Source organism: Coprococcus sp. LG101-27 (assembly GCF_027695515.1).
In the GTDB taxonomy this organism is placed as follows: Bacteria; Bacillota; Clostridia; order Lachnospirales; family Lachnospiraceae; genus Allocoprococcus; species Allocoprococcus comes.
On sequence record NZ_JAQEUJ010000017.1, the window covers coordinates 1 to 57056 of the forward strand.

Consider the following 57056-nt stretch of genomic DNA (forward strand, 5'->3'; position numbering starts at 1 on the left):
ACATAGAAGTTTGTAACTTTTTATAAGTTTTCAGTAACGGCTGATTCATATGAAGATGGTAGTATTAGTAGAAAACAGTTCCAGATGCAGACTTTGTGCAGAACATGGGCTGTCGGTTTATATCGAATATGAGGGAAAGACGTACCTTCTGGATACTGGCGCAACAGCGCTCTTTGCAGAAAATGCAAAGGAGCTGGGGATTGATCTTTCGAAAGTAGATACGGCGTTTTTATCCCATGCACATTATGACCACAGTGGCGGTTTTGAGGAGTTTTTTAAGGAGAATGACAAAGCAGCGGTCTATATGCAGGAGATGTCTGATGAGAATTGCTTTTACCGGACAGAAGGAAAAGAGAAATATATTGGAATTCCGCAGCATCTTCTGGAAAATTATAAAGAGCGGTTCCGTCCGTTAAATGCAGTATGTGAAGTTGAAAAAGGCGTCTGGGTCGTACCGCATTTTACCGGCGGTTTGGATGAGATGGGACGCAGGGCACACATGTACCGGAAAATCGGTGAAGAGTTTATTGCAGATGATTTTGCACATGAGCAGAGTGTGGTTTTTGAGACGGGAAAAGGACTGGTGATATTTAATAGCTGTTCCCATGGGGGAATTGTCAATATTGTGCGAGAAGTGCAGATGGCACTCGGCGGGCAAAAGGTCTATGCGGTTGTCGGTGGATTCCATATGATGAAGCTTTCGGGCATGGATACACTTGCCATACCAGAGGAAGAGGTTGTGGAAACTGCGCAGGAATTGAAAGGGCTTGGCGTAGAGGAAATCTATACCGGTCACTGTACCGGAAATATTGCATTCGGGATTCTGAAAAAAGAACTTGGCGAAATGGTACATGCACTTGGAACAGGGGAAACGGTGGTATTTTAAATGAAGGAAGCCCCAGGATTTATCACGGGTAATGAGTTGATAGATCCTGGGGCTTTTGTCTTGTTACATTGCTTCTTTTATGAGTATGACTTCAGGTTCGGTCATTGCATAAGCATCCAGAACTTCATCCAGCTCGTCTGCCCTGATCAGATTTTCTTCCAGAACCAGCTTATAGTGAGGGTGATAAAACAGAAGTTGAATTCTGAAAATAATTGTTAAATATGGCTATTGAATGGAATTGTGTATATAATAACTAAAAAACATTGTCGTTGACTAACCAATATGAAAGCGAGTATACTGTAGTAAAATCAAAGGAGAAAAAAAGAAGGTGTAAAAATGCAGGCATTATCAACAGCTGTTCCGGGGAAATGGTACACGATCAAATGGATGTTCGGAGTACCGGAGGTGCTGGAAAAATTAAAGGAATTCAAAATCAAAGAGGGCAGCGAAATCCATGTGATCCAGAATGATGCCAGTGGTATGATGATTATAGCATCTGACCAGAAGCGGTTCGCTATCAGCCAGGATGCCGCCGCGAGAATTCAAGTATAACAAAGAAATGAAAAATCGATCTTACAATCACAGGAAAAGTAGGATCGATTTTTTTGTATATCCGGATCATGAAGGAGCCAGTCTGTTCGATTTTATAAAGTTTTCACAGAATAACGGATTGTTTTCAGCTGCGATTGAAGATATAATACATTTATGTAACAAAATAGAAGCGCGAAAGAGGGAAAACAAATGTTAGAAATTATTTGTCTTATATGGCTTTGGCGTGTGAATGGAAAGCACGCGATAGAAAGAGGACAGAATCCAAAAAAATATCGTGCATTGACACTGGGATTGTGGTTTGGCCTTGAATTTACCGGTACTTTTGTCGGAGCCTGGCTGATGCAGCTTTTGAATGCTGGTGATAATGCATTTTACGGGGCATATGTTTTTGGAATTATCGGAGCTGCAATTGGCGGTTTCACTTCTTACTGGATTGCAAAAAAAGCACCGATGGGAAATTACAGACCAGAAGACCAGCCAAATGGATGGAATAATCAGTCAGGTGGATGGAATCAGAGCCAGAACGGCTGGGACAATCAGCAAAATGGATGGAACCAGAACCAGAACAGCTGGGATAATCAGCAAAATGGATGGAACCAGAATCAGAACAGCTGGGATAATCAGCAAAATGGATGGAATCAGAACGGCTGGGATAATCAACAGAATGTCTGGGAACAGCCACAGCAGGAACCGGATTGCCTTTTTGCTCCGGCAACGATCCATATTATCGAAGAAGAGGGCGGTTATACCGGCGGACAGGATGCATTTTTCTTAAATGGCAGACCCATCTGTTCTCTGCGGCCGGGCAGTGAATATACCTTTACAACTTACGCAAAGAAGAATGTGCTTACGATTGGCAGACCGACACCGGAACTGTCAGATGAGACAACGGCATTAAAGTTTATTGCCGGAGAAAAAGGTCAGATCGAAATTCATGCATGTGCGGGAAGACTGCTCCCGGGAAAATTCAGCAATTATACAGCATAGGAATATTATGTGGTTCTGAAGCATACACTGTCAACAAAACGGTATATGCGGCAATATGAGACAGAGATCCGAACAAGAAGACGGGACACGAAGGTATCGCATGGCAGATGCAGCAAATTTGCCGAAGGATGTGGTGCTGGGTGTCCCGATTCTGACTCTTACAGGGCATTATGAAGTGAATATAGAGAATTACCGTGGAATTCTGGAATATACCGAACAACTGATCCGTATAAATGTACGTAGCGGGCAGATTCGCATCACAGGGAAATCACTTGAGATCAACTACTATACAACAACCGATATGAAGATTACCGGAAAGGTAGAGAAAATTGAGTATTCTTAGGAAGGGATGACGAAGATGCTGCGATATATTCTGAATAATCTTGCCGGATACCTGCGCATCAGAGTCGAAGGATATTCACCGGAACGTTTTTTAAATCTTTGCTGTTATCATGGGATTTTTCTCTGGAATCTGAGACCGGCAAAAGGGGCATATGAGATGAATATCCGCGTCCGGGATTTCCGCAGACTGCGACCAATGGTCAGGAAGAGCAGGGCAAAGGTACGGATCATCCAGAAAAGAGGAGTCCCGTTTTTTATACATAAATACCGTGGACGGAAGCTTTTTTTTACAGGATCGGTCATCGCAATCTGTCTGATCTTTCTGCTTTCTTCTTTTATATGGAGGATTCAGATTGATGGAAACCTTGCAAGGACAGATGAGGTTTTGCTTTCTTTTCTGACGGAAAAAGGAATTGCCTGTGGAATGGCAAAAAAGAATGTAGACTGTGACCGGATTGAAAAAGATATTCGTATGGAATACGACGATATTATCTGGGTTTCAGCCTATGTTCATGGGAGTTGTCTGAAGATTAAAGTCAGGGAGAATCCTGACCGGAAGGAGCTGCAAACAGAAGCTGAGGCGGAAGCGCCGATGGATATTGTGGCAGAAGCGGACGGGATCATTCAGAAGATCATTACACGAAAAGGGAATCCGCTTGTCCGGGAAGGCAGTGAGGTAAAAAAAGGAGAGATCCTTGTGAGTGGAAGTGTGGAAGTAAAGAATGATTCAGATGAGGTGACAGGATACCAGTACCGGGTATCGGATGCAGACATAATAGCACAGACAACGGTTGCGTATACAGATATTCTTGACAGGCTGCATCCGGTATGGAAAGATACAGGCAAGAAGAGCTGGAGGTTCTGGATAGAAACACCGGGAAGGCTGTATCTTTTTGGCAGGCGGGAGCTACCTTACCCGGAATATAATGCGCTGACCTGCAGATATACCCTGTATTTGGAGAGATACTTTCCATTTCCGGTCTCGGTAAGAGTTGAACGGAGCAAAGAGAGCAGAAAAGAGGAGATTTCTTATACAGACAGGCAAGCAAGAGAAATTCTGTCCTATAATTTTGAGAAGTTTTGCGCCCGATTAGAGAAAAAAGGGGTTCAAATTTCAGAGAATGATGTTAAAATATACAGGGAGACGAACCGGTATTCGGCAAAGGGGAAACTGGTTTTATCCGGACCGTTCGGAATTGTACAAAAAGGAACGGTACATGAACTGCCGAAGGCAGATGCAGAAAATATACAGCAGGAAGGAAACTGATTTATGGGAATTCTTGAGACCATGATAGACATACCGGCTGAACATGAAAAAAATGTGTTTGGCCAGTTCGATATATTTGCAAAAAAAATTGAGAGAGCTTTACATGTTACACTGATCGCGCGAAATGGAAAGGTGAAAGTCCTTGGAGAAGAAAAGAATGTAGAGAGGGCGCAGCAGGTGTTGTCGCAGCTTACCGAGCTTTCCAGGCGCGGGAACACGATCCAGGAGCAGAATGTAGACTATGCCCTGTCCCTTACGATGGAAGACAGCACGGAAGATATTCTGACAATTGATAAAGACCTGATCTGTCATACACTTCAGGGAAAGCCAATCAAACCAAAGACGCTCGGACAGAAGAAATATGTGGATGCGATCCGGGAAAAGATGATCACCTTTGGCCTTGGTCCTGCCGGAACCGGTAAAACTTATCTGGCGATGGCAATGGCAATCACGGCGTTCAAACGCAATGAAGTGGGGCGTATCATTCTGACACGTCCGGCAATTGAAGCAGGAGAAAAGCTTGGTTTTTTGCCGGGAGATCTGCAGAGCAAGATCGATCCATATTTAAGACCACTTTATGATGCACTCTATCAGATCATGGGAGCAGAAAGCTTTATCAAGAATTCAGAAAAAGGGCTGATCGAGGTTGCGCCTCTTGCCTATATGCGAGGCAGAACCCTTGACAACGCTTTTATTATTCTGGATGAGGCACAGAATACCACACCGGCGCAGATGAAGATGTTCCTGACACGTATTGGTTTTGGATCCAAAGTCGTGATCACCGGAGACTCTACACAGAAAGACCTTCCGGCAGGACAGACATCCGGACTTGATGTGGCAGTGAGTGTAGTCAAGAATCTGGAAGATATATCGATTTGCCGTCTGACCAGCCGGGATGTTGTCAGACATCCGCTGGTACAGCGAATTGTTAAAGCGTACGAGGAATACGAGCAAAAGCAGGAACAGAAAAAATCCCACACTAGAGACAGAAAGAAACGAGGAACAAGATGAGACTATTTTTAGAGGATGAGGGAGCATTGGATTTAAAGCTGCCTTATGAAGAACTGGCGACAAAAGTTGCAGATGCAGTCCTGGATTATGAGAAGTGTCCGTACGAGGCGCAGGTAGAACTTCTTCTTACGATGAATGAGGAAATCCGACAGATGAACCTGGAATTTCGCGGAATCGACCGTGCAACCGATGTCTTGTCATTTCCGATGACGGAATTCCCGTCACCGGCTGATTATGCATATCTGGATACAGATGACAGTTCATTTGATCCGGAGACCGGAGAACTGATGCTCGGCAATATTGTGATTTCCAAAGAGCGCGCAAAGGAACAGGCAGAAGAATATGACCATTCGGTAGAACGTGAATTTGCTTTCCTTATTGCGCACAGTATGTTGCACTTGTTAGGTTATGACCATATGAAAGATGAAGAACGGCTCGTGATGGAAAAGAAACAGCGGGAAGTTCTGGAGATGCTGGGAATTACAAGATAGATAAAAGTATGAGGTTTTAACGTATGGGTAAAAGGAAAAAATCAAAGGGCGGCAGTTTTCTGATGCAGGGAAGTATCCTTGCGGCAGCCGGTATTATCACAAAGATCATCGGGGCAGTATACCGGATCCCGATGCTCAATATTATGGGACTTAAAGGACAGGGCTATTATGATATGGCATTTCAGGTGTATTCTATTGCTCTGATCATTTCGTCTTACAGTCTGCCGGTTGCGGTATCAAAGCTGGTGTCTCTCAAAATGGCGGCAGGAGAGCGGAAAAATGCATTCAGGGTATTGAGGGCATCACTGATCATAGCTACGCTATCTGGTGTCACGATCATGGTGATCGTATTTTTTGGAGCAGAGGCGATCGCAGAATATCTGATGGGAGCCAAAATGAGCTGCTATTCTTTGAAGGTGCTTGCTCCCGGACTCCTGATTTGTGCGATTATGGCAGTTTTTCGTGGCTATTTCCAGGGGATGGGAACGATGATCCCGACTGCAATTTCGCAGATCATTGAACAGCTTCTCAATGCGATTGTCAGTGTTGTAGGTGCAGCCGTTCTTCTGGAAAATGGAAAACAGATGGCTAAGGTGCAGGGAAATAACCTTTTAGGACCAGCCTATTCCGCAGCAGGAGGGACACTTGGTACAGTAGCCGGTGCGCTGCTCGGTCTGCTGTTCTTACTGTTCTGCTATGTGGCATTCCGCAAGCCGATGATGCGGCAGATGAAACGGGACACCTCGAAAGAACTGGATGATTACCGTGCGATTTTCAAACTCCTGATTCTGACGATCGCACCGATCATTTTAAGTACAACAATTTATAACAGTGCAAATGTTATTGACAGTGCAATGTTCAATAAGATCATGGGTGCACAGGGAACTAGTGAGGCGGTCTGTGCAGAGCTTCTTGGTAAATTAGGACAGTATTATACCCTGTTTAACGTACCGCTTGCCGTTGCGAGTGCATTGGGATCATCTGTGATCCCGGGGCTTGTAAGCGCGGCAGAGAATCATGACAGAAGACTGTTACATAACCGGATTTATACAGTTATCCGTTACACGATGCTGATTGCGATTCCAAGCGCATTTGGATTCTTTGCACTTGGTCAGCCTATCATGGATTTCCTGTGGCCGAATGTAGATAATGTAACACAGGGAATTATGCTGAAGATCGGAGCGATTTCTCTGGTATTTTATTCACTTTCAACCGTTACGAATACAGTGCTTCAGGGTCTGGACCGTATGATGGAACCGGTAAAAAATGCAATGGTATCCCTGATACTACATATTGTATCTCTGTTTATTATGCTTGTTATGTTCAAATGGGGCATTTATGCACTGATTGGAAGTAAGATTGTGTTCTCTTTATGCATGTGTATCATGAATGCACATGATATCCGTGAAGCATGTGGATATCTTCAGGAGAGCCGTAAGACTTTTGTCATTCCGTCTATCGCCGGAGCTGTTATGACAATTTTGGCATGGGCAGTGCATTTCGTACTTGACACCTTCATCGGAGGAAGAATCGCAACCCTGATCGCCCTCATCGTGGCAGTAGCGGTATACGCAGTCGTTCTCCTTAAAATGGGTGGCATGTCCGAAAAAGAACTCCTCGGTCTCCCAAAAGGTCACCAAATTGTAATAGTCTGCAAAAAATGCCATTTATTAAAAGAACGCAGATATTACTAAGCTGTAGATGATTTGATATCACAACCTAAAAATTCCCCCATAATGAATAAAATTCTCCAAGCAGACCAATACTTGTAGAAAAAGGAGTGTTCCTTATGGAAACAAGATATCATATTGGTCTTTTAACGGGGACTCTTCTGATTCTTGCAATCTTATCTTATGCATATTATGCAGATTATAATTACAGGAAAGAAATTGCAAGGACAGAACAGACGGAGCAGCAGGAAACAGAACAGACAGTCAGCACTCAAGGTGGCGCACACAAAGAAGGGGTGTATTATCTGAAAAACCGCAACGGATATGTGATTGTTTATCTGGACGACCAGACAAGTATTTATGAATATACGAATATCCGTGTCGAAGAGCTTCCGAAAGAACTGCAGAATGAGATCCGGGAGGGAAAGCGGTTAGAGGGAAAAGACAAGCTTTATGGGTTCCTGGAAAATTATTCCAGCTGATTAAAAAGATAACATTATTATATAGAAAAACAAAGAAGGGACAAAAGAAAAATGGAGACAGCAAAAATTGAACGCATTAATGAATTATATAGAAAATCAAAAGCAGAAGGACTGACAGAGGAAGAGAAAAAAGAACAGCAGATTCTCAGACGGGAATATGTAGATGCATTCAAAAGAAATCTTCGCGGACAGCTTAATAACATTTCAATCAAGGAGAAGGATGGATCCATTACAAATCTGGGTGAGAAATATGGACAGAAAAAAGGAAATTAGGGCAAAATTTCTGAAAATGAGACAGGCACTTCCAAAAGAAGAGGTTCGGGAGAAGAGCCTGCGGATCATGAGATGCATTGAAGAGACAGAGACATTTAAAAATGCAGACAACCTTCTTGCGTATATTGATTTTCGTGGAGAGGTGGCAACCGGAACACTGATCGAGAAGGCATGGGAGCTTGGAAAAAAGGTCTATGTGCCACGGGTAGCGGGAAAAGAGATGGAGTTTTATCGGATACATTCTTTTGAGGATCTGGAAAAGGGGGCTTATGGCATCCTGGAGCCGAAAAAAGAATGCTCTGTTTATAAAGCCGGAGAAGGGCAGACTACACTGGCAATCCTGCCGGGAAGTGTTTTTGATGAAAAAAAGAACCGTGTCGGTTATGGCGGTGGATTTTATGATCGTTATTTTGAAAAACGGAAAGATATCTGCCGGATCGCAGCTGCTTATGAAATGCAGATCGTAGAAGAAATTGAGACCGAAGAATTTGATCTTCCGGCAGATTATGTTACAACGGAAGAGAGGTTCTGGTAGAAATTCCGGAAGTGTATCATAGAGAGTTTTGATTGAAAACAGGAATGGGAGCAAACATACAGGAACATTTGAAGAAAATCAATGGATAGTATGTTTGGCTCCCATTTTCAGGTTCATATAGTAAGGCTTATTCAGGATAAACCAGCTGTTTTTCTGTAATATTTTCCAGAACCTCAGTCAGATATCTTTTTGCCATATAATTTGCCATCGGAAGGTTCATGTCCAGATAGTTTCCGCAGTCTTTTGCAGCAGCTCCCGGTACGTCCCCATTGAAGTCTGCGATAAAAGCAAACATTTCTTTCATCAGTGGAACGATATCTTTTGATTCATAATCACCTACAAGAAGAAGGTAGAAGCCGGTACGGCATCCCATTGGTCCAAAGTAAAGTGTTTTTGATGCGTAGTCCCTGTGGTTACGAAGGAAGGTTGCACCAAGATGTTCGATGGTGTGAACCTCTGCAGTATTCATAACCGGTTCTTCATTCGGATTGGTCATGCGGATATCAAAGGTTGTAATGACCTGTTCGCCGGCACAATCCTTACGTGAGACGTAAAGCCCAGGAACAAGCTTCAAATGGTCTATTGTGAAACTGGTAATTTTCTCCATAATCAAGTATCTCCTTTTTGTACTACGTTTATTATAAGATACCAGGGTAAAAAGGTCAGAAAGCCGATGCAAGCTTGCTTGCAAGAGGTTTTTTGACATCTTGACCCGCCAAAAACATGAGTAAGTAGCCATTTTTCAAGGAAAAATGAGCGGATTACGAATGTTTTTGAGGATTGCGAGAGTGCAAAGCACGTAGCAATCTGGTATCAAAGGGGTCAAAATACCTTTTGACCCCAACATCATTATAACTGTCATAAAGTTTAATAACAAGCCTTTTGGTGGAAGAAAGGTGAAAAATGTGCTATAATCGTTACTGTTAACTCCCGTGCCAATCGCTATGCTGACTGGCACGGAGGATGCGTGTGTTTTTAATGATAGCAGGAGGAAGCTAAGAGATGAAAATATATATGATCCGTCATGGAGAGACGGACTGGAATAAAAAAAGAAAATTACAGGGACAGGTGGATATTCCGCTGAATGAATTTGGAAAACTACTTGCAAAAGAGACGGCTCCGGCACTTGCAGATGTTCCATTTGCGGTCTGTTACACAAGCCCGCTGAAAAGGGCGGCAGAGACGGCACGGCTCGTCCTGGGGGACAGGGAGGTTCCGATTGTTCCGGATAAGCGGATCCAGGAGATGAGCTTTGGAGAATTTGAGGGACTTTGCTGCAGAGAAGAGGGATGGAATATTCCGGATCCGGGATTTCGCAACTTTTTTAATGCACCGGAAGTGTATCAGCCGCCAAAAGGAGGGGAATCCTTTGAAGAAGTGCGGGCACGTCTGAAAAATTTTCTGGAAGAGCTTTATCAGAAAGAAGAGCTTCAGGATAAAAATGTACTTTTATCCACACATGGTGCAGCACTTTGCGGGATTCTGAGCCTGATGAAAGGTCTGCCGATTTCCGGGTACTGGCAGCAGGGGGTACATAAGAACTGTGCGGTATCAATTGCGGAAGTGAAAGATGGGAAAATAGAAATTTTACAGGAAAATGTGACTTATTATAAAGAGTCAGTGCAGGACTGGTAGAAAGTTATTTGATGTCCTAAAGGCTTTCTGATAAATTGCTTAATAAAAAAACTCCCATCCGGAGAAATGTGAGCTAATTATAACTCATTTCTTCTCCGGATGGGAGCTTTTTGATGTTAGACAAAATTCATTGGTATATTTAGACAGATAAGGAGCTATTTTTCAATCGCTTTACACGAATTCCGGACAACCAGCTTACACGGCAGTTTGATCTTAAGTGCAGGTCCCGGATGCTCCCTCAGGAGATGCTGCAGAATAGAAGCTCCGTACATTCCCATATGATAAGCTGGCGCACTGACCGTTGTCAGCGGTGGAGCAGAAAACTGTGCCATATTGATATCATCAAAGCCTACGATGGAAATATCCTCCGGAACACGGATCCCGTGTTCGGTAAAGGCTTTGATCGCACCAAAAGCGATCGGATCGCTTGCTGCAAAGATCGCCGTCGGCAGTTTGCCGCCGTTGATCAGATTGCATGCCATCTCATAACCGGAAGAAATCTGGAAGACACCCTCTTGGATATAAGGCTCATAAATCAAATCGTGTGCATCACAGTAATCAATAAAGACTTTTTTTCGGTAATCCGGATAGAGATGATTTTCGCCGATATATTCTTTTCCGGTAAAGAAACCAATCTCCCGGTGCCCGATCCCAGTCAAATAATCCAGAGCTTCTGTAACTGCTTCGCCGAAATCTGGAATGATCGTGGAAATCCGGTCATCGTTTACCGGCATATCCAGGAACAGGATGCACGAATTCATCTCATACAGATAAGAAATTTCCTCCTGACTGAATTTGCCGATACAGATCAGACAGTCTACATCCTTCAGAACATCCATGTAATTGATGTCGCTTTTGTAGGTACGCACAATCTGGATATTGTGTGAGAGGCAGTAATCTTCAATTCCCTGACGGATCAGAAGATAATAATTATCCTCCAGTTCCTGCTGGGAAGAGAACCACTGGATGATCCCAAGGGTAAAAAGTGATTTGACAGAAGGACGTCCGCGCTTTACATAATGCAGCTCTCTTGCCGTATCCAGTACTTTCTGTCGGGTTTCCGGTGAGACATTGAGCGTCTCATCATTATTCAGTATACGTGAAACTGCTGCGGCAGAAACACCGGCAGCAGAAGCAATATCTTTGATTGTTGCCATAAGCGGCCCCCTTGTTAAAAAATTTCTGATTCTTCTATTATAACAGAGGAGTAAAAAAATGGAAAGTGAAAGAATTATGTAGAACTGTACAAAAATTCACTAGTAAATTTATTGAAATATTTAGTAAATATATATTGCAAATTTACTAAATATATTTTATAATACAATTATCAAAGCAGAATCGAAAATGTATTTGGAGGAAATGAAGATGAAACAGCTTACAAAACTTATGGAAGAAATGAAACAGGGCGTGTACCGTGATACATTAAAAGATATTTATATTGATGAAAGTGTGATTGCACATCAGGAAGAACGCTATGTAAAAGCGATGGCAGAGTATCAGAAATTGTATGGGGACAGAGAAGTAGAAGTATACAGCGCACCGGGACGAAGTGAAGTTGGTGGAAATCATACAGATCATCAGCACGGAATGGTGCTTGCAACCTCTATTAATCTGGATGCGATCGCAATTGTAAATAAAAATGAAGATATGACCGTCCGTGTGGTATCTGAAGGATATGATATGATCATTATCGATGCGAATGATGTAGAAAAGGTTGACAAAGAAGAAGGGACATCTATCGGACTGATCCGTGGTGTACTTGCAGGACTGAAAGAACGCGGATACAAGATTGGTGGATTCAATGCTTATGTGACAAGTGATGTGCTGATCGGAGCAGGACTTTCCTCGTCTGCTGCATTTGAAACAATCATTGGAACCATTGTTTCCGGACTTTACAACGATATGCAGATCAGCATGGTAGAGATTGCACAGATTGGTCAGTATTCTGAAAATGTTTACTTTGGAAAGCCAAGTGGTCTGATGGACCAGACAGCCTGCGCGGTTGGTGGACTGATCCACATTGATTTCAAAGATCCAAAGGCTCCGGTTGTAGAAAAAGTAGATGTAGATTTTGAAAATCATGCATGCAGTCTGTGCATCGTAGATACCAAAGGTTCTCATCAGGATCTGACACCGGATTATGCACAGATTCCGGCGGATATGAAAGCTATTGCAACATATTTTGGAAAAGAAGTTCTCCGTGACGTAGATGAAAAAGAATTTTTTGCAGCGATCCCGGCACTCCGCGAGAAGCTTGGAGACCGTCCGGTGCTTCGGGCTATGCATTTCTTCGGTGATAATGCGAGAGTTGCAGCACAGGTTGCATCCCTTCGCGAAGGAAGATTTGAAGATTTCCTTAATATGATCAAAGCATCCGGAGATTCCTCTTTCAAATATCTTCAGAATGTATATACTAACCGTGACGTGCAGAACCAGGCAGTATCCATTGCCCTTGCAGTCAGCGAAAATGTACTCGGAAACCATGGAGTATGCCGTGTGCATGGAGGCGGATTTGCCGGAACCATTCAGGCATTTGTGAAGAATGATTTTGTAGAAGAGTACAGAAAAGCATTGGATGCAGTATTTGGAGAAGGATCCTGCCACGTATTAAAGGTTCGTAAATATGGCGGAATGAAAGTAATCGCGTAAACGAAAATATGCTAGCTGTCAAGGTTAGACATAAATACAGATTTTAGTTTGCTATCTGAATAAATAAAGGATTCGGTGTAAAAATGTGCCGCATTGAAAATGGATGGATAAAGGATGAGCAAAAAGATTTGGAGGAAGAAAAATGATCGATCAGGCAATTACAGAATTGGTTCAGTATGGATTAGATACGGGGCTTGTAGCACCGGAAGATAAAATATTTGTTACCAATCAGATTTTAGAGGCACTTGGGCTGGAGTCTTACGAGGAGACACCAGGAAGCAGGGGTGCAGAGGAGCTGGAACAGATTCTGAAGGAGATTACAGATTATGCAGTGGAAAAAGAACTGATTGCAGATTCAATCGTGTACCGGGATCTGTTTGATACAAAAATCATGGGAAAACTGGTCCCGTTACCGAGTATGGTAAGCCATAAATTCTATGAACTGTATCAGGAAGGACCGAAAAAGGCGACCGATTATTTTTACCAGCTTAGTCAGGACAGCGATTATATCCGAAGATACCGGATTAAAAAGGATCAGAAATGGATCACAGAGACACCATATGGGGAGATGGAGATCACCATCAATCTGTCCAAACCGGAAAAAGATCCGAAAGCGATCGCGGCAGCAAAAAATGCCGCGCAGAGCGGTTATCCGAAATGCCAGCTGTGTAAGGAAAATGAAGGCTACGCCGGTCGCGTCAATCATCCGGCAAGACAGAATCACCGGATCATTCCGGTCAGGATCGATGGAAAAGACTGGGGATTCCAGTATTCACCGTATGTGTATTACAATGAACACTGCATCGTTTTCAACGGAGAGCATGTGCCGATGAAAATTGAGCGTGCAACCTTTGCAAAGCTGTTGGATTTTGTCAGCCAGTTTCCACACTATTTTGTTGGTTCCAATGCAGATCTTCCGATCGTAGGAGGATCGATCCTAAGCCATGATCATTTCCAGGGTGGAAATCATGAATTTGCAATGGCAAAAGCTCCGGTTATTAAAGAATATGTGATTCCGGGGTATGAAGATGTGCGCGCCGGAATGGTAAAATGGCCAATGTCTGTTATCCGTCTGCAGGGCAAAGACAAAGAACGTCTGATCAGCGCAGCTGACCACATTTTAATGTGTTGGAGATCTTATACAGACGAAGCCGCATTTATCTTTGCCGAGACGAACGGAGAACCGCACAACACGATCACTCCGATCGCCAGAATCAGGGATGGGTATTTTGAGCTGGATCTTGTTCTCAGAAATAATATTACGACAGAAGAACATCCGCTTGGCGTTTACCATCCGCATGCAAAATTACATCACATCAAGAAAGAGAATATTGGTCTGATCGAGGTGATGGGACTTGCAGTGCTGCCGTCAAGACTGAAAAGTGAGATGGAACAGCTTGCAGATGCAATCCTTGAAGGAAAGGACATCCGCAGCAATGAAGTGCTTGAAAAGCATGCAGACTGGGTAGAAGAATTCCTTCCAAAATATACAGACATTACGAAAGAAAATATCATGGACATTCTCCATGAGGAAATCGGACAGGTGTTTAACCAGGTGCTGGAAGATGCCGGTGTTTATAAGCAGACAGAAGAAGGCAGGGCAGCATTTGAGCGGTTTGTTGGAAGCCTGTAATATAGAGCAAAAAAAGAATATAAAAGGATAAAAAAGGACTAAAACTCGGGTGTCGGACCGAACTTCAATTGTTCGGGGGAACTACCTGAGTTTTAGTCCTGATTTATTATATATCAGCACAAATGTACCGATAAGATAAATTCTTAGTCATCCTGTTCTTCCGTATTCAGATCCAGGATTGCCTGTCTTTTCGCAGCAGTTGCGTCAGACGCAAGATATTCATCGTAAGTTGTGATCTTGTCGATCATCTTTCCGCCCGGAAGGATTTCCATAATACGGTTTGCTGTCGTTTCAACGATCTGGTGGTCTCTTGAAGAGAACAGAAGTACGCCAGGGAACTTCTTCATTCCATTGTTGAGCGCAGTGATGGATTCCATATCTAGGTGGTCAGTAGGCTCGTCGAGGATCAGTACGTTGGCACCGGAGATCATCATCTTGGATAACAGACAGCGTACCTTTTCCCCGCCGGAAAGAACTTTAACCTTCTTTACACCGTCGTCGCCGGCGAAAAGCATTCTTCCAAGGAAACCACGTACATAGGTAACATCCTTTTCTTCCGAATACTGAGTCAGCCATTCTACGATGGTATCGTCATTGTCAAATTCTTTTCCGCTGTCTTTCGGGAAATATGCCTGTGTAGTGGTGATTCCCCATTTATAAGTACCTTCATCCGGCTCCATTTCTCCGATCAGGATCTGGAAGAGAACAGTTTTGGCAAATTCATTTCCACCGACAAATGCAACTTTGTCGTCCCGGTTCAGTGTGAAGGAAAGATTGTCCAGGATTTTTTCCCCGTTGATGGTTTTGGATAAGCCTTCGACCATCAGAACTTCATTACCGATCTCGCGGTTCGGTTTGAAATCGATGTAAGGGTATTTACGGCTGGATGGGCGGATCTCATCAAGCTGGATCTTTTCCAGAGCGCGCTTACGGGAAGTTGCCTGACGGGACTTGGACGCATTGGCGCTGAACCGGGAAATAAAGTCTTGTAACTCCTTGATCTTTTCTTCCTTTTTCTTGTTGGCTTCTTTCATCTGACGGATCAGCAGCTGGCTGGATTCGTACCAGAAGTCGTAATTACCGGCGTAGAGCTGGATCTTACCGTAATCGATATCGGCAATCTGTGTGCAGACCTTATTCAGGAAATAACGGTCATGGGAAACAACAATAACGGTGTTGTCAAAGTTGATCAGGAATTCTTCCAGCCATGCGATCGCATCCAGATCCAGGTGGTTGGTAGGTTCATCCAGAAGAAGAATATCCGGATTACCAAAAAGTGCCTGTGCAAGAAGGACTTTGACCTTCTGTGCACCGGTCAGCTCGCTCATCATATTGTAGTGAAGCTCTGTCTCAATTCCAAGTCCGTTCAGGAGAGATGCGGCATCAGATTCTGCTTCCCATCCGTTCAGGGTTGCAAATTCTGCTTCCAGTTCACTTGCCTTGATCCCGTCCTCGTCTGTGAAATCTTCTTTGGCATAGATCACTTCTTTTTCCTTCATGATCTCGTAAAGACGGGCATTTCCCATGATTACGGTATCGAGAACCGGATACTGGTCGTATTTGAAGTGGTCCTGCTGCAAGAAAGAAAGACGCTCACCTGGTGTGAGGATGACTTCTCCGCTGGTCGGTTCAAGCTGCCCGGAAAGGATCTTAAGAAATGTAGATTTTCCGGCTCCGTTCGCTCCGATCAGACCGTAGCAGTTGCCTTCTGTAAATTTGATATTTACATCTTCAAACAAGGCTTTCTTCCCTACGCGGAGGGTGATATTACTTGTACTAATCATAAAAATTCTCCTTATTCAAATAGAATTATCGTTTCAATTTTTGCATTACGTTCATTATGGTAACATGACTGCTGAATTTTCGCAAGAGAATAAGCATTAACATAAGGAAGAATTTGTGGTATACTTATAAATCATACACGAAATATACAGCATGGTAGGACGAAAGGAGCGAGTGTTTTGACAGAAGCAGGACTGGTGTTGGAAGGCGGTGCAACAAGAGGTGTATTTACTTCCGGCGCACTGGATTATTTGATGGAAAAGGATCTGTATTTTTCTTATGTGGTCGGCGTATCGGCAGGTTCCTGTAACGCAGTCGATTATGTCTCAAAGCAGATCGGCAGGACAAGGGACTGTATGATCCACAGAGGAAAGGAATACAGCTATTATTACGGACTTAAAGATTTCGTAAAAGAAAGAAGTCTTCTGGATATGGATATGATATTCAATAAATATCCGAATGAACTCTTTCCGTTTGATTTTGATACTTATTTTTCAAATGGAATGACCTGTGAGATCGTGACAACCAATTGTCTTACGGGGAATGCCGAATATATGACCGAAGAGAATGACAGTGACCGGCTGATGAAGATCTGCCGCGCCAGCAGCAGTATGCCACTTGTATGTCCGATCGTAAATATAGACGGGATTCCGTATCTGGATGGTGGACTTGCCGATTCCATTCCGGTAAAGCATGTGCAGGAAAAGGGACTGAAAAAAATAGTTCTCATTTTGACGAGACCGGAAGGCTACCGCAAAAAACCAACTTCCAAAGCGGTCGGCAAGTTATACCGGAAGATGTACAGCAAATATCCGGCACTTGTCCGCACCTGTATCCGAAGACCGGTGATGTATAACCGGACAGAAGAATACATAGAAAAGCTGGAAAAAGAAGGAAATATCTTCGTCCTTCGCCCGGAAATGAAGCCGGTATCCAGACTGGAAAAAGATTATGATAAGCTGATGACTTTCTACGATCATGGCTATGAAATGATGAAAAGAGAGCTTCCGAGACTTAAAGCTTATCTGGAAAAATAAGGAGGTGTGCATATGCATCTGTACGAACATCAGATTGCGACAAACGCATCGCAGCAAATGACAAAGGTAACAGAAATGGTAAGGGAAGACATCGAAAGAAGCGGTGTAAGAGAAGGGATTGCTGTGATCTTCTCACCACATACGACAGCCGGATTTACGATCAATGAGAATGCAGATCCGGATGTGGTGCATGATATGTTGTGTGGCTTTGAAAAAGTATTTCCGGCAGAACAGTTCTTCTACCAGCATGCAGAAGGAAATTCGCATGCACATATGAAGACGACGGTGGTCGGACCGTCACAGACGCTGATCATCCATGATGGAGAGATCGTCTTTGGCATCTGGCAAGATCTGTATTTCTGCGAGTTTGACGGACCAAGAAACCGTACCTTTTATGTGAAGATCATCGAAGGATAGATTAACGGAGTTGTACATCCGTCAGGGTGAATGCATGCGAAGGACAGGCAGGAGCTGCTGATTCTACACCAGCGAGAGTCAGCGTAGTTCCGTCTGTCTTTTTTTCTTTCCCAGCTGTGAGAATGGTACCGGCAAGAAGCTGCGGCATATGCCGGAGAAAACTATTTGCAGTCAGCTGAATCTGTATCAGTTGGTCTTCGCGGTTAATTTTGATTGTTTCTACAGTGCGCACTGTACTTTTTCTGGTACGTCCGTTTGAAAATGCGGCAAAGTCATGCGTACCGGTAAGAAGCTGCGCTGCCTGCTGCATGGATTCCAGGTCAAGAGACTCGGTTACAACACAGGTGTACGGACGGGAAAATAATGCTGCAGCAGGATCTGTGACGATCCGGCAGATATAGGTACAGCTTTTTACCGCGAGAGAAGCCACAAAACGTTCATCTGCGATTTCCAGTGAGGTGACTGCAATATCCGCCGGAAGAGCTGCGTTTAATTTCATTTTTAACAGTTCTGTATTGCCTGAAAAAGATTCTTTTTCTAATTGAAAACTTACAATCTGATGTGCTGCGTGAACACCCGGTTCCGTCTTTACGGCAGCAAAAAGCTGTGTGGACTGTCCGGTTACATCCCTGATCGCCAGTGCAAGCTTTGATTCGATACTGGCGCTTTTTTTCTTTGTGGAAAAGCCCGGATAGCGGGTTCCGTCGTATTCTATGGTAAGTTTGATCGTTGTCATAAGCTCCTCCTGAAGTGCATTTCTGCCGTTTATTATAGCATTGATTGTCGGGCAAGGCAATTTTTATTGCCTTCCGGACCTTGGTGGCTGTTTTCCTGCCTGTATTGTCCGGATCATCTGCACCATCTGGTCGATCTGTGCCTGCTCCTGTGTGCTTTTCCCTTCTTTGATCGCTGAAAGAATCAGCGAAATCTCATCAGGGGTAAACCGGATTCCCCGTTTATTCGCACCGGCGATCAGTGACATCATCACCGGGACCAGTGCTTTCCCGTTTTTGCCGCCGGCTTTCAACGCTGCTGTCCGGATCAGCTCCTGTTTCAGCGGATCCAGATTCGCAAGATCCGGATGCTCCATCCATTCGTTCATTTTCATCCATCCTTTCTGTCTGAAATCCACTCATCATATCCGTCATATCCTGTGCTGCCTGAAATTCATTCATCATATCTGCCATATTTGCAGGATCTCCAAAGTCCATCTCTTTCATCATTTCCATCATTTGCCATATTCCGGAAAAGGAATCGAACATTTCTCTTTTTTCAGGAGAAAGATAGGGTACAACTGCTTCAAACATGCTGCCCGGATCTTTCTCCTGCTTTCGTAGCCGCCCTCTGCGATTATGATAATAAGGAGGTTGGAAACAGTAAAAGGCATTCATAAGTTCCGTAAGTTTCACATAAATGCCAGCTATACGCTGAACGTGATCGGGCAGATAGGGAAGAATGATTTTGACAAGTTGCAGAAAATCATTCGTGAGAGACTCGTCAAATGGCGTCATGACAAGGGGCGGTTTCTTTTCCATATGTCCTCCACGGTTCAGCGTTATAAATATATATGTAAAGAAGACGGAAAATATGAGATCCACATATAATAAAGCAAAGGAAGAACTAATGGAAGGATTTTGTTAAATGAGCAGCCGGATTATTATTGATGGGAATGCGATCTATGAAGTGGATGAAGAATGTTTGCGAAAGAAAAAGAAAAAGGAAAAGGAGCAGGAAGAGGAACACGAAAAGCAACAGGAGAAGCACAAAAACAAAACATAAAGAAGGCGGGGATATAATTTGCCCCGCCTCTGGTCTGTCTGAACGAATAAGATCTGAGTTTCGTAACTAGCAGCCGCATCCGCCGTTGCCACATCCGCATCCATTACCGCATCCGTTACCGAATCCGTTGCCGAATCCACCACAGCAGCAGAGAAGAAGGATGATCCACAGGCAGCTGTCATTTCCACATCCACATCCGTCGCCATTGCGTCCCCATCCGCCACAGCAGCAGAGGAGAAGAATGATCCATACGCAGGAAGACATTCCGCAGCCACATCCACAGTTATCCATAGAATTTCCACATCCGCAGTTTGTTGCACTTAATTCACTCATATTTGATAGCCTCCAGTAAGGTTTCTTTACACTTCATCATATGTAAGGAGGCATGTCAGTGTTTCAAAAAAGTTCCGAAGAAATTGGCATCTGATTTCAGAAAGAATATTCTAATAGAAAAAGGATATTTTAAATATGAAAGATTTGAAACGGAAAATCCACTACTGGTGTTCGGATACAATGCAAAACAAAATCACTGGAAAGGGCGTCGTTTGTGCCGTTCTGGATACAGGTATCACACAGCACCCGGATCTTGTCGGCCGCATCGTGGGATGGAAGGACTGCGTACAGGGGAAGAAAACCATATATGATGACAACGGACACGGAACCCATGTGGCAGGAATTCTTGCCGGAAATGGAAAAAGCGGAAGAGGTCTGTACAGCGGAATGGCACCGGAGGCGCAGATCTTTGCTGTCAAGGTGCTGAATCAGAGAGGTGGTGGAAAAATCCGGGATGTGATAAACGGGATCCGGTACGTGTTGTTAAAACAAAAGGAAATGAAGATCCGGATCGTCAATATTTCGATTGGAACTCTTCCTCATAAGAAGGATCCGGAAGATGAATTGTTCCTGTTCTGGGTAGAACGGCTCTGGGATGCCGGTTTGGTAGTTGTAACGGCGGCAGGAAACAAAGGACCAAAGGAAGGGAGCGTCACGATACCGGGAAACAGCCGGAAGGTGATCACAGTTGGGGCGGATGAAGAACTGGGAAAGAAGTATTCCGGCTGTGGGCCGACCGGAGATTGTATTAAAAAACCGGATCTTGTCGTGCCGGGGAACCGGATCTATTCCTGCAATTACCTGTATCCGGTGCGAAGCCCTTATGCCTATATTCCGAAAACCGGGACTTCTATGGCAACTCCGGTAGTGTCCGGGGCAGCGGCTCTGGTTTTGCAGAAATACCCGGATATGTGTAATCTGGAACTTAAATACAGACTGTGGAATTCCTGTGAAAAGGGCAGGTATTATGACCAGAGACAGGGACATGGGAACCTGCATGTAGAAAAACTTCTTGAATGTCAAGAAAAAATACTTGACACCAATGAAAATCTGTTATATGATAGCACAGGTGATAAGTGATGGACGAGATTTTAAAGCAGACATTATTATATGATTTTTATGGTGAGCTTTTAACAAAACATCAGAAAGAGATTTATGAACAGGCAGTTCTTGAAGATTATTCGCTCAGCGAGATTGCAAGAGATGCGGGGATCAGCAGACAGGGTGTTCATGATATGATCCGGCGCTGTAACAAGAGTCTGGAGGATTATGAAGCGAAGCTGCATTTGGTGGAGAAGTTCATGTCTGTGAAAAAAAAAGTCCATGAGATCAATCTGCTTCTTGAGAATTATGAAGAGCAGGACGAAAAAGAATTGATAAAGAAAGTGAAAAAGCTTTCGGGAGAGATCATAGAGGAGTTATAACATGGCATTTGACAGTTTGACAGAAAAACTTCAGAACGTATTCAAGAATTTAAGAAGCAAGGGACGACTTACGGAAGATGATGTAAAAGCGGCTCTGCGTGAAGTTAAGATGGCTCTTCTGGAGGCAGATGTTAACTTCAAAGTTGTCAAAAATTTTGTAAAAAGTGTGCAGGAGCGTGCAGTCGGACAGGATGTGATGAGCGGACTGAATCCGGGACAGATGGTGATCAAGATCGTGAATGACGAGCTGGTGAATCTGATGGGCTCTGAGACAACGGAGATTAAATTCCAGCCGGGAAGCCAGAAGACGGTCATTATGATGATGGGTCTTCAGGGAGCAGGTAAAACAACGACCACAGCAAAGCTTGCAGGAAAGTTCAAGCTGAAAGGTAAGAAGCCTCTTCTGGTAGCATGTGATGTCTACAGACCTGCAGCTATTAAACAGTTGCAGATCAACGGAGAGAAGCAAGGTGTGGAAGTGTTCTCCATGGGAGATAACCAGAAACCGGCGAATATCGCTAAAGCAGCACTGGAGCATGCTGAAAAGAATGGCAACAATGTGATTATTCTGGATACTGCAGGACGTCTTCATATTGATGAAGAGATGATGGAAGAACTGCAGGAGATTAAGAACACGGTCGAGGTTCATCAGAGTATTCTCGTTGTCGATGCAATGACCGGTCAGGACGCCGTGAATGTTGCAGAGAACTTTAATGAGAAAATTGGTATAGATGGAGTAATCGTCACAAAGCTTGACGGCGATACCAGAGGTGGTGCGGCACTTTCAATCAAGGCAGTCACCGGATGCCCGATCCTTTATGTGGGTATGGGTGAGAAATTATCAGATCTGGAGCAGTTTTATCCGGATCGTATGGCTTCCAGAATCCTTGGTATGGGGGATGTACTCAGCCTGATCGAGAAAGCCGGCGAAGAGATCGACGAAGAACAGGCACGTAAGATGACAGAAAAACTCAAAAAGTCGCAGTTTGATTTTGAGGACTATCTGGAAAGTATGAAACAGATGCGCAAGATGGGCGGTCTTGGAAGTATCATGAATATGCTTCCCGGACTTGGCGGCATGGGTGGTCTTGGTAAAGGCAAGATGCCCGATATTGATGCGGATGATGCGGAACAGAAGATGGCAAGAGTCGAAGCAATCATTTATTCCATGACGATCAAGGAACGTCAGAATCCGGACATCATCACTCCGCAGAGAAAGCGAAGAATCGCAGCAGGAGCCGGAGTTGACATTTCGGAAGTCAACAAGATGATGAAGCAGTTCGAGCAGATGCGCAAGATGATGAAGTCTTTCCCGGGAATGATGGGCGGGAAAGGTAAAAAAGGCAAGTTCAAGATGCCTTTCTAAAGGAGATATATTCCGCAGACCATGCGTGATATATAGATAAACTATTATAAATACAAATTGTTTTATGGAGGAAAGTAAAATGGCAGTAAAAATCAGATTAAGAAGAATGGGACAGAAGAAAGCTCCTTTCTATAGAATCGTTGTTTCTGATTCTAGATCACCAAGAGACGGAAAATTCATCGAAGAAATCGGAACATACGATCCAACTCAGGATCCTAGCGTATTCAAAGTAGATGAAGAAGCAGCTAAGAAATGGTTAAACAACGGTGCTCAGCCTACAGAAGTAGTTGGAAAAATCTTTAAGGCAGCAGGTATTGAAAAATAGGTTGCTTCGCGGAGGTGCGAGTGATGAAAAATTTAGTAGAAGTAATTACGAAAGCACTTGTGGACAATCCTGAAGGCGTCGTGGTTACGGAAAAACAGGAAGGCAAGACTACCGTGATCGAAGTACATGTCGCAGATAATGATATGGGAAAGGTGATCGGTAAGCAAGGCCGAATTGCGAAAGCAATCCGTTCCGTTGTAAAGGCAGCCGCGGCCAAAGAAGACAAAAAAGTCGTGGTTGAAATTATGCAATAGCATAAAAATAAAACGCAGGTAAATTTATTTTTATCTGCGTTTTTTATCATACCTTAGTATGCAAGTGAAGCTGCCAATGACAGATTCACTGTATCTGGGGATGGAGAAAAAGTCGCTTCAAAAGACTAAAACAGACTTTTTCGGTGTAAAGTTTATCTTATGCTAAGAAAGGACAAAGTATGCAACAAAATGATTACCTGCAAGTTGGCGTGATCACATCTACCCATGGAATCAAAGGTGAAGTCAAAGTATTTCCGACAACGGATGATCCAAACCGCTTCCGTGCTCTGAAAGATGTGGTTCTTGATACAGGAAAAGAACAGATTCCCCTTGAAATTGAAGGTGTAAAATTTTTTAAACAGTATGTGATTCTGAAGTTCAAAGGGATCGATAACATAAATGATATTGAAAAATACAGAAAGATGCCGCTTCTTGTATCTCGTGAGAATGCCGTGGAACTGGAAGAGGATGAGTATTACATGGCAGATATCATCGGCATGGATGTCTACACTGAGGACGGTGAAAAATTCGGTGTCCTGGAAGATATTATGGAAACCGGTGCAAATGATGTCTATGTGGTATCGACAGAGGCGCACACAGAGGTGCTTCTTCCGGCAATCCATGACTGTATTCTGGATGTAGATACTGAGAATAGGAAAATGACTGTTCATTTGATGGACGGACTGATTTAAGCGACAGAATAGTAGGAGAACAATATGAGATTTGATATCATGACGCTTTTTCCGGAGATGGTGATGAACGGTCTGGAAACCAGTATTATCGGAAGAGCCGTGAAGAATAAAATTCTTGAGATTGAAGCCTGGAATATCCGGGACTACGCATTTAACAAGCACAGCAGTGTGGATGATTATCCGTATGGCGGCGGCGCAGGAATGCTGATGCAGGCAGAGCCGGTTTACCAGACCTATCTTGCCATTCAGGAAAAAGCAGCCCTCCCGGAAGGAAAGAGACCACGTGTGATTTATCTTTCCCCGCAGGGGAAGCCGTTTAACCAGAAGATGGCAGAAGATTTTGCGAAAGAAGACGAACTGGTGCTTTTGTGCGGACATTACGAAGGAATCGATGAACGTGTGCTGGAGGAGATCGTAACGGATTATGTGTCAGCCGGCGATTATGTACTGACAGGCGGTGAACTTCCGGCAATGATGATCGTGGATGCGGTATCCCGCCTGATCCCGGGTGTTCTGCATAATGATGTATCTGCCGAATTTGAGAGTTTTCAGGACAATCTCCTGGAATATCCGCAGTATTCCAGACCGGAGATCTGGCACGACAGGCAGGTTCCACCAATCCTTTTATCCGGTCATCATGCCAATGTCGAGAAATGGCGCAGAGAGCAGTCAGTGATCCGTACTGCAAAATGGCGTCCGGACCTTCTGGAAGACGCAGAGCTTACCATGAAAGAAAGAGAACTTGCAGAAGAGATTATAGAAAATCGAGAAAAAGACTTGAAAAATGAAGAATAATGTGTTAATATATAACACGTTGTGATGAAAACAGAGATGGTCCTCTGATACGATAGAAAAGCGTATTAAGAACGTCAAAATATGAAGGAGGTTCACACATGAACGAAATTATTAAGAACATTGAAGCAGCTCAGTTAAAAGAAAATGCTCCGGAATTCCACGTAGGAGATACTGTAAAAGTTTATGGTAAGATCAAAGAAGGAAACCGTGAGAGAATTCAGGTATTCGAAGGTACTGTATTAAAGAGACAGGGCGGCGGAGCAAGAGAAACATTTACAGTAAGAAAGAGCTCTAACGGAATCGGCGTTGAGAAGACATGGCCGCTTCACTCACCAAACGTTGAAAAAGTAGAAGTTGTTCGTAAAGGTAAAGTAAGACGTGCAAAACTGAACTACTTAAGAGATCGTGTAGGTAAGAGAGCAAAAGTTAAAGAATTAGTAAAATAGTAAATGCTTAAAGAGGGACAAATACGACAGGTACTTGTCCCTTTTGCTAATATAGGATATGATAACAGATGAGACATAGAAAAAGAAAAGAACTCAGATTTGACAGAAAGCATAGAAAACATATCAATTTGAAATGGATTCCCGAAGTATTTGGATGGGTATTCCAAATTGTGCTCGTCTGCCTGTGCGCATTTGTGTTTGTGTGGTATTTCGGGCATCAGATCAGTAATATCGGAGAGTCCATGAACCCGGTGATTCGGAATGGGGATGTGGTTTTGGTAAACCGGATCGTATATGATGCCAGTACACCGAAGCGCGGAGACATTATCGTGTTCAAACCAAAGGGGAATGAGAACCTTCATTCCTATATTAAAAGGATTATCGGACTTCCGGGCGAAAGTGTTGAGATCAGGGATGGAGAGATTTATATCAACAACAGAAAGCTGGATGAAAAGTATGAGACTACTGCAATTGCAGATGCAGGTATTGCCAGTGAGAAGATCGTTCTCGGTGGAGATGAGTATTTTGTCCTTGGCGACAACCGGGAGAGCAGTGAAGACAGCCGGATGGCTGATATTGGAAATGTAAAGCGTTCCGAGATTGAAGGGAAAGTATGGTTTATCCTTTCCCCGAAAGACCGTTTCGGACTGCTTGGTAAATAGAAGGAGGAAACTGGATGAATTTTCAATGGTATCCGGGGCATATGACAAAGGCCAAAAGGATGATGCAGGAGAATATCAAACTGATCGATCTTGTGATCGAACTGGTTGATGCAAGAGTTCCGATGAGCAGCCGGAATCCGGACATCGATGAACTTGGAAAGAATAAAGCAAGACTGATCCTGCTCAATAAGGCAGATCTTGCAGATGAGAAGCAGACAGAAGAGTGGATCGGCTATTTCCGTGGAAAAGGATATTCGGCAGTTAAGGTTAATTCCCGTAAAGGCGGTGGGATTAAGTCTATTCAGGGAGTAATCCAGGAAGCATGTAAAGAAAAGACAGAGCGTGACCGTAAGAGAGGGATTCTGAACCGTCCGGTCCGTGCGATGGTAGTCGGAATCCCGAATGTCGGAAAGTCTACTTTTATCAATGCACTTGCCGGAAAAGCCTGTGCAAAGACCGGTAACAAACCGGGTGTGACCAAAGGAAAGCAATGGATCCGTCTAAACAAGAACGTAGAGCTTCTCGATACACCGGGAATTCTCTGGCCGAAGTTTGAGGACCAGCAGGTGGGACTGCGCCTTGCATTTATCGGGTCGATCAAGGATGAGATCATGAATCTGGAAGAGCTTGCGACGGAGCTGATCAGCTTTATGCAGGATGCTTATCCGGGTGTTCTTGCTGAGAAATATACGATCAACGAAAAGCAGAACAGCTACAGTGTATTGGAAGCAATTGCTGAGAGCCGCCATTGTCTGGTGCGTGGGAATGAATTAGATACCGCAAAAGCAGCTGGTATGCTGCTGGATGATTTCCGAAATGGAAGACTCGGAAGGATCACACTTGAATTTGTAAAGGAGTATACAAATGAGTAAGGAAGACAACAAGGAAGAAGCCCCGGAGCAGGAGCAGAGTATATGGAGATCACTGGGAGGAACTCTTCTGTATCTTCTGGTCATTGTTCTGCTGACATGGGTGATCGTCACCTTTGTCGGACAGCGCACAAAAGTAGACGGTCATTCAATGGAGCCGACACTTTCAGACGGAGATAACCTGATCGTGGATAAGCTCAGCTACCGCTTCCGCGATCCGGAAAGATATGATATTATTGTATTCCCTTACCAGCATGCAGAGAATACCTATTATATCAAACGTATCATCGGACTGCCCGGTGAGACTGTGCAGGTGATCGATGGATATATGTATATTAATGGCAAAAAGCTGGATGAACATTATGGTGCAGAGGTGATGGAAGATCCGGGAATTGCAGCAGAGCCGATAAAACTGGGAGACGATGAATATTTTGTCCTGGGAGATAACCGGAATCACAGCTCGGACAGCCGTGTGGCAAGTGTGGGTGTACTTACCCGTGATATGCTGATCGGGCGTGCCTGGGTAAGAATTTATCCGTTCAACAAAATCGGAGTGATAAAGCATGAGTAAAGAAAGTATCAAAGAGATCGACAGCCGTTTAAAAATGGCAGAGGATGCCGAAAGGGAGCAGCTGATGAAGGTCTATGCGCCGGATGACAGAGCCGGTGTGCAAAAGCTTCTGGAAAAGTACAGAAAGCAGAAGGAAAAGCTGCTTGCCGAAAAAGAGCGCCTTGCGAAAATGCGTCAGTACGAAGAAAAATATGCTGACCATGCGTTTATCTGTGGAATTGACGAGGTGGGAAGGGGGCCACTTGCGGGTCCGGTGGTTGCAGGAGCCGTGATCCTGCCCAAAGAGTGCGAGATCCTTTATATAAATGATTCCAAGAAGCTTTCCGCAGCAAAAAGAGATGAGCTTTATGATGAGATCATGGACAAAGCAGTTGCGGTAGGTCTCGGGATGGCTTCCCCTGTAAGGATTGACGAGATCAATATTCTGCAGGCAACTTACGAAGCCATGCGTCAGGCGATTGGCAATTTGAAAGTCAAGCCGGATCTGCTTTTAAATGATGCAGTTACCATTCCGGAGGTTGTGATTCCACAGGTTCCAATCATCAAGGGAGATGCGAAAAGCGTATCCATCGCTGCAGCAAGTATTGTGGCAAAGGTAACAAGAGATCGTCTGATGGAAGAGTATGATAAGGTACTTCCGGGATATGGATTCGCGTCCAACAAAGGTTATGGATCAGCAGAACATATCAAAGCACTTCAGACGCTTGGACCGACACCGATCCACAGAAGAAGTTTTATCGGACACTTCGTATAAAAATCCGTCAGAACAGGTAGAAGATCAGATCCAAAAGGCGATTGGAGAATGAAAAAAACCGGCGAAGGACCGGTACAAAATATGAAAAAATAGCAGGTGAATTTCTGGAAAAGCAAGGATATCGGATACTGGAGTATAATTTCCGCTGCCGTTATGCGGAGATTGACATTGTTGCAAAAGACGGAGAATATTTGGTCTTTTGTGAGGTGAAATTTCGCAAAACAGGAGGGCTTTCGGCTGCTCTGGAGGCGGTATCTGTGCCCAAACAGATGCGCCTGTCCGGAGCGGCCGTTTATTATCTGATGAAGAACGGCTGCACAGAGATACCATGCCGCTTCGATGTAATAGGAATCGCGGGGAATAAGATTTCTTTGCGGAAAAATGCATTTGAGTACTGTGGAGATTTTGGAATTGTATGAGTTATGATACCGGGGACAGGCAGATGGCTGCCTGCAGATATCACAATACGGGAGAGTACAGATGAAAATAGGATTAAAATATAAAAACGAGGAGCATATCTTTGACGAATGCATAAGTGCTGGCGTACCATTTCTCAAATATCCGATCCTTGAAAAGGAAGGACTTGTAGAACATGGAATTTCGACCAGACTTGGAGGAGTGAGTGAAGGTTTCCTGGGAAGCATGAACCTGAGCTATACCAGAGGGGATGATCCCGCGCATGTGGACGAGAATTACAGAAGAATGGCAGCTGCAATCGGCGTGAAGCCGGAGCATATGGTCTGCACGCATCAGACCCATACGACGAACGTACGGATCGTGACAAGAGAAGATGCCGGCAAAGGTGTTACAAGAGAAAAAGATTACACAGATGTAGATGGACTGATCACAAATGTACCGGGGATCTGTCTGGTGACATTTTACGCGGACTGTGTACCGCTTCTGTTTCTGGATCCGGTGAAAAAGGTGGTAGCATCCAGCCATTCCGGCTGGAGAGGCACTGTGAACCGGATGGGACAGGTGACGGTTGAAAAGATGCAGAAAGAATTCGGTTGTGATCCAAAGAATATCCTTGCCTGTGTGGGACCGTCCATCTGTCAGGAATGCTATGAAGTCAGTGAAGATGTGATCGATATGTTCCGCGCAAATTTCAGAGAGTCTGAATATGACCGTCTGTTCTATGCCAAGGAGAATGGAAAGTTCCAGCTGGATCTCTGGAAGGCAAATGAACTGGTTCTCACAGATGCAGGGATCAGACCGGAACATCTGGCGGTTACTAATGTGTGTACCTGTTGCAACCCGGAGCTTTTATTTTCCCATCGCGCATCCAAAGGAAAGAGGGGGAATCTTGCAGCATTTATTGCACTGAAGGAGGGATAAAACATGCTTTTGACACAGACAGCCGCAGGAAGTGAGGTAGAGGAGACCGTGCAGGATACGGTGGATACAATCACCGGATTTAACAAATTCATTCAGGAGAAAGGTCCGGACCTGATTGCGTTTGGAATCCGGATTCTGATGGCGCTGCTCATATTCATCATCTGCCATAAGGTGATCAACTGGATCCGCAAGATTACGCGGGCATCCATGGAACGCGCCAATTCGGATACCGGTGCAAGACAGTTTGTGGATTCTCTGTTGAAATACGGACTTCATATTCTGCTGTTTCTGGCAATTATCAATTCGCTCGGTGTAGAATCTGCATCGATTGCAGCAACGGTTGCATCGGCAGGCGTGGCAGTTGGTCTTGCCCTGCAGGGAAGCCTTTCCAACCTTGCCGGTGGGATGCTGATTTTATTTTTGAAGCCTTTTGTTGTCGGGGATTATATTATAGAAGACAGCCATGGCAATGAAGGAACGGTCAAAGAGATCCAGATTTTCTACACTAAGCTTGCCACCATTGACAACAAGACGATCATTGTGCCGAATGGAACACTTGCCAACACAAGCCTTACCAATGTGACGGACAAAGATTACCGTCAGCTGGATCTGAAGGTGGATATTGCATATGAAGCGGATCTGCGCCTTGCCAAGAAACTGCTGCAGGGACTTGTAAAAAATGATCCGTCCGTTATCCAGAGTATGGAACATAATGTCTTTGTAAATGAGCTTGGGAGCAGTTCAGTGGTGCTTGGTGTCCGTGCATGGGTAAAAAGTGAAGAGTATTGGCCGACAAGATGGCGGATGCTGGAAAATATCAAGTTGACACTGGATGAAAATCATATTGATATTCCATATCAGCAGATCACTGTCCATCAGGCACATATGGAGTTGGAAAAGTAGAGCTTTGTATCTGAAAAAAGACAGATATAAAAAATGTATCTGGTAAAATACAAGCGGGGAAATTGACAAAATAATCACAAATAAGTATAATATGTTGTCAGGGTTAAAAGACAAAACACCCTATGTTTTGAAATGATGGAGTAGTTTCTGACATCATAAATCAGGAGAACGATAAGATGAGAGTCATAGCAGGGAAAGCCAGAAGAATACCACTTGTGACGGTAAAAGGAATGGAGACACGTCCGACAACCGACAGAACCAAAGAAACCTTATTCAATATGATCGCACACGGACTTTGCGACTGTACATTTCTGGATCTTTTTTCCGGAAGCGGGGCAATCGGGATTGAGGCGATCAGCCGAGGTGTAAAAAAGGCGGTTTTTGTGGAAAACAATCCGAATGCAATCCAGTGCATTATGGAGAATCTGAAAAAGACACAGCTTGCAGACCAGGCGGAAGTAATCCGGGAGGATGTATTTTCGGCACTTCGCAGGCTGGATGGAAGAGAAAAATTCGATTATGTGTTTATGGATCCACCGTACAACCATATGCTGGAAAAAGAGGTGCTTACTTATCTTGCAAAATCAGACTTGCTGGAAAAGGATGCACTGATCATCGTGGAAGCATCTTTGGCGACTGATTTTTCTTATTTGGAGGAACTTGGTTTTTTAATGATCAAACAAAAGAAATACAAGACTAATATGCATGTATTTATATCTGTGGAGGAGTAGACTCATGATAAGAGCGATTTATCCGGGAAGCTTTGACCCGGTAACTTTCGGACATCTGGATATTATTACCCGGAGCAGTAAAATTGTAGACGAACTTATAATCGGAGTATTGATGAATAAAGCAAAAACCCCGTTGTTTTCTGTAGAAGAACGTGTTAAAATGTTAAAGGAAGTGACAAAAGATCTCGGTAATGTGAAAGTAGTGCCTTTCGACGGGCTGCTTGTAGAATTTGCAAGACAGCAAAAGGCACGTCTTGTGATTCGCGGACTGCGTGCGATCACAGATTTTGAATATGAGATCCAGATGTCACAGACGAATCATAAGCTTGAACCGGAAGTAGAAACCATGTTCCTTACAACCAATCTCAAGTATTCTTACCTTAGCTCTACAATCGTAAGAGAAGTCGCAGCTTTCGGAGGGGATATTTCCCAGTTCGTGCCGGAGACTGTCGCCAAAAGTATAAAAGAAAAGATGTCACAGTAGGTCTGTGACAAGAAGGAGAGTGCAAAATTATGAGCAGCCGTATTGAGCAGATTATTGAAGAAATTGAAGAGTACATTGACAGCTGTAAGTTTCAGCCATTATCAACTACAAAGATTATCGTGAATAAAGACCAGATCGATGAACTTCTCCGTGAACTTCGTATGAAGACACCTGATGAGATCAAGCGTTATCAGAAGATCATTGCGAACAAGGATGCGATCCTTGCGGATGCACAACAGAAAGCAGAAAGCATGATTGAAGAAGCACATGCACAGACAAGTGAACTGGTAAGCGAGCATGAGATCATGCAGCAGGCATACGCACAGGCAAACGAGATCGTTATGGCAGCAACAGACCAGGCACAGCAGATTCTGGATAATGCGACTAATGATGCCAACGATATCCGTATCGGGGCAGTGCAGTATACAGATGATCTTCTTGCCAATGCTGAAAGCATCATCGGTCATACACTGAACAGTTACACAAGCAAGTATGACAGTCTGGTAACATCCCTTCAGGAATGTTATGATGTTGTCCGTAACAACCGTGCAGAACTGGAAGTTCCGGATAAGTCCTCACGCGGACTGGAAGCAGAATTCGGCGGAGAAGCCGGACAGACGGACCAGGGACAGAGAGAATAAGTTCTTTATCCGAACAATTTCATATAGCAAAAAGCGAACAGGCTGGTTACCATTGCGGTAATCAGCTTTTCTGCTATATAGCGAGGAAAAGACCAGTTCTGGGATCGGATCATGCATTTTGTCTGGAAAAGCGCGCAGACTCCTCCAAAAGAACAGTGCGCCATAACGAGAAGAAACCGCTGTTCAGAAGTAAGGTCCAGCTGACAGAGCATGCGGATTCCCCCGGTCAGTTCCACTCCGGGAAGAAGCAACAATTTCCAGAAGAAATTCTGAAAGGAAAGTTTTGCCATAAAAGAAATGAGCACTGAAAAAACGATCATATATCCGCCGATTTTCGTGATGGAATCACATGCTGACAGAATACTTTCGTCAAGAGCCTCGGAAAAAGGAAGAAATTGTCTGGGATCAGCCTGTTCTTCTACGACCGCAAAAGGATTCCGCGGCAGATACCATCTGCGGAACAAAAAGGAGCAGCACAGTGCGGCAAGGATAGGAAAAAGCAGACAGATCTGCGCCATTTCAGGCTGCTTGAGGCTCTGTACCGCCACATACCCGGTCAGAAACGCAGGACTGACATTGTTACAGAAGGAAAGTAGGTATTCTCCTTCGGCAGAAGAAATTTTCCCTTTATCAGTCAGGTCAGAGCAGGATTTTGCCCCTACTGGAAAGCCACAGAGAAATCCACAGACCACCGAAAAAGAAGCATTTTCAGAAATGCCAAGAAAAGGCTTCAGAATTGGAGAAAGGGTATGGTTGATCAGGGAAATGCTCTCTGTGCGGATCATAAGACCGGTTATAAGAAGAAAAGGAAAGAGCACCGGAAGCACCTGCCTATACCAGAGCAGCAGTCCGTTTGCGGCACCTGTGGCAACGGTTTCCGGGGAAAAAAGCATCAGAAGGAAAAGTCCGATCAGAAAAAACACAGACAGTTTTTTTGTTTTCATCGTGTATACCTGCCGTATTCTTTTGCAATAGTTTATGAAAAAACGCAGACAGATATACCGGGGCACATGTGCATAGAAGAGATTCAGTGTGAATAGAATAAAAGAAAAATGGAGAAATCTTGAAAAAAAGACTGGAACGCAGATCGCTTCTGCTCCTTTTTTTATTGCTGATTTTTTGCGTGGCAGCAAGCATACAGATCAACGAGAAAGCTAAAAAAAACCGATTGAACCTAAAAACAGGAAGCACAGAAGAATTCAGAAAGCTTGGGATGGAGGAGGCGTTTTTCCAGGTTCTTGCGAAGACAGATCATGAAAAAAGAGGAAGACTTTATGCCATTTATTTTCTGGAAAACAGCCTGTTTCCACAGGATAACGAAAAAGAGCTATTTGAAAAATGGTCGGAAAAAGAAGAGTGGAAATCTTTTGAAAAGATCTGTACAGCTCTTTGGAATGATATCCGCTATTTTCCTGTTCCGGAATCACCGAAACATCCACAGTATCAGGTATCTTTTGTGGACAGCTGGATGGGAGAGCGCACCTACGGAGGAAAAAGGGGACATGAAGGCTGTGATCTGATGGCATCGAAAGATATCCCCGGTCTCTATCCGGTTGTGAGTATGACAGATGGGGTAGTATCGGCAAGAGGCTGGCTGGAAAAGGGAGGATACAGGATCGGGATTACCGCACCGTCCGGTGCATATTTCTATTATGCACATCTGGACTCTTATGGAAGTTATCAGGAGGGGGACGAGGTGAAGGCAGGGGATATCATTGGATTTATGGGAAATACCGGATATGGTCCAGAGGGGACGAAAGGGATGTTTGCCACGCATCTGCATCTGGGGATTTATCTCTATCCGGACGGCGAAGAAACCAGTTACAATCCCTATTGGATTTTAAGACTTGCCGGGGAGAAAAAACTTTCCTGTTCTTTCTAACTATGCTATACTTAAATGATATGGAGGACGAAAGAATGATAAATTTACCAAATGAATTTGAAGAGAAGATGAAGGCACTCCTCGGAGATGAATTTGAGGATTATATAAAATGTTATGACGAGCCGAGATATTACGGACTTCGTGTGAATACGGAGAAGATTTCTGTGGAGGATTTTGTGAAGATCTGTCCGTTTGAGATCACACCGATCCCGTGGATCGACAACGGTTTTTACTATGATGGAGAAAAGATATCTCCTGCGAAGCATCCGTATTATTTTGCAGGACTTTACTACCTGCAGGAGCCGAGTGCGATGACACCGGCGAACCGTCTTCCGGTAGAACCGGGGGACCGGGTACTGGATGTCTGTGCCGCACCCGGTGGAAAGGCAACCGAGCTTGGAGCGAAGCTTCAGAACGAAGGTGTTCTGGTCGCAAATGATATCAGCAGCTCCAGAGCAAGAGGACTCTTAAAGAATCTGGAAGTTTTCGGAATCGGCAATATGCTGGTCATGAGTGAAGAACCTGGACGACTGGAACGCTATTTCAGCGGTTATTTTGACAAGATCCTGATCGATGCGCCGTGTTCCGGGGAAGGGATGTTCCGTAAGGATAAGAAGATGGTACGCGCCTGGGAAGAACATGGACCGGAATTTTTCTCGAAGCTGCAGAGAAGCATTATCACCCAGGCGGCAAGAATGTTAAAGCCGGGTGGCATGATGTTGTATTCAACCTGTACGTTTGATCCACTGGAGAATGAGGGGACGATTGAATATCTGCTCGGTGAATATCCGGAATTCGAGATTCAGGAAATCGCAGGATATGAAGGATTTGCACCGGGCAGGCCGGAAGTAACCAAGTCAAAGGATCCGGATTTTGCTAAGACTGTCCGTATTTTTCCACATCATATGAAAGGGGAGGGACATTACCTCGCACTGCTGAAAAAGAGTGAGGATGCAATCTGCCCGTCTTCCCCGGTCGCAGAGCAGAAAGCGAAGAAAATCCCGGCAGAGCTGGAGGAATTCTTCCGTGATGTAAAGTGGGATCTGAAGCCGTGGAGACTGGATATCCATGGAGAGCGCGTGTACTATATGCCGGAGAATCTTCCGGAACTGAAAGGCGCAAGATTTTTAAGAAGCGGACTGCTCCTTGGCGAACTGAAGAAAAAGCGTTTTGAACCGAGCCAGGCACTGGCGATGAACCTGAAAATGGAAGAGTACGCGCATACTTTGAACTTGTCTTCTGATGATAACCGACTGATGCGTTATCTGAAAGGTGAGACAATCGATGTGGAGGATCTGATTCCGGCTAAGGCAAAAGGCTGGCATCTGGTCTGTACAGACGGTTTCCCGCTTGGATGGGGAAAAGTCACGAACGGAACTTTGAAGAACAAATATCTGCCTGGATGGAGGAATCAGTCTGCATGATGCGCATAGACAAATATCTTGCCGAGATGGGGCAGGGAACCAGAAGTGAAATCAAAAAACTGATCCGCAGCGGACGTGTTATGGTTGATGGAGAGACGGTGAAAAAACCGGAACTTAAAATCGATGAGACCACACAGAAAGTAAGTCTTGACGGAAAACAGATTGGATACGCTAAAAAAGAGTATTATATGCTCCATAAACCGGCAGGTGTTATTTCCGCAACAAGAGATGACCGGGACAAGACAGTTCTGGATCTGATCACAGATAAAAAAAGAAATGATCTGTTCCCGGTAGGACGTCTGGATAAGGACACGGAAGGACTTCTTCTGATCACCAATGACGGAGAACTGGCACACCGCCTGCTTTCCCCAAAAAAGCATGTGGATAAGGTGTATTATGCGAAAGTACAGGGAAAGGTAGATGAATCTGATGTGAAAGCATTTGCAGATGGAGTGGATATCGGAGACGATACGCCGGTTAAAAGCGCAGATCTTCGAATCCTGAAAAGTGGGGAAGAGTCGGAAATCGAGCTTACGATCACTGAAGGACGTTTCCATCAGGTGAAGCGGATGTTTCATGCAGTCGGCAAAGAGGTAATCTATCTGAAGCGGCTTTCTATGGGAAGCCTTGCTCTGGATAAGACACTTACAAAGGGAGAATACCGGTCACTGACCGAAGAGGAGATAAAAAAATTATGTTAGAGCATACTAAAGCTGTCATTTTTGATCTGGATGGGACTCTGGTAGATTCCATGTGGGTGTGGACAGCGATAGATGAAGATTATATCAGAAAATATCATCTGAATCCGCCGGAAGATTTTCATGAGGCAATGGAAGGGATGAGCTATACCGAGACAGCGCAGTACTTTTTGAAGATTTTTCCGGAGCTTCCGCATACTGTGGAGGAGATCAAAAAAGAATGGTATGATATGTCTGTGGATAAATATACAAAAGAGGTCACACTAAAGCCAGGGGTAAAGGAATTTCTGGAGATGCTGAAAGAGAAAGAGATCCGGACAGGAATCGCAACCAGCAATGACCGGAAACTGGTGGAAGAATTTTTAAAGGCAAGGCAGATCACCCATCTTTTCGATACGATCTGTACAAGCTGCGAAGTGAATAAAGGGAAACCGGCACCGGATGTTTATCTGAAGGCGGCTGGGCAGCTGGGTGCGGAGCCTTCTGCTTGTCTGGTATTTGAAGATGTTCCGATGGGAATCCTCGCCGGGAAAAATGCAGGAATGCGTGTGTGCGCGGTGGACGACTGGTTTTCACGCCCACAGGATGCGAAAAAGCGGGAACTTGCCGACTATTTTATTCACAGCTATGAAGACATTACCAATCAGACATACGAGGTATTATAATGAATCATGGATTTTTACCGATCAGCAGGAAAGAGATGGAAGAGCGAGGGTGGAATCAGGTAGACTTTGTCTATGTAAGCGGAGATGCCTATGTAGACCACCCGTCTTTTGGACATGCGATCATCACCCGCCTTTTAGAGGCACATGGCTTCCGCGTGGGGATCATTGCACAGCCTGACTGGAAGGATAAAGAAAGTATTACAGAATTTGGAGAGCCGCGGCTTGGATTTATGGTGTCGGCGGGAAATATGGATTCCATGGTCAACCATTATTCTGTATCAAAGAAAAGACGGCAGCAGGATTCTTATACACCGGGCGGAGTGATGGGAAAGAGACCGGATTATGCAGCAGTTGTGTACGGCAATCTGATCCGTCAGACATATAAGAAGACACCAATCATTCTGGGTGGTATCGAGGCGAGTCTTAGAAGACTTGCACATTATGATTACTGGTCCAACCAGCTTAAGCGTTCCATTCTTCTGGATTCGGGTGCAGACCTGGTTTCTTATGGAATGGGCGAACGCTCGATCATTGAGATTGCAGAGGCACTGGATGCCGGACTGGATATCAAGGACATTACTTATATCGATGGAACGGTCTGCAAGGTCAAGAATCTGGACAGTGTGTATGATGCAGAGATTCTGGAACCGTATGAAGAGATGAAAAAAGATAAGCTTCTGTACGCCAAAAGCTTTTACAGACAGTACTGCAACACAGATCCATTTTCCGGAAAGCGGCTGGTTGAGCCCTATTCAGATCATCTGTATGTGGTACAGAACCCTCCGGCAAAACCGCTGACCCAGCAGGAGATGGATGATGTCTACGCACTTCCTTACATGCGGACCTACCATCCATCTTATGAGACGGCAGGTGGAGTTCCGGCAATCCGGGAGATCAAATTCAGTCTGATCAGCAACAGGGGATGTTTTGGAGGCTGCAGTTTTTGTGCACTGACATTCCATCAGGGAAGAATCATTCAGACACGAAGTAAGGAATCACTGATCGCTGAAGCAAAGACATTTCCGGAGGATCCGGAATTCAAAGGATATATTCATGATGTAGGCGGACCGACCGCGAACTTCCGTGCACCGGCATGTAAGAAACAGTTAAAATACGGGGCATGTACGAACAAACAGTGTCTTTTTCCAAAGCCGTGTAAAAATCTGATCGCAGATCATAAAGAATACTTAAGCATTCTCAGGGATCTCAGAAAGATACCTGGAGTCAAAAAAGTATTTATCCGTTCCGGTATCCGGTTTGACTATCTGCTGGCGGATCCGGATGACACGTTTTTCAAAGAACTGTGTCAGTATCATGTCAGCGGTCAGCTGAAAGTTGCACCGGAGCATGTAGCAGACCCGGTTCTTCAGATGATGGGCAAGCCGGAAAATGCGGTTTATGAACGTTTTACCCACAAATACGAAGAGATCAATAAAAGGCTAGGACTTAAACAGTACCTGGTTCCGTATCTGATGTCGTCCCATCCGGGTTCTACTATGAAAGAAGCGGTAAAGCTTGCCGAATACCTGCGGGATCTCGGTTATATGCCGGAGCAGGTACAGGATTTCTACCCGACACCGTCTACGATTTCCACTTGTATGTATTATACCGGTGTAGATCCGCGGACGATGAAGCCGGTGTATGTGCCGAAGAATCCGCATGAAAAAGCGATGCAGAGAGCACTGATCCAGTACCGGAACCCGAAAAATTATGATCTGGTCATGGAGGCACTGCGAATTGCGGACCGTATGGATCTGGTAGGCTTCGATGAAAAATGTCTGATCCGTCCGAGAAAGCTTCATTCGGAAAAAACGCAGGAGAAGAATGGATACAGCGGAAAAAACCATGGCGGAACTCATGGCGGTACGGACCGAAAGAGCAAAAACCCGAATGGAAATAACAAAAATCCAGGAAAGACAAACGGAAATTATAAAAATTCAAATGCAGGGCATAAGAATACAAAGCCTGCATCTACAGGAAACGGCAGAGGCGAGTCCTCATCAAGACCGCAGAAAAAGAAATCCATCCGTAATGTACACAAACGGAAGTAGTCACAGGAGAAAGGAGAACCGCTTATGAAGATTGCGATTGTTACCGGGGCATCCTCCGGCATGGGAAAAGAATTTGTCAGACAGATTGAACGTTTTTACAGGGAACTGGACGAAATCTGGGTGATTGCCCGCAGTGAAAAGAAACTGGAAGAGATCAAGAAAAGCCACAAGACCTATATCCGGATCTTTGCAGGGGACATGGAAGAGGATCTGGTATACAAGCAGGTGAAAAACCGGCTGGAGAATCAGAATCCTGATATCCGTATGCTGGTCAATGCAGCCGGATTCGGAAAGACCGGGACAATAGAGGAGATTGCAAAGGAAGACAGGAAACTTCAGCTCCGCATGATCGACCTGAACTGCCGGGGACTGACCGAAATGACCTGTACCTGTCTGCCCTGGATGCATAAAGGAACCAGGATCATCAACCTGGCAAGCGCAGCAGCTTTTTGCCCGCAGGCAAAATTCGCAGTTTATGCAGCGACAAAGTCGTATGTACTGAGCTTTTCAAGAAGCCTTGCAGCTGAACTTAAGGAAAAAGGAATCTTCGTCACAGCGGTCTGCCCGGGACCTGTGGACACCCCGTTTTTTGAAGTGTCAGGGAAGTTGCCCGGTGGCATGAAAGAGGCTGTGATGGCAGATCCGGTACAGGTTGTAAAGCAGGCGCTTATTGATGCCAAATACAAAAAAGAGGTTTCTGTATATGGCACGGCAATGAAAGGGGCAGAAGCTGCAACCAAAGTACTTCCGCATGGAATGATCTTAAAAGCCATGTCAATGATAGAGAAAATAACGAAGGAGTAAGCGAAAGACAAGATGAAGATACAAAAAGGAGATGCAGGTTATCTGCGCAGAAGAAAACGATTATTGATACTGGAAGCTGTTGTCTCTTTTGGACTGGTTGCCGCACTGATGATCGCCGGTTATGTAACAACAAAGACAAAGCTCAATCTGCTCACTGTAGTAGCGGTACTCGGATGTCTTCCGGCAAGCCGGATCCTGGTCAATCTGATCATGGTCATGCCGCATGATTCCATCGATGAGGCAACTGAGCTTGAAATCTCGGCTGTCACCGAAGAACTTACCGTTGCATACGATCTTGTGATCACCAGTGAGAAAAAGGCAATGCCGATAGCAGCTGTTGCAATTTACAACAATACGATCTGTGGCTATGTGCCGGTGAAAAAAGTGGATGTGGACTATGCCGCAAAGCATATCAGATCCATTATGAAGCAGAACCAGTTCGACAAGGTGGTGGTCAAGCTTTTCCATGATTACAAAGCATTTCTGACCCGCGCCGAGGGAATGAACAACATTGCTTCTGTAGAACAGCAGGATACAAGAAAACATGAAGAGATGATCAAAGGACTCCTTCTGGACATTTCACTGTAAAAGGCAGGAGGAATTAAAAGCATGCAGAAAATAACCGTTTCGGCAAATGAAGCAGGACAGCGTCTGGACAAGCTTCTTGGAAAATATTTAAGTAATGCGCCGATGAGCTTTGTTTACAAGATGCTGCGGAAAAAGAACATCAAGTTAAACGGGAAAAAAGCGCAGGGAAATGAAAAACTGACAAAAGGAGACCAGGTTGAAGTATTTCTCTCAGATGATACCTGGCAGAAATTCGCAGGGGCACCGGGAGCAGAAAAGCAGCTTCCGGCAGATCTTGCACGGGCAATGAAAAGCAGCATCCGGCTGTCGGTAATCTATGAGGATCCGGACATTCTGATCCTGAACAAACCATCAGGCATGCTTTCCCAGAAAGCAGCACCGTCTGACCTTTCCCTGAATGAATATATGATCGCGTATCTGCTGAAAAAAGGCGATCTGAAACCAGCTGAGCTTGCTACTTTCCGCCCATCTGTCTGTAACCGCCTGGACCGGAATACCAGTGGTCTTGTAACCGCAGGGAAAAGCCTTGCGGGATTGCAGCAGCTCAGCGAGATTTTAAGAGACAGGACCGTGAAAAAATATTATCTCACGATCGTGGATGGGGTGATAAAAGACCGTCAGAAGATCGAAGGATATCTTCTGAAAAATGAGATGACCAATCAGGTGAAAATTCTGAAAGAAGCAAAAGGCGAGGCAAAGCCGATAGCCACAGAGTATATTCCGCTTGCGGATAATGGTCAGCAGACGATTCTGAAGGTGCATCTGATCACGGGACGGACCCATCAGATCCGTGCACATCTGTCTTCGACCGGTCATCCGATCATCGGGGATAGCAAGTATGGTAATCCAAAGGTCAATTCTATTTTCAGGAAAAAGTATGCGTTAAAATATCAACTTTTACATGCATGGAAAATGCAGTTCCCGAAAAGAGAGGATGCGCTTGCAAAGGTATCGGAAAAGGAGCTTACCGCGCCTCTTCCGGAAGGATTTACAACCATCATAAAAGGAGAAGGATTAGAATGGGAACCTGGAATTCAAGAGGGCTAAGAGGTTCAACCCTGGAGGATTTTATTAACCGGACGAATGAACGCTATCAGCAGCAGGGACTGGCGCTCATTCAGAAAATCCCGACACCGATCACTCCGGTACGAATGGACAAAGATCACCGCCAGATCACGCTGGCCTATTTTGACCAGCGCAGTACGGTCGATTATATTGGAGCAGTACAGGGAATTCCCGTATGTTTTGACGCAAAAGAGTGCAGTATGGATACCTTTCCACTACACAATATCCATGAACACCAGATGAATTTTATGCGGGATTTTGAAAAACAGGATGGAATTTCCTTTTTTCTTATCTATTACAGTACAAAAAACCTGCTTTATTACATGCGTTTTGAAGAAATAGAAGTGTTTTGGGAGCGGATGAAGCAGGGCGGACGGAAAAGCGTACGCTTTGAAGAACTGGATGAGGAATATTTTATGCAGCTAAGGCAGGGCGTATTCGTTCCGTATCTGGAGATGCTCCAGAAGGATCTGGATCACCGGGAAGAAAGATAAGAAGCATGGAAAAGAGATTAGCAGGATAGAACTTCTGAGTGTGCAGGCTTGACAAGCCGCGTCAAAGTTCGTATAATACAACAAGGTCACGTTTTAATATGGTAACATACTAAAGTGACGAATAAACAAAAAAGAGGAGTTACAATCTATGAAGCAGTTATTACATACACCCGAAGGGGTCCGAGACATTTATCACGAAGAATGCGCCAAAAAGCTGGCACTTCAGAACCGACTTCATAAGACTCTGCATTTGTACGGATATCATGATATCCAGACTCCTATGTATGAATATTTTGATGTATTCAGAAAAGAGATCGGAACCATTCCTTCAAGGGAATTATATAAATTTTTTGACAGAGACGGCAACACACTGGTGTTAAGACCGGATATCACTCCGCAGATCGCACGTGCGACGGCAACTTTATTTAAGGATGATGAGCTCCCGGCAAGGCTTTGCTATGTGGGGAATACATTTATCAATCATTCCAGTTATCAGGGACGATTAAAGGAAAGTACCCAGATGGGCGCGGAGATGATCGGACTGGATGCGGCGGATGCTGATGCGGAGATGCTGGCACTTGTCATTGACTGTCTGAAGAATGCCGGACTGGAAGAATTTCAGATCAGTATAGGAAATGTAGACTTTTTCCAGAGTCTGATCGAGGAATCCGAGATTGATGATGAGACAGAAGAACGTCTGCGTGAGTTGATTAACAACCGGAACTTTTTCGGTGCAGACGAACTTTTAGAAGAGGCTGATGCAAAACCGGTGTCAAGAAAAGCATTTTCTGCACTTTCAGAGATGGTCGGTGGTGTGGAGATCCTGGAGGAGGCGAAAAAGGTAGCGCCAAGCAAAAAAGCGATGAAAGCAATCCGGCGTCTCGAAAAAATCTACGCGATCTTATCTGTCTACAAAATGGAACAGTATATTACGTTTGATCTGAGCATGAGCGGAATTTACGGATATTATACCGGTATTATCTTCCGGGGATACACTTTTGGGACCGGGGATGCCATTGTAAAAGGCGGACGTTATGACCACCTGGTTGAAAAGTTTGGAAAAGCAGAGCCGGCGATCGGTTTTGCGATCGTAGTAGATGAACTGATGAGCGCACTTTCCCGCCAGAAGATCCAGATCTCAAGTGGCGAGAAGAGTTCCCTGATCTTATATGATAAAGAACGGTTGAAGGATGCAATCCAGCTTGCCATGGAATTCAGAGGAAAGGACAAGAATACCCAGATCCTTCAGAAAGCATCGGATAAGTCGCTGGAATTCTATGTGGATTATGGAAAACGCAGTCTTGCAGGAAGCATGCTGTATCTTCGCAGCAAAGGAGATGTGCAGATGGTGAACCTGATGACCGGCGAAGAGAAAATTGTAGGGTAGGGGTGAGACGATGAAAGACACAAGATATTTGACATTTGCGCTCTGTAAGGGGCGGCTCGCAAAACAGACACTGGAGCTTCTGGAAGAATTGGGGATCACCTGTGAGGAAATGAAAGATAAAGATTCCAGAAAGCTGATTTTTGTGAATGAAGAATTAAAACTCAAATTTTTCTTATCGAAGGGACCGGATGTACCGACCTATGTAGAATATGGTGCGGCGGACATCGGCGTGGTCGGAAAAGACACGATTCTGGAAGCGGGAAAGAAGGTACATGAGGTACTGGATCTTGGTTTTGGTAAATGCAGGATGTGCGTATGCGGACCGGCAGATGCGAAAAAATATCTGGAGAATCACGAACTGATCCGTGTGGCAACAAAATATCCGAATATTGCAAAGGATTATTTTTATAATACCAGACACCAGACGGTAGAGATTATCAAATTGAACGGTTCGATTGAACTTGCACCGATCGTTGGCCTTTCAGAGGTGATCGTGGATATCGTGGAAACCGGATCCACCCTGAAGGAGAACGGACTTGTAGTTCTCGATGAGGTTTGCCCGTTATCAGCGCGTATGATCGTAAACCCGGTCAGCATGCGTCTGGAAAATGACAGGATCAAGGAACTTCTTTATAAACTCAGAAGTATATTAAAAAGGGAGGCTTAATGCACATGAGAATACAAAAGCTGAACAGCGATACAAAAAAAAATCTGCTGGAAGATCTGCTGAAAAGAAGTCCGAACAATTATGGACAGTATGAGGCAAGCGTAAAAGAAATTTTAGATAAAGTAAAAGAAGAAAAAGATGCGGCAGTTTTTGCATACACTGCCAAATTTGATGGGGCAGAGCTTACTGCAGATACGATTGAAGTCACAGATGCAGAAATTGAAGAAGCATATGCGCAGGTTGATGATACACTTCTTACAGTCATCCGCAAAGCAAAAGACAATATCGAAAGTTATCATGCAAAACAGCGTCAGAACAGCTGGTTTGACAGTAAACCGGACGGAACCATTCTTGGGCAGAAGATCACTCCGCTTCACAGAGTCGGCGTGTATGTGCCGGGAGGAAAGGCAGTTTATCCGTCTTCGGTACTGATGAATGTGATGCCGGCAAAGGTTGCCGGTGTGGATGAGATCATCATGGTAACGCCTCCTGGAAAAAATGGAAAAGTAAGTCCGAATACACTGGTTGCAGCCAAAGAAGCCGGTGTGGATAAGATCTACAAGGTCGGCGGTGCACAGGCAATTGCAGCCCTTGCATACGGAACAGAGAGTATCCCGAAGGTTGACAAAATCGTAGGACCTGGAAATATCTATGTAGCACTTGCAAAGAAAGCAGTTTACGGTCATGTCAGCATTGATTCCATTGCAGGACCAAGTGAAATCCTGGTTGTGGCAGATGAGACAGCTAATCCGAGATATGTTGCGGCAGACCTGCTTTCCCAGGCAGAGCATGATGAGCTCGCTTCCGCAATTCTTGTTACGACAAGTGAAAAGCTGGCACATGAGGTATCCGATCAGGTAGATGGTTTCTTAAAAGAACTTTCAAGAGCAGAGATCATTTCCAAATCTCTGGATAATTACGGATATATTCTGCTTGCCGATACGATGGAAGATGTGATCGACGTGGCAAATGAGATCGCATCCGAGCATTTGGAAATCCAGACAAAAAATCCATTTGAAGTGATGACCAAGATCCGCAATGCAGGAGCTATCTTTATCGGAGAATATGCAAGCGAGCCACTGGGCGATTATTTCGCCGGACCAAACCATATCCTTCCTACCAACGGAACCGCTAAATTCTTTTCCCCGCTTTCTGTAGACGATTTCATTAAGAAATCCAGTATCATCTCTTATTCAAGAGAAGCACTGCAGAAGGTACATAAGGATATCGAAAGCTTTGCAAAAGCGGAACAGCTGACTGCACATGCCAATTCGATCCATGTACGTTTTGAAGAGGAGGGCTAAAAGATGGAGAGCAGAGTTGCATCCTGCAGTCGTGTGACAAAAGAAACACAGATTGAGATGACACTGAATCTGGACGGAACAGGAAAGACTGACATTTCCACTGGCATCGGTTTCTTTGACCATATGCTTTCCGGCTTTGCAAGACATGGACTTTTTGATCTGACTGTCAAAGTTACCGGAGATCTGGAGGTAGACAGCCACCACACGATCGAGGATACCGGAATCGTGCTGGGACAGACCATTGCAAAAGCACTGGGAGATAAAAAAGGAATCAAGCGGTATGGACATTTTATGCTTCCGATGGATGAGGTACTGGTGCTTTCGGCAATCGACCTTTCCGGAAGACCATATCTGAATTTTGACGCCACATTTACCTGTGATAAATTAGGAGAACTGGACACGGAGATGGTAAAAGAATTTTTCTATGCTGTTTCCTACAGTGGTGCAATGAACCTGCACCTGAAAGTCCTGGATGGCGGCAACAACCATCATATGGCAGAGGCGTTGTTTAAAGCATTTGGAAAAGCGCTTGATATGGCTGTATCCGAAGAACCACGGATGAAAGAAGTGTGGTCTACAAAAGGCAGTCTGTAAAAAGATAAAAGGAGTTTCTCGTATGAGTTATAAAAGATTGATTCCCTGCATTTTTATTCTTGGAGGGAAGGCGGTAAAATGGTTTGATGACCCGACAGTTGTATCTGAAGATGTGATCGCGCTGGCAAAAGAGTACAGCGATAACGGGGCGGATGAACTTCTGGTATTTGACCTGTCAAGCACGGATCAGGATCATGATGAGTCCATTGAACTGATGAAAAAGATCAACCGCGTGATCCGGATCCCGATGGTTGCCGGAGGAAATGTAAAGCGGCAGGAGGATGTGAAGAAAATCCTCTACACCGGTGCAAAGCGTGCCATGCTGAATTTTTCAAAGCCGGATTCACAGAAACTGATCGAATCGGTGGCAAAGCGGTTTGGGAAAGAGAAGATCGCGGTGTCTTTGAATGACTTTGATGCATTATTTAAGCAGCAGCATCTGATCCAGACTTACAGCAGTCAGATCGTATTTATGCACCGTCTGGATCTGAATTCCGTTGTTAATATTACGGATATTCCGTGTGTGGTTGTGACCGATACACTGGAAAAGGAAGAGCTTTTTAAGATCCTGGAATGTCCGGGCGTGAAAGGACTTTCCGGAATGTATGTGAGTCAGAGAGAAATCAATTGTGCTGATTTTAAAGAAGAGTGCAGCCAGAATGGAATCCGTATGACTTCCTTTGAGAGTCTGATGGATTTTTCCGAATTTAAATTAAATTCCGATGGACTGCTTCCGGTTGTCACCCAGCATTATAAGACGTCCGAAGTGCTGATGGTGGCATACATGAATCAGGAGGCATTTGAAAAAACGGTGAAAACCGGACGGATGACCTATTTCAGCCGGAGCAGACAGAGTCTCTGGACAAAAGGCGAGACATCCGGACATTTTCAGTATGTCAAATCCCTGACCATCGACTGTGACAAAGATACCCTGCTTGCAAAAGTCGATCAGGTAGGTGCGGCATGTCATACCGGCAATCCGACCTGCTTCTTCCAGCCAATCGTAGGGGATCAGTATGAAGAAATCAATACGCAGCAGGTATTCGAGAGCGTGTATCATACGATCATGGACCGCAAAGAGTATCCAAAGGAAGGTTCTTACACGAACTATCTGTTTGAAAAAGGTATTGACAAAATTCTGAAGAAGGTTGGAGAAGAAGCTGCCGAGATTATCATTGCGGCGAAGAATCCGAACCCGGAAGAACTCAAATATGAAATGTGCGACTTCCTATATCACATGATGGTGCTGATGGCAGAACGGGGGATCACCTGGGATGACATCATGGAAGAGATGGCAAAACGGTAAAAATAGCATATTTGAAAAAAAGAGGGACATATACTGAGGTAGAGGTATATGTCCTTTTTGTTTGTCTGAAATTGGGAAAGAACTTTCTGGTAAATGAAAAGAACTACCTGCCAAAGATGCGCACTCGCGCAAAGAAGAATGTTGCAAGTAACTGCGTTCGGCGTAGAATGCACCGAGGCACATTCATTTTAATTGGATGCTTTAGCAGAAGGGAGAGATTGGAATGAACGAATCACAGGAACGCCGCGAGGAGTTGCTTAGGATGTCACGTCAAAAATGGAGAAAAGGCAGTATCCCGGCGGTGCATCCAAGGTATCAGCATGTATACAGGGGATTATATGGAGAACATTCTTCAGAAGAAAATGGCGGAAGCAGTTTTTTTGCACGGATGTTTATCAGTTTCCTTATCTTTGGGATGTTTGTGGCGGCAGATTATACAGGAGAGAAAATCTGGAAATATACGCCCTCACAGATCGTGTCACAGATTGAGTACCAACCGGATATTATGGGTGGAAAATGGTAAGAGAAGATAGGAAAGCAGTTCTATGGCGGAGACGGACTTGTAGAAAAAGGTGTAGAATTGTGTATTTTTACTAAAAAAACACCACATATGGTTGAATTTATGCTATAATTAAAAATAATCAAATAAAAGATGAATGAAACCCCTAAATTTAATGTTTCATACATTTTATTAATGCAATTGTTAATGCGAAGAAGAATTTTTTGAAAACTTCAAAAATTAACATACAACTTATAGTCTATTTACGAGAGGAGGATCAATTATTGAAGTTTAGGAACAAATTTATAGCAAAAAGGATCGGGATAAAGACACTGGCAAGTCTTCTGGCATTTGGAATGGCTCTTGGTTCGCCAATGGCGGCATTTGCCGATGATGGCGTTGTAGCAGAGAATACAGTGCAGGCAAAAAAGACAGATGGATCAGAAGCATTTGTGAATGTATCTGATTATGTATGGGGAATGATGGAAAGCGGAGCAGTCAGGCTGAATAATGAAACCGGCTATCTGGAAGATACCTCGACTGGTCAGAAAGTGGATCCGGAGACAGGCGAACGCCTGACAGAGACACCGGATGTTCCGGAGACCCCTGGAAATCAAGAAAACCCAGAGGTTCCGGAAAAACCGGACACTCCGGAAAATCCAGAGACACCGGAAAAACCGGACACCCCGGAAAATCCAGGGACATCGGAAAAACCGGACACTCCGGAAAATCCAGGGACACCGGAAAAACCAGAAACTCCAGAAAAGCCGGATACTCCGGGAACTCCAGAGACACCGGAAAAACCAGGCACTCCGGAAAATCCGGATAGCCCGGATTCCGGCAAATCCGATTCCAAAGATCCGATTCAGACACCGGATACTGATAAGGCAGATTCTTCCGAAGACCGGAAAGATACAAAGACCGACCCAATTCCGGGAAGTGAGATCGACCATACACAGGAGATCAGCAAAGCAGAAGAAACAGCCGGTCAGAACGAATCAAAAAATGCAGTCAGTAATTCTGAACTGATCAGCCGTCAGCAGATTGTGAAGCAGCCAGAGATGGTAGAGGATTTCCGTTTCTGGACTGTGGCAAGAAAATATGCATTTGCCAGAACAGCGATCAATGTACGGGAGGAAATTCCGGAAGCTGCAGATGGCAGGGCAGATACTTCCGAGGAAGCCAAAGAAGCAGAGCTTGAAGCGGCAAAAAAAGATGCAAAAGAGCTGAGAGCCGGATTTGATAAAGAGAATCAAAAATACAACACGAAAAAAGTGAAACGTACAAAAACGGCAAAAGGTGTAAAAAAATCTACACAGATCAAACTGACCGGACTCAACATTTTTTCATCAGCGAAATTAAAGGCAGAGGCGCCGAATCAGACTAATCTGAAAGCTGGAAAAAGAGCTGAAACAGCAAGACAGGCTGAGAAGGATCTGCAGAAGCAGAAAGAAGAACAGGCGGCAAAAGTGACTGCTGACCTGGCAGCACAGAAGATGGAAGAAAAGGTCCGCTCGGTCGGAACGATTTCGCAGGACGGGCTTCTTTATATTTTGAAAGAAGAAGACAATGGCTGGTTGTATGTGGAATCCGGTAATGTCAGGGGATTTGTAAAGGCGTCTGAAATTTATACGGAAGATGCGGCACAGGAACTTCTGGATGTCTATCAGACACAGGCCAGGTTAAAAGCTTCCAAAGAAAACAAAGACTATACCGGAATCGAGGGAACCGCAAAGACGGCACAGGCACTGATAGATGCAAAAGATAATCAGGCATATACCTATCTCCGTGCGACGGTGAAGCAGACGGTTGCAGATAAAGAACCGGCACTGGTAAGCGATCAGCTAGATACCGATAAAAAAGGAATCCTGAATATTCAAGAAGAGAAGAATGCGGATTCCAGAGTTGTTGGGACAATGACAACAGGAGAGCTCTGCTACATTCTCGCAGATGAAGATTCAGACTGGGTTTATGTAGAATCCGGAGATGTCAGAGGTTTTGCGGAAAAGAAGTATTTGAAATCAGACGCTGAAACCAAAGCACAGGTGACAGAAAGAGGAGCTGATGCCTATTCAATGGCAGAGGAAAACATGGATCCGGAAGATAATAAAGCTCTTTACTATACGCTGACTTCTACAAAAGAAGGAACGCCGAGTGGTGAAATCCGCCAGTCAATGATTGAATATGCATCCCAGTTTGTCGGTAATCCTTATGTGTGGGGCGGAACCAGTCTGACAAACGGAGCAGACTGTTCCGGATTTGTACAGCAGATTTACAAGGCTTACGGATATGATCTTCCGCGTGTTGCCGAGGATCAGAGCCAGTATGGAACCAAGATTCCAGTAGAAGACGCACAGCCTGGAGACCTGATCTTCTATGCAAAGAACGGTTATGTATATCATGTTGTGATGTATGCCGGAGATGGAAAGACGATCGAAGCAGCAAATGAAGATGCGGGAATCATTTACGGAACTGTTTATAACAAAGATGCAGTATGGGCAACCCGGATACTGGACGATCATTATACTGTTGCAGGTGGCGGAATCGGAACAGTCAATGCGACAGAAGAGATGTACGGCGCAGATCTTGGCAATTTTACGATTACATATTACTGTGCATGTGAAATCTGCTGTAACAAAGCAGACGGGATCACAGCAACCGGAACCCCGGTCATTGAAGGACAGACCATTGCGGTGGATCCGAGTGTGATCCCTTACGGAACAAAAGTCATCATCGGCGGACATATATTTACTGCTGAAGACTGTGGTGGTGCGATCAAGAAAAACCACATTGATGTCTATGTAAACAGCCATGAAGAAGCACTTGCTCTCGGCGTGACGAATGCAGAAGTATATCTGGTTAAATAAAAATTAAGCGAAGGATAATTTGTTCTTTCGGAGTTTATCTAAAACCATAAAAACAGGGAAATGTTCTGACGTAAAATATGTCAGGACATTTCCTTTTTTTCATTTTACCAAAATATTTTCCGAAAGAAATTACTCTCTGAGTTTGAAAAATTTTATCAGAAATATTTTTAATGAAATATGGACGGTTTTGTCAAAGAGTAGTAAAATAAAAATGTCGCGTTTCGACTAAAAGGACTGCATTTTACAGAATTTGTAAGAAGGAGCAACAGATTTTGAAATATAGAAATATACAGGTAGTAAAAATGACAGGAGTAAAAATTCTAGCAGGATTACTTGTTTTCGGACTTACTTTCAGCGCTCCGGCAACAGCTTGGGCGGCAGAGAGCGGTCTTACAGAGGTTACTTCTAATGGATCAGAAAATGGAGAAAAATTACAGGCAAAATCCATTGATGGGCGTGATACACTTACAGAAGTATCAGATCTTGTCCTGGAGATGATTCATAATGAAGAAATCAGATACAATGAAGAGACTGGATATCTGGAAGATACCGGTCTGCGTGATGCAGCGAAAACAGGATGGAAGGTTGATCCGATAACAGGAGATGAAGTAGAAGTAATCCCGGCTAATCCAGATGTGCCGGTTACGCCGGAGCAACCGACAGATCCGGTCAATCCGGATACACCACAGCAGCCTTCAGATGGCAATGTGAACAATGAACAGCAGCCTTCGGAAGATCAGAAAGAAGGCTCAGAAGAAAAAAACAAAACGCAGGAGCAGGAAAAAAATACGCAGGATAGTGAACACAAGATGACCAATGAAGAACTGGTCAAGAGACAGCAGATCGTCAGTCTTCCGGAATACGAAGAAGATTTCCGTTTCTGGACAGTTGCGAGAAAATATGCATTTGCAAAGACAAAGATCAGCATACGTGAGGCAATTCCGGAAGATATCAGTGGAGCCGTTGATACTGATCGGACAGAAAGTGATATTCAGGAAGCAACAGCCGATGCTAAAAAACTGTTTCATAAGGAAACTTCTGTAAAGGCGAAGAAATCAAAGACGAAATCTTCTGCGAAAAAGACGAAAACGGAAAAGAAAGTACAGCTTAATACATTTTCTGCCGGGACATTAAAAAACACAGCAGACACTTCGGAAAAGAAGTCATCCTTAAACTCGGATACTGCCGTAGCATTGCAGGATGATACTTTAAATGCGTCCCTTGCATCCCGGCAGTTGGCCGAAAAGGTGCGTTCTGTTGGAGAAATTTCACAGGATGGACTTCTCTACATTCTGAAAGAAGAAAAGAATGGATGGCTGTATGTAGAATCCGGAAAGGTCAGAGGATTTGTAAAAGAATCCGAGCTTTATACCGGAGATGCCGCACAGGTACTGCTGAGTGGATACCAGAAGCAGGCAAAAAAAGCTGCAAAAAAAGCTAAGATTGCATACACTGGAATCGAAGGAACAGCATCCCTTGCAAAAGAAACGGTTCCGGCAAATGAAAATCAGGCATTTACCCATGTACGTGCAACCGTAAATCAGACACTGGCTACGAAAAAATATGCACTGGCAGATGCATCAAAGTCGGATGGAACTGTAGCAATCCAGGAAGAGGCAAATGGACAGTCACGTGTGCTCGGAACCATGTCCCAGGGTAATCTGTGTTATATCCTTGCGGATGCAGAGAAAGACTGGATTTATGTGGAGTCCGGGGATGTCCGTGGGTTTGTCTCTAAAGAGGCTGTTCAGACTGGGGATGAAGTAAAAGCGCAGGTAGAAGCAGCAGGCGAAGGTGCTTACCAGACAGCTACAGAACTGATCGCACCGGAAGATAACCAGGCACTTTATTATAGCTATGCTTCTGTAAAGCCGGGAACACCGGGGAATGCGATCCGCCAGGCAATGCTGGATTTTGCCGCACAGTTCATTGGCAATCCTTATGTATGGGGCGGTACAAGCCTGACAGAAGGGGCGGACTGCTCCGGATTTGTACAGCAGATCTATAAGAATTTTGGCTATAATCTGCCAAGAGTAGCCGAAGATCAGAGCCAGTATGGAACCAAGATTCCGGTTGAAGACGCACAGCCGGGGGATTTGATTTTCTATGCAAAAGACGGTTATGTCCATCATGTTGTGATGTATGCAGGAGACGGAAAGACCATCGAAGCTGCAAATGAAGACCAGGGAATCATTTCCGGAACGGTATATATTCCGGAAGCTGTCTGGGCAACCAGAATCCTGGAAGAAAATTATAATCTGGAAGGCAAGGATGTGAACGAACAGAACGCTACAGCCGAACAGTATGGAGACAGTATTGGAGAGTATACCATTGATTATTATTGTTCCTGCGAGACTTGCCGTGCGAAGGCAAGCAAAATCAAAGCAACCGGAACTCCGATTGTTGAAGGGCAGACCATTGCGGTTGACCCGGATGAGATTCCGTATGCAACAAAGGTGATCATTGACGGACATGTATTTACTGCTGAAGATTACGATACTTCCGGCAAAGAAAAACATATCAGTATCTATGTCAATGAGCATGAGACTGCACAGAAGCTGAATGAGAAGAAGGCAGAAGTACATCTGGTGAAATAAAGACAATCAAAAAAAGAAATATTAAACAAGAAAAACTTCGGATCACTGGCGAAAATCCAGAATATCCGAAGTTTTTTGCATGTCTACACTATTCAGACAAGTCATTCTCCCGGTTAATGTTTGATCTTTTTCAGTTTTTCATTGTCTGCCTGACATTCAGTCGGGGAAATATGATACATTTTCTTAAAAGCACGAAAAAATGAAGAATAGTCTCCAAAACCGGACTGGACAGCAACCGTTTTAAGCGGAACATCCTGCCGGATCAGCGAGACCGCAAGTGCCAGCCGTTTCTTTAAAATATACTGATGACAGGTCGTATTCAGTTGTTTCTGAAAAAATTTGTTCAGACTGCTCTTGCTCATGTGGAAAGTACGCGCCAGATCCTCCACGCCGATTTCTTTCAGAAAATGCTGATCCAGATAGCGGACGATCTGGTTGGTCTGATCGGATTCAATCTCAATAAATTTGTTGGAATATTTCAGGGCATAATTGATGATTTTTACCAAAAGACAGGTGGATGCACCACAGGCATAGGTTTCGGAAAGCTCCCCATAAGAAGCATATTCCCGGTAAAAGGTTTCAAATTCTTCCTCAAAATTGCACAGCTTATTGGTAGTATGAAGAAGATGAGGTGTGTCAATATTGAAAACAGATTCCTCAAGAGCCGGAAGCTGGCTTTTCAGATTGGAAATATATGATTTTTCCAGCCATACAGTGATAAAATCATAATAGTTTGCAACAAGATCACTGGAGGTAAAGTAGTGTGGAATATCCGGTGGAATAACCAGAATATCGCCATTTGTAATAAAATGCCGTTTCTGGCCGATGCGAAACAGAAAATCTCCGCTTTTACAAAAGCTGATCTCATAAAATCCGCTTTTGATCATAGAAAGATCTTCCATCAGATATCCTTTGTGGTGCGTGCATTTTACATGGCGCAGATGGCGTTTGCCGGACAGATGCATTTCAGGGCTTTGCTCATATAATTTTTTCATTTATAAACCTTTCATGATGAATAATAATTTAACAAATCTTTTGTAATCATTATACAATACACATTGCAAAAAAGGTAAAATAAATTGTAAAAAAATTATGTTTTTTGTTATAGATAAAAACAATAAATTGTTAAAAGTTACAAAAATAACGAGAAATCGCCGTTTTCTGGAATTATTGATAAATAATAGCAATAAGTACAAAAAGTGATAGAAAAAAGCTATTTGCAAAGAAAAAAACATTTTGGTAGTATTTTTGAAGAGTTGTTAACTAGGGGATATACCGACAGAGCAACTTAAGGAAAATACAATGGAGGAAAAAGGAAAATGAAAAGAAGAGCACTCGCATTATTGTGTGCAGGAATTTTAGCAGTCGGTATGCTTGCCGGATGTGGTGGAAGTTCTGACAAGAAAGACAGCAGCGCAAAGACAGAAGACACGAAGAAAGAGGCAAAAAGTGATGGGACTTTTACAGTTGCATTGAATTATATGCCAACATCTCTGGAGCCAAGTACAGCCAGTGATGACCAGACCTCTCTGGTTCGTCCGATCTTTGAACCATTATTTGTAGAAACAAAGGATGGAATCGAATATTATCTGGCAGATAAGCTTGATATTTCAGAAGATGCCAAAACATACACCATTCATCTGAATGAGAAAGCAAACTGGAGCGATGGCGAACCGGTTACTGTAGATGATATCTTATTTACAATGAATTATGCCGGAAGAAATTCTGGTGGAAAATCTTCTTATAATACAATCAATAAACAGGAAGTTGTATTTAACAAAAAAGATGATAAGACACTGGAAATTGTCCTTCCTGAACCATATGCAACTTATACAGCAGCAATTGGCAGAATGATGATTTATCCGTCACACGCATTTGACAATGATTATACAAAAGTAGAAGGAAGCGGATACTTTAATTCCACAGATATGGCTACTTCCGGAGCTTACACGGTAGCAGAGATCAATGATGACAGTATCGTATATACTGCACGTGATGATTATTACAGAGAAACACCGAGCGTTAAGAAAGTTGTTATGAAGACGATCGGTTCCGGAAGCACCAAACAGGTTGCATTTGAAAACGGAGAAATCTCTTACATGAGAATTACAACTCCGGAAGAACTGAAAAAATATGAAGGTGACGATAATTACAATATCAGCTCCTTCTCAGAAGCAAGACTGAATTACCTGCAGATCAATCCTTACGGACCTGCAAAAGACAAACTTACAGAAGATGCAAGAAAAGCGATCTTCCTTGCAATCAATGCAGATGAGATCATCGATACCGCATACGGAAGTGACGAACTTGCAACGGTTGCAAACAGTCTTCTGACACCAGATCAGTCTCTTTACAACAAAGACTGCAAAGGTTACGAGCAGGATCTTGAAGAAGCAAAGAAACTTGCCAAATCTTCAGGAATCGAAGGAACAACTCTGAAATATGTTTACAATGCAGACCGTCCGAACATGGAAGAAGTTGCAACAGTTCTTCAGCAGCAGCTCGCAGAAATCGGCGTAACGCTTGATGTAGAAGGTCTGGATTCCAACGCATTCTTCCAGAGATTCTTCGCAATTATGTTCCAGTCAGGGGAAGAAGATCAGTGGGATCTTGGTACAAATGGATGGGATTCTGAGCGTGGAAGCAGTCTTGGACAGGCTTACAGCTACATCAACAGCAGCTCCAAAGCATGGGGATTCAGTGATGAAGCCGGACAGCTTGCAGCAAAGGTAAACGCAGCAGCAGACAAAGACGAAGCAAAGCAGCTTGCAAATGATCTGCAGGATCTGACTTTATCAGAATACTGGGAATACCCACTTACTTACACCAATTATGTGATGGTATCTCAGAAAAATGTAACAGGTCTGGATGCAGTACCGGTTGTTCCGGAATTCGTTGATTACCTGAAGATCAAAGTAGACTAATTATATCGTATTTTAGCAGACGAAGAGGGGCTGAAGCACAAGATGACCTTTGTGCCGGTCCCTCTTTTAAAGGAGAAAAGAAATATGGCAAAATATTTCGTAAAGAAAGGGATTCAGCTGATTATTGTCACGATTTTGATTTCTTTTTTCTCATTTGCCGTGATCTATGCAGCACCGGGAGATATTTCCGGTATGTATTTGAATGAACAGATGTCAGATGAGGAAAAAGAAGCAATCAGAGAGAATCTCGGACTTAACAAAAGTATGCCGGAGCAGTATTGGGGATGGGCAAAAGAAGTGCTGAAAGGAGATTTCGGAATTTCTCTTGCAAACCATACTTCCGTATCTGAGCAGATCATCAAGCGTCTTCCGGCAACCCTGCAGCTGATGGGAGCCGCATTGGTTCTTTCTGTGCTTCTGGCAATCCCACTCGGACTCTGGTCGGGATACCGCAAGAATACCTGGATTGATAATATCATCAGTGGACTTTCCTATATTGGTATGTCAATTCCGTCTTTCTGGCTTGGAATGGTGCTGATCATTGTGTTTGCGGCGAAACTTCATATTCTTCCATCATCAGGTATGCATTCGGTGGGAAATGAATCGTTCCTGGATACGGTGAAGCATATGATCATGCCATGTATCACCCTGAGCCTTTCCAACCTGGCAGTCTTTATCCGCTATATCCGTTCTAATACGATCGGACAGCTTGGAGAAGAATACGTTCTTGCAGCAAAAGCAAAAGGAACGACAGGTGGAAAACTTTTAAAAAGACATATTTTGAAAAATACACTGCTTCCGATCATCACATTGCTTGGAATGAATCTGGCATCCATAGTCTGTGGATCGTTTATCATTGAAAGTGTTTTTGGCTGGCCGGGAATAGGTACCCTTGCAATGACTGCGATCGGTGTCCGTGATTATCCGGTGATTATGGCATACGTCATGTTGTCCGGAATTATTCTGGTTGTCGGTAACTTTATTGCAGATATTCTGTATGCATTTGCAGATCCGAGAATCAAGAGGGAGGATATGGCAAATGACTGATACTAGATTTAAACGAATTGAAAAAAAGAAAACCCAGGAGTTGATTTCATATGATCACAGTGTGTGGAAAGATATCAAAAAAGAGCTTTTTTCCAATAAGATTGCACTGGTGAGTATCATCATTCTCCTGATCATTATCATAGCTTCCATTCTGGCACCGCTTAGTCCATATGATCC

The 57056-nt window shown here is 44.2% G+C and carries 64 protein-coding genes (1 of these 64 running past the window's edge); 56 read left to right on the forward strand and 8 right to left on the reverse strand.

Annotated elements, in window-relative coordinates:
• Positions 1-49 precede the first annotated feature (49 nt).
• From PG766_RS11635 to PG766_RS11685, 11 genes are all read left to right on the forward strand, one after another.
• On the forward strand, positions 50-886 hold the full coding sequence (locus tag PG766_RS11635; protein ID WP_117558688.1) for an MBL fold metallo-hydrolase: 837 nt from the start codon (positions 50-52) through the stop codon (positions 884-886).
• A gap of 336 nt (positions 887-1222) precedes the next feature.
• Entirely contained in the window at positions 1223-1438 is a 216-nt protein-coding gene (locus PG766_RS11640) for a FeoA family protein (RefSeq protein ID WP_008370804.1), read from the forward strand.
• Positions 1439-1627: 189 nt separating this feature from the next.
• Positions 1628-2425 (forward strand): hypothetical protein, encoded by a 798-nt coding sequence (locus PG766_RS11645; protein WP_118199158.1) that lies wholly within the window; start codon positions 1628-1630, stop codon positions 2423-2425.
• Between the two features lie 100 nt (positions 2426-2525).
• On the forward strand, positions 2526-2768 hold the full coding sequence (gene yqfC, locus PG766_RS11650; protein ID WP_022219963.1) for a sporulation protein YqfC: 243 nt from the start codon (positions 2526-2528) through the stop codon (positions 2766-2768).
• Positions 2769-2783: 15 nt separating this feature from the next.
• Complete coding sequence (locus PG766_RS11655) at positions 2784-4034, forward strand: sporulation protein YqfD (RefSeq protein ID WP_270590861.1); 1251 nt, start codon at positions 2784-2786, stop codon at positions 4032-4034.
• A gap of 3 nt (positions 4035-4037) precedes the next feature.
• Positions 4038-5045 carry a PhoH family protein gene (locus PG766_RS11660; protein WP_118199159.1) on the forward strand — a complete coding sequence of 336 codons (1008 nt, stop codon included), beginning with the start codon at positions 4038-4040 and terminating at the stop codon, positions 5043-5045.
• Positions 5042-5536, forward strand: coding sequence for an rRNA maturation RNase YbeY (ybeY, locus tag PG766_RS11665; protein WP_118199160.1), 495 nt, complete (start codon positions 5042-5044; stop codon positions 5534-5536). Before PG766_RS11660 ends, ybeY begins: the two co-directional genes overlap by 4 nt.
• A gap of 23 nt (positions 5537-5559) precedes the next feature.
• Positions 5560-7230 (forward strand): putative polysaccharide biosynthesis protein, encoded by a 1671-nt coding sequence (locus tag PG766_RS11670; protein ID WP_118199161.1) that lies wholly within the window; start codon positions 5560-5562, stop codon positions 7228-7230.
• Between the two features lie 95 nt (positions 7231-7325).
• A complete protein-coding gene (locus tag PG766_RS11675) occupies positions 7326-7688 on the forward strand; it encodes a hypothetical protein (protein WP_118199162.1) in 363 nt (120 codons plus the stop codon).
• Positions 7689-7739: 51 nt separating this feature from the next.
• Entirely contained in the window at positions 7740-7961 is a 222-nt protein-coding gene (locus PG766_RS11680; RefSeq protein WP_055157151.1) for a DUF896 domain-containing protein, read from the forward strand.
• Entirely contained in the window at positions 7939-8496 is a 558-nt protein-coding gene (locus PG766_RS11685; RefSeq protein ID WP_182438625.1) for a 5-formyltetrahydrofolate cyclo-ligase, read from the forward strand. Before PG766_RS11680 ends, PG766_RS11685 begins: the two co-directional genes overlap by 23 nt.
• Before the next feature lie 127 nt (positions 8497-8623).
• Here the strand turns inward: PG766_RS11685 and PG766_RS11690 are convergent, their stop codons facing one another.
• Positions 8624-9103, reverse strand: a complete 480-nt coding sequence (locus PG766_RS11690) for an S-ribosylhomocysteine lyase (RefSeq protein ID WP_117558667.1) — start codon at positions 9101-9103, stop codon at positions 8624-8626.
• 395 nt (positions 9104-9498) lie between these two features.
• On the opposite strand from PG766_RS11690, the gene PG766_RS11695 reads away from it, so the two are divergent.
• Positions 9499-10131, forward strand: coding sequence for a histidine phosphatase family protein (locus PG766_RS11695; RefSeq protein WP_118199164.1), 633 nt, complete (start codon positions 9499-9501; stop codon positions 10129-10131).
• Between the two features lie 155 nt (positions 10132-10286).
• On the opposite strand, the gene PG766_RS11700 is transcribed toward PG766_RS11695, so the two are convergent.
• Positions 10287-11288, reverse strand: a complete 1002-nt coding sequence (locus PG766_RS11700) for a LacI family DNA-binding transcriptional regulator (protein WP_008370790.1) — start codon at positions 11286-11288, stop codon at positions 10287-10289.
• A 208-nt stretch (positions 11289-11496) separates the two neighbouring features.
• Here PG766_RS11700 and PG766_RS11705 point away from each other — a divergent pair, with 208 nt between their 5' ends.
• Both PG766_RS11705 and galT read left to right on the forward strand, forming a co-directional pair.
• Positions 11497-12780, forward strand: a complete 1284-nt coding sequence (locus PG766_RS11705; protein WP_118199199.1) for a galactokinase — start codon at positions 11497-11499, stop codon at positions 12778-12780.
• Between the two features lie 142 nt (positions 12781-12922).
• The gene (galT, locus tag PG766_RS11710; protein ID WP_118199165.1) at positions 12923-14413 is read left to right on the forward strand and encodes a UDP-glucose--hexose-1-phosphate uridylyltransferase; all 1491 of its coding nucleotides are present in this window, start codon (positions 12923-12925) and stop codon (positions 14411-14413) included.
• A 143-nt stretch (positions 14414-14556) separates the two neighbouring features.
• Here the strand turns inward: galT and PG766_RS11715 are convergent, their stop codons facing one another.
• Positions 14557-16197: an ABC-F family ATP-binding cassette domain-containing protein gene (locus PG766_RS11715; RefSeq protein ID WP_022220629.1), complete on the reverse strand. Its 1641-nt coding sequence runs from the start codon at positions 16195-16197 to the stop codon at positions 14557-14559.
• 177 nt (positions 16198-16374) lie between these two features.
• On the opposite strand from PG766_RS11715, the gene PG766_RS11720 reads away from it, so the two are divergent.
• Both PG766_RS11720 and PG766_RS11725 read left to right on the forward strand, forming a co-directional pair.
• Positions 16375-17232: a patatin-like phospholipase family protein gene (locus PG766_RS11720; RefSeq protein WP_118199166.1), complete on the forward strand. Its 858-nt coding sequence runs from the start codon at positions 16375-16377 to the stop codon at positions 17230-17232.
• Between the two features lie 12 nt (positions 17233-17244).
• Positions 17245-17649 (forward strand): secondary thiamine-phosphate synthase enzyme YjbQ, encoded by a 405-nt coding sequence (locus tag PG766_RS11725; RefSeq protein WP_008370619.1) that lies wholly within the window; start codon positions 17245-17247, stop codon positions 17647-17649.
• Position 17650: 1 nt separating this feature from the next.
• Here PG766_RS11725 and PG766_RS11730 read toward each other — a convergent pair whose 3' ends face one another.
• Positions 17651-18385, reverse strand: a complete 735-nt coding sequence (locus PG766_RS11730) for a tRNA pseudouridine synthase A (protein ID WP_118199167.1) — start codon at positions 18383-18385, stop codon at positions 17651-17653.
• Positions 18386-18448: 63 nt separating this feature from the next.
• Positions 18449-18751 (reverse strand): hypothetical protein, encoded by a 303-nt coding sequence (locus PG766_RS11735; protein WP_118199168.1) that lies wholly within the window; start codon positions 18749-18751, stop codon positions 18449-18451.
• Between the two features lie 265 nt (positions 18752-19016).
• On the opposite strand from PG766_RS11735, the gene PG766_RS11740 reads away from it, so the two are divergent.
• Both PG766_RS11740 and PG766_RS11745 read left to right on the forward strand, forming a co-directional pair.
• On the forward strand, positions 19017-19253 hold the full coding sequence (locus PG766_RS11740; RefSeq protein WP_044998655.1) for a hypothetical protein: 237 nt from the start codon (positions 19017-19019) through the stop codon (positions 19251-19253).
• Positions 19254-19290: 37 nt separating this feature from the next.
• Positions 19291-19428, forward strand: coding sequence for a hypothetical protein (locus PG766_RS11745; RefSeq protein ID WP_182438626.1), 138 nt, complete (start codon positions 19291-19293; stop codon positions 19426-19428).
• Between the two features lie 66 nt (positions 19429-19494).
• Here the strand turns inward: PG766_RS11745 and PG766_RS11750 are convergent, their stop codons facing one another.
• The gene (locus tag PG766_RS11750) at positions 19495-19761 is read right to left on the reverse strand and encodes a chorion class high-cysteine HCB protein 13 (RefSeq protein ID WP_117558655.1); all 267 of its coding nucleotides are present in this window, start codon (positions 19759-19761) and stop codon (positions 19495-19497) included.
• Positions 19762-19896: 135 nt separating this feature from the next.
• Between PG766_RS11750 and PG766_RS11755 the strand changes: the two genes are divergently transcribed.
• The 18 genes from PG766_RS11755 to PG766_RS11840 all read left to right on the forward strand — a co-directional run bounded on the left by PG766_RS11755 (position 19897) and on the right by PG766_RS11840 (position 32016).
• On the forward strand, positions 19897-20841 hold the full coding sequence (locus PG766_RS11755) for a S8 family peptidase (protein WP_117824361.1): 945 nt from the start codon (positions 19897-19899) through the stop codon (positions 20839-20841).
• Positions 20841-21185 (forward strand): YlxM family DNA-binding protein, encoded by a 345-nt coding sequence (gene ylxM / locus PG766_RS11760; RefSeq protein ID WP_118199169.1) that lies wholly within the window; start codon positions 20841-20843, stop codon positions 21183-21185. The genes PG766_RS11755 and ylxM overlap by 1 nt, the downstream gene beginning before the upstream one ends.
• 1 nt (position 21186) lies before the next feature.
• Complete coding sequence (gene ffh, locus PG766_RS11765) at positions 21187-22551, forward strand: signal recognition particle protein (RefSeq protein ID WP_008370602.1); 1365 nt, start codon at positions 21187-21189, stop codon at positions 22549-22551.
• A gap of 79 nt (positions 22552-22630) precedes the next feature.
• Positions 22631-22876, forward strand: a complete 246-nt coding sequence (gene rpsP, locus PG766_RS11770; protein WP_022220623.1) for a 30S ribosomal protein S16 — start codon at positions 22631-22633, stop codon at positions 22874-22876.
• A gap of 23 nt (positions 22877-22899) precedes the next feature.
• Complete coding sequence (locus tag PG766_RS11775) at positions 22900-23130, forward strand: KH domain-containing protein (protein ID WP_008370600.1); 231 nt, start codon at positions 22900-22902, stop codon at positions 23128-23130.
• 179 nt (positions 23131-23309) lie between these two features.
• Positions 23310-23822 carry a ribosome maturation factor RimM gene (rimM, locus tag PG766_RS11780; protein ID WP_008370599.1) on the forward strand — a complete coding sequence of 171 codons (513 nt, stop codon included), beginning with the start codon at positions 23310-23312 and terminating at the stop codon, positions 23820-23822.
• A 24-nt stretch (positions 23823-23846) separates the two neighbouring features.
• Positions 23847-24617 (forward strand): tRNA (guanosine(37)-N1)-methyltransferase TrmD, encoded by a 771-nt coding sequence (trmD, locus tag PG766_RS11785; protein WP_055157163.1) that lies wholly within the window; start codon positions 23847-23849, stop codon positions 24615-24617.
• Positions 24618-24715: 98 nt separating this feature from the next.
• Complete coding sequence (gene rplS, locus PG766_RS11790) at positions 24716-25063, forward strand: 50S ribosomal protein L19 (protein WP_008370594.1); 348 nt, start codon at positions 24716-24718, stop codon at positions 25061-25063.
• Between the two features lie 68 nt (positions 25064-25131).
• A complete protein-coding gene (gene lepB, locus PG766_RS11795; protein WP_118199170.1) occupies positions 25132-25725 on the forward strand; it encodes a signal peptidase I in 594 nt (197 codons plus the stop codon).
• Between the two features lie 14 nt (positions 25726-25739).
• The gene (gene ylqF, locus PG766_RS11800; RefSeq protein ID WP_118199171.1) at positions 25740-26597 is read left to right on the forward strand and encodes a ribosome biogenesis GTPase YlqF; all 858 of its coding nucleotides are present in this window, start codon (positions 25740-25742) and stop codon (positions 26595-26597) included.
• Positions 26590-27165 carry a signal peptidase I gene (lepB, locus tag PG766_RS11805; protein WP_008370589.1) on the forward strand — a complete coding sequence of 192 codons (576 nt, stop codon included), beginning with the start codon at positions 26590-26592 and terminating at the stop codon, positions 27163-27165. The genes ylqF and lepB (PG766_RS11805) overlap by 8 nt, the downstream gene beginning before the upstream one ends.
• Positions 27158-27919, forward strand: a complete 762-nt coding sequence (locus PG766_RS11810; protein WP_118199172.1) for a ribonuclease HII — start codon at positions 27158-27160, stop codon at positions 27917-27919. The genes lepB (PG766_RS11805) and PG766_RS11810 overlap by 8 nt, the downstream gene beginning before the upstream one ends.
• 41 nt (positions 27920-27960) lie before the next feature.
• Positions 27961-28338 carry a YraN family protein gene (locus tag PG766_RS11815; RefSeq protein ID WP_022220621.1) on the forward strand — a complete coding sequence of 126 codons (378 nt, stop codon included), beginning with the start codon at positions 27961-27963 and terminating at the stop codon, positions 28336-28338.
• Positions 28339-28399: 61 nt separating this feature from the next.
• The gene (gene pgeF, locus PG766_RS11820; protein WP_118199173.1) at positions 28400-29257 is read left to right on the forward strand and encodes a peptidoglycan editing factor PgeF; all 858 of its coding nucleotides are present in this window, start codon (positions 28400-28402) and stop codon (positions 29255-29257) included.
• A gap of 3 nt (positions 29258-29260) precedes the next feature.
• A complete protein-coding gene (locus tag PG766_RS11825) occupies positions 29261-30160 on the forward strand; it encodes a mechanosensitive ion channel family protein (protein WP_118199174.1) in 900 nt (299 codons plus the stop codon).
• Between the two features lie 155 nt (positions 30161-30315).
• Positions 30316-30891, forward strand: a complete 576-nt coding sequence (gene rsmD / locus PG766_RS11830; RefSeq protein WP_270223227.1) for a 16S rRNA (guanine(966)-N(2))-methyltransferase RsmD — start codon at positions 30316-30318, stop codon at positions 30889-30891.
• 4 nt (positions 30892-30895) lie between these two features.
• Positions 30896-31375 carry a pantetheine-phosphate adenylyltransferase gene (coaD, locus tag PG766_RS11835; protein ID WP_008370580.1) on the forward strand — a complete coding sequence of 160 codons (480 nt, stop codon included), beginning with the start codon at positions 30896-30898 and terminating at the stop codon, positions 31373-31375.
• Between the two features lie 29 nt (positions 31376-31404).
• Positions 31405-32016, forward strand: coding sequence for a hypothetical protein (locus tag PG766_RS11840; RefSeq protein WP_008370579.1), 612 nt, complete (start codon positions 31405-31407; stop codon positions 32014-32016).
• Positions 32017-32021: 5 nt separating this feature from the next.
• Here the strand turns inward: PG766_RS11840 and PG766_RS11845 are convergent, their stop codons facing one another.
• Positions 32022-32960 carry a nucleoside recognition domain-containing protein gene (locus PG766_RS11845; protein WP_117834730.1) on the reverse strand — a complete coding sequence of 313 codons (939 nt, stop codon included), beginning with the start codon at positions 32958-32960 and terminating at the stop codon, positions 32022-32024.
• A 119-nt stretch (positions 32961-33079) separates the two neighbouring features.
• Here PG766_RS11845 and PG766_RS11850 point away from each other — a divergent pair, with 119 nt between their 5' ends.
• The 17 genes from PG766_RS11850 (at position 33080) to PG766_RS11930 (ending at position 52908) form a co-directional block, all read left to right on the forward strand.
• Positions 33080-33898, forward strand: coding sequence for a M23 family metallopeptidase (locus tag PG766_RS11850; RefSeq protein ID WP_022220617.1), 819 nt, complete (start codon positions 33080-33082; stop codon positions 33896-33898).
• A gap of 38 nt (positions 33899-33936) precedes the next feature.
• Positions 33937-35322 (forward strand): RsmF rRNA methyltransferase first C-terminal domain-containing protein, encoded by a 1386-nt coding sequence (locus tag PG766_RS11855; RefSeq protein WP_117834778.1) that lies wholly within the window; start codon positions 33937-33939, stop codon positions 35320-35322.
• Entirely contained in the window at positions 35319-36023 is a 705-nt protein-coding gene (locus tag PG766_RS11860) for a pseudouridine synthase (RefSeq protein WP_118199176.1), read from the forward strand. The genes PG766_RS11855 and PG766_RS11860 overlap by 4 nt, the downstream gene beginning before the upstream one ends.
• Complete coding sequence (locus tag PG766_RS11865; protein WP_117834732.1) at positions 36017-36685, forward strand: HAD family hydrolase; 669 nt, start codon at positions 36017-36019, stop codon at positions 36683-36685. Before PG766_RS11860 ends, PG766_RS11865 begins: the two co-directional genes overlap by 7 nt.
• The gene (locus PG766_RS11870; RefSeq protein ID WP_118199177.1) at positions 36685-38736 is read left to right on the forward strand and encodes a YgiQ family radical SAM protein; all 2052 of its coding nucleotides are present in this window, start codon (positions 36685-36687) and stop codon (positions 38734-38736) included. Before PG766_RS11865 ends, PG766_RS11870 begins: the two co-directional genes overlap by 1 nt.
• A gap of 24 nt (positions 38737-38760) precedes the next feature.
• Positions 38761-39540, forward strand: a complete 780-nt coding sequence (locus tag PG766_RS11875) for an SDR family NAD(P)-dependent oxidoreductase (RefSeq protein WP_118199178.1) — start codon at positions 38761-38763, stop codon at positions 39538-39540.
• 12 nt (positions 39541-39552) lie between these two features.
• A complete protein-coding gene (locus PG766_RS11880; RefSeq protein WP_118199179.1) occupies positions 39553-40128 on the forward strand; it encodes a hypothetical protein in 576 nt (191 codons plus the stop codon).
• Between the two features lie 21 nt (positions 40129-40149).
• Positions 40150-41175 carry an RluA family pseudouridine synthase gene (locus PG766_RS11885; RefSeq protein ID WP_118199180.1) on the forward strand — a complete coding sequence of 342 codons (1026 nt, stop codon included), beginning with the start codon at positions 40150-40152 and terminating at the stop codon, positions 41173-41175.
• Entirely contained in the window at positions 41148-41687 is a 540-nt protein-coding gene (locus PG766_RS11890) for a Holliday junction resolvase RecU (protein WP_008370565.1), read from the forward strand. Before PG766_RS11885 ends, PG766_RS11890 begins: the two co-directional genes overlap by 28 nt.
• 148 nt (positions 41688-41835) lie before the next feature.
• A complete protein-coding gene (gene hisZ, locus PG766_RS11895) occupies positions 41836-43074 on the forward strand; it encodes an ATP phosphoribosyltransferase regulatory subunit (protein ID WP_118199181.1) in 1239 nt (412 codons plus the stop codon).
• Positions 43075-43084: 10 nt separating this feature from the next.
• Positions 43085-43741: an ATP phosphoribosyltransferase gene (gene hisG / locus PG766_RS11900; protein ID WP_022220614.1), complete on the forward strand. Its 657-nt coding sequence runs from the start codon at positions 43085-43087 to the stop codon at positions 43739-43741.
• A 5-nt stretch (positions 43742-43746) separates the two neighbouring features.
• Entirely contained in the window at positions 43747-45045 is a 1299-nt protein-coding gene (hisD, locus tag PG766_RS11905) for a histidinol dehydrogenase (RefSeq protein ID WP_118199182.1), read from the forward strand.
• Positions 45046-45048: 3 nt separating this feature from the next.
• The gene (hisB, locus tag PG766_RS11910) at positions 45049-45639 is read left to right on the forward strand and encodes an imidazoleglycerol-phosphate dehydratase HisB (protein WP_022220612.1); all 591 of its coding nucleotides are present in this window, start codon (positions 45049-45051) and stop codon (positions 45637-45639) included.
• A gap of 22 nt (positions 45640-45661) precedes the next feature.
• The gene (gene hisIE, locus PG766_RS11915; protein WP_117558619.1) at positions 45662-46945 is read left to right on the forward strand and encodes a bifunctional phosphoribosyl-AMP cyclohydrolase/phosphoribosyl-ATP diphosphatase HisIE; all 1284 of its coding nucleotides are present in this window, start codon (positions 45662-45664) and stop codon (positions 46943-46945) included.
• Positions 46946-47168: 223 nt separating this feature from the next.
• Positions 47169-47468, forward strand: a complete 300-nt coding sequence (locus PG766_RS11920) for a hypothetical protein (RefSeq protein ID WP_022220610.1) — start codon at positions 47169-47171, stop codon at positions 47466-47468.
• A 260-nt stretch (positions 47469-47728) separates the two neighbouring features.
• On the forward strand, positions 47729-50311 hold the full coding sequence (locus tag PG766_RS11925) for an NlpC/P60 family protein (protein ID WP_270590867.1): 2583 nt from the start codon (positions 47729-47731) through the stop codon (positions 50309-50311).
• Between the two features lie 272 nt (positions 50312-50583).
• The gene (locus PG766_RS11930) at positions 50584-52908 is read left to right on the forward strand and encodes a C40 family peptidase (RefSeq protein WP_118199183.1); all 2325 of its coding nucleotides are present in this window, start codon (positions 50584-50586) and stop codon (positions 52906-52908) included.
• Positions 52909-53021: 113 nt separating this feature from the next.
• Here the strand turns inward: PG766_RS11930 and PG766_RS11935 are convergent, their stop codons facing one another.
• Positions 53022-53903, reverse strand: coding sequence for an AraC family transcriptional regulator (locus PG766_RS11935; RefSeq protein WP_118199184.1), 882 nt, complete (start codon positions 53901-53903; stop codon positions 53022-53024).
• Between the two features lie 324 nt (positions 53904-54227).
• Between PG766_RS11935 and PG766_RS11940 the strand changes: the two genes are divergently transcribed.
• The 3 genes from PG766_RS11940 to PG766_RS11950 form a co-directional block, all read left to right on the forward strand.
• A complete protein-coding gene (locus PG766_RS11940; protein ID WP_008370544.1) occupies positions 54228-55832 on the forward strand; it encodes an ABC transporter substrate-binding protein in 1605 nt (534 codons plus the stop codon).
• A gap of 84 nt (positions 55833-55916) precedes the next feature.
• A complete protein-coding gene (locus PG766_RS11945) occupies positions 55917-56879 on the forward strand; it encodes an ABC transporter permease (protein WP_044998647.1) in 963 nt (320 codons plus the stop codon).
• Positions 56872-57056, forward strand: partial view of an ABC transporter permease gene (locus PG766_RS11950; protein ID WP_118199185.1) — the beginning only. The gene runs 715 nt beyond the window's last position; 185 of the gene's 900 nt are visible here — the first part of the coding sequence; the start codon lies at positions 56872-56874; its stop codon lies beyond the right edge, outside the window. The genes PG766_RS11945 and PG766_RS11950 overlap by 8 nt, the downstream gene beginning before the upstream one ends.

What these genes read in the sequence shown, in the direction of transcription:
- lepB (WP_008370589.1), top strand. Translation starts at nt 26,590, where the DNA reads ATGAGTAAGGAAGACAACAAGGAAGAAGCCCCGGAGCAGGAGCAGAGT.
- PG766_RS11775 (WP_008370600.1), top strand. Translation starts at nt 22,900, where the DNA reads ATGAAAAATTTAGTAGAAGTAATTACGAAAGCACTTGTGGACAATCCT.
- ylxM (WP_118199169.1), top strand. Translation starts at nt 20,841, where the DNA reads ATGGACGAGATTTTAAAGCAGACATTATTATATGATTTTTATGGTGAG.
- PG766_RS11865 (WP_117834732.1), top strand. Translation starts at nt 36,017, where the DNA reads ATGTTAGAGCATACTAAAGCTGTCATTTTTGATCTGGATGGGACTCTG.
- PG766_RS11750 (WP_117558655.1), bottom strand. Translation starts at nt 19,761, where the DNA reads ATGAGTGAATTAAGTGCAACAAACTGCGGATGTGGAAATTCTATGGAT.
- hisB (WP_022220612.1), top strand. Translation starts at nt 45,049, where the DNA reads ATGGAGAGCAGAGTTGCATCCTGCAGTCGTGTGACAAAAGAAACACAG.
- pgeF (WP_118199173.1), top strand. Translation starts at nt 28,400, where the DNA reads ATGAAAATAGGATTAAAATATAAAAACGAGGAGCATATCTTTGACGAA.
- hisG (WP_022220614.1), top strand. Translation starts at nt 43,085, where the DNA reads ATGAAAGACACAAGATATTTGACATTTGCGCTCTGTAAGGGGCGGCTC.
- PG766_RS11680 (WP_055157151.1), top strand. Translation starts at nt 7,740, where the DNA reads ATGGAGACAGCAAAAATTGAACGCATTAATGAATTATATAGAAAATCA.
- PG766_RS11860 (WP_118199176.1), top strand. Translation starts at nt 35,319, where the DNA reads ATGATGCGCATAGACAAATATCTTGCCGAGATGGGGCAGGGAACCAGA.
- PG766_RS11700 (WP_008370790.1), bottom strand. Translation starts at nt 11,288, where the DNA reads ATGGCAACAATCAAAGATATTGCTTCTGCTGCCGGTGTTTCTGCCGCA.
- PG766_RS11645 (WP_118199158.1), top strand. Translation starts at nt 1,628, where the DNA reads ATGTTAGAAATTATTTGTCTTATATGGCTTTGGCGTGTGAATGGAAAG.
- lepB (WP_118199170.1), top strand. Translation starts at nt 25,132, where the DNA reads ATGAGACATAGAAAAAGAAAAGAACTCAGATTTGACAGAAAGCATAGA.
- PG766_RS11870 (WP_118199177.1), top strand. Translation starts at nt 36,685, where the DNA reads ATGAATCATGGATTTTTACCGATCAGCAGGAAAGAGATGGAAGAGCGA.
- PG766_RS11670 (WP_118199161.1), top strand. Translation starts at nt 5,560, where the DNA reads ATGGGTAAAAGGAAAAAATCAAAGGGCGGCAGTTTTCTGATGCAGGGA.
- hisZ (WP_118199181.1), top strand. Translation starts at nt 41,836, where the DNA reads ATGAAGCAGTTATTACATACACCCGAAGGGGTCCGAGACATTTATCAC.
- ylqF (WP_118199171.1), top strand. Translation starts at nt 25,740, where the DNA reads ATGAATTTTCAATGGTATCCGGGGCATATGACAAAGGCCAAAAGGATG.
- hisIE (WP_117558619.1), top strand. Translation starts at nt 45,662, where the DNA reads ATGAGTTATAAAAGATTGATTCCCTGCATTTTTATTCTTGGAGGGAAG.
- PG766_RS11655 (WP_270590861.1), top strand. Translation starts at nt 2,784, where the DNA reads ATGCTGCGATATATTCTGAATAATCTTGCCGGATACCTGCGCATCAGA.
- ffh (WP_008370602.1), top strand. Translation starts at nt 21,187, where the DNA reads ATGGCATTTGACAGTTTGACAGAAAAACTTCAGAACGTATTCAAGAAT.
- rpsP (WP_022220623.1), top strand. Translation starts at nt 22,631, where the DNA reads ATGGCAGTAAAAATCAGATTAAGAAGAATGGGACAGAAGAAAGCTCCT.
- PG766_RS11825 (WP_118199174.1), top strand. Translation starts at nt 29,261, where the DNA reads ATGCTTTTGACACAGACAGCCGCAGGAAGTGAGGTAGAGGAGACCGTG.
- PG766_RS11745 (WP_182438626.1), top strand. Translation starts at nt 19,291, where the DNA reads ATGAGCAGCCGGATTATTATTGATGGGAATGCGATCTATGAAGTGGAT.
- PG766_RS11695 (WP_118199164.1), top strand. Translation starts at nt 9,499, where the DNA reads ATGAAAATATATATGATCCGTCATGGAGAGACGGACTGGAATAAAAAA.
- PG766_RS11640 (WP_008370804.1), top strand. Translation starts at nt 1,223, where the DNA reads ATGCAGGCATTATCAACAGCTGTTCCGGGGAAATGGTACACGATCAAA.
- ybeY (WP_118199160.1), top strand. Translation starts at nt 5,042, where the DNA reads ATGAGACTATTTTTAGAGGATGAGGGAGCATTGGATTTAAAGCTGCCT.
- PG766_RS11705 (WP_118199199.1), top strand. Translation starts at nt 11,497, where the DNA reads ATGAAACAGCTTACAAAACTTATGGAAGAAATGAAACAGGGCGTGTAC.
- PG766_RS11660 (WP_118199159.1), top strand. Translation starts at nt 4,038, where the DNA reads ATGGGAATTCTTGAGACCATGATAGACATACCGGCTGAACATGAAAAA.
- PG766_RS11885 (WP_118199180.1), top strand. Translation starts at nt 40,150, where the DNA reads ATGCAGAAAATAACCGTTTCGGCAAATGAAGCAGGACAGCGTCTGGAC.
- PG766_RS11810 (WP_118199172.1), top strand. Translation starts at nt 27,158, where the DNA reads ATGAGTAAAGAAAGTATCAAAGAGATCGACAGCCGTTTAAAAATGGCA.
- PG766_RS11690 (WP_117558667.1), bottom strand. Translation starts at nt 9,103, where the DNA reads ATGGAGAAAATTACCAGTTTCACAATAGACCATTTGAAGCTTGTTCCT.
- PG766_RS11890 (WP_008370565.1), top strand. Translation starts at nt 41,148, where the DNA reads ATGGGAACCTGGAATTCAAGAGGGCTAAGAGGTTCAACCCTGGAGGAT.
- PG766_RS11675 (WP_118199162.1), top strand. Translation starts at nt 7,326, where the DNA reads ATGGAAACAAGATATCATATTGGTCTTTTAACGGGGACTCTTCTGATT.
- PG766_RS11845 (WP_117834730.1), bottom strand. Translation starts at nt 32,960, where the DNA reads ATGAAAACAAAAAAACTGTCTGTGTTTTTTCTGATCGGACTTTTCCTT.
- trmD (WP_055157163.1), top strand. Translation starts at nt 23,847, where the DNA reads ATGAGATTTGATATCATGACGCTTTTTCCGGAGATGGTGATGAACGGT.
- PG766_RS11635 (WP_117558688.1), top strand. Translation starts at nt 50, where the DNA reads ATGAAGATGGTAGTATTAGTAGAAAACAGTTCCAGATGCAGACTTTGT.
- PG766_RS11840 (WP_008370579.1), top strand. Translation starts at nt 31,405, where the DNA reads ATGAGCAGCCGTATTGAGCAGATTATTGAAGAAATTGAAGAGTACATT.
- yqfC (WP_022219963.1), top strand. Translation starts at nt 2,526, where the DNA reads ATGGCAGATGCAGCAAATTTGCCGAAGGATGTGGTGCTGGGTGTCCCG.
- rimM (WP_008370599.1), top strand. Translation starts at nt 23,310, where the DNA reads ATGCAACAAAATGATTACCTGCAAGTTGGCGTGATCACATCTACCCAT.
- PG766_RS11920 (WP_022220610.1), top strand. Translation starts at nt 47,169, where the DNA reads ATGAACGAATCACAGGAACGCCGCGAGGAGTTGCTTAGGATGTCACGT.
- PG766_RS11725 (WP_008370619.1), top strand. Translation starts at nt 17,245, where the DNA reads ATGCATCTGTACGAACATCAGATTGCGACAAACGCATCGCAGCAAATG.
- PG766_RS11940 (WP_008370544.1), top strand. Translation starts at nt 54,228, where the DNA reads ATGAAAAGAAGAGCACTCGCATTATTGTGTGCAGGAATTTTAGCAGTC.
- PG766_RS11875 (WP_118199178.1), top strand. Translation starts at nt 38,761, where the DNA reads ATGAAGATTGCGATTGTTACCGGGGCATCCTCCGGCATGGGAAAAGAA.
- PG766_RS11880 (WP_118199179.1), top strand. Translation starts at nt 39,553, where the DNA reads ATGAAGATACAAAAAGGAGATGCAGGTTATCTGCGCAGAAGAAAACGA.
- coaD (WP_008370580.1), top strand. Translation starts at nt 30,896, where the DNA reads ATGATAAGAGCGATTTATCCGGGAAGCTTTGACCCGGTAACTTTCGGA.
- PG766_RS11945 (WP_044998647.1), top strand. Translation starts at nt 55,917, where the DNA reads ATGGCAAAATATTTCGTAAAGAAAGGGATTCAGCTGATTATTGTCACG.
- galT (WP_118199165.1), top strand. Translation starts at nt 12,923, where the DNA reads ATGATCGATCAGGCAATTACAGAATTGGTTCAGTATGGATTAGATACG.
- hisD (WP_118199182.1), top strand. Translation starts at nt 43,747, where the DNA reads ATGAGAATACAAAAGCTGAACAGCGATACAAAAAAAAATCTGCTGGAA.
- PG766_RS11715 (WP_022220629.1), bottom strand. Translation starts at nt 16,197, where the DNA reads ATGATTAGTACAAGTAATATCACCCTCCGCGTAGGGAAGAAAGCCTTG.
- PG766_RS11685 (WP_182438625.1), top strand. Translation starts at nt 7,939, where the DNA reads ATGGACAGAAAAAAGGAAATTAGGGCAAAATTTCTGAAAATGAGACAG.
- PG766_RS11730 (WP_118199167.1), bottom strand. Translation starts at nt 18,385, where the DNA reads ATGACAACGATCAAACTTACCATAGAATACGACGGAACCCGCTATCCG.
- PG766_RS11935 (WP_118199184.1), bottom strand. Translation starts at nt 53,903, where the DNA reads ATGAAAAAATTATATGAGCAAAGCCCTGAAATGCATCTGTCCGGCAAA.
- PG766_RS11755 (WP_117824361.1), top strand. Translation starts at nt 19,897, where the DNA reads ATGAAAGATTTGAAACGGAAAATCCACTACTGGTGTTCGGATACAATG.
- rplS (WP_008370594.1), top strand. Translation starts at nt 24,716, where the DNA reads ATGAACGAAATTATTAAGAACATTGAAGCAGCTCAGTTAAAAGAAAAT.
- PG766_RS11735 (WP_118199168.1), bottom strand. Translation starts at nt 18,751, where the DNA reads ATGAACGAATGGATGGAGCATCCGGATCTTGCGAATCTGGATCCGCTG.